The following is a 56,514-nucleotide window of genomic DNA, read 5'->3' as shown; positions in this document are numbered from 1 at the left end:
GCTCAGAATTAGCAGCGGCAGAAACAGCCGAAAGCCGGTTGCTGCGGCGAGCCCGATGCCAAGCGCAACCGACAGTGCAAGATCCACGTTCGACATGTGCCGTACTCCATCGGCCCCAAGGTAGCGTGAAGGGTCGGCGGCAGTTTCAACGGCGGCGATGTTTCCTCGACGCGACAACGCCTGCCAGCGCCGTTCAAGTTGTTTCCGGGTTCCCAAATCGTAGCAGCTTTTGTGGAACTCGGATTAATCCGGCGAGGTTGTAATATAAGGTGATCAAACTTTGAGACGCAATCTGGACGGGACGAACTACCTGAGAAAATACCTGCACTCTGCTCAGGAGGATCGCCATGGCGAATTTGGTCTCTGTAGTGATGCAATACCTCACGCCGGACATGATAGCGAAGATCGCTTCTGCTCTGGGTCTTGATCGCAATGTTGCGCAAAAAGCCATCGCGGGCGCGATTCCCGCGCTTCTTGCAAGCTTCGCTGACGTTGGCTCCTCTCCCAATGGGGCACGCCAGCTCACCAACACGCTGACACAGCAATCCGGGTCGCCTGAGAACCTCAAGAATCTCATCGGCGGTTCCCGCCAGAACTCGCTGGCGGAAACGGGGTCAACCATGCTTTCGGGCCTGTTCGGTGGCGGAACGCTGGACACAATGGCGCAGACGATAGGCAAGTTCGCCGGGATCAGTGAGGGCACCAGCAAGTCGATGCTCGGCATGCTTGGTCCTGTGGTCCTTGGTGCGTTAGGTCAGCAGCAACGCAGCACGGGTCTCGACGCAAGCGGGCTGGTGTCTCTTCTCACTTCACAGAAGGATCAGATCGCCGCGGCAATACCGTCCGGTCTCGCCGATCAGTTGAGCGCCGCCGGTCTCATCGACGGAGCGACTGGAGGATTGCGCAGCGGTTCGGCGGCAGCCAGCGCGGCTGGCGGCCGAGTTGCGGAGGCTTCGGAGCGGACCATTTCCCGGACTGGTCAGGCGGCCTCGGCGATGGCCAGCAGAACAGCGGTGCCGCAATGGCCTTACTGGTTGGTCGCCGCGGTGGTATTGGGTGGTCTCGTCTGGTTCGCCCTTGGTCGTTCAGGGGAGGACACGGTCGCTGAGGTGTCGCCTCCCGCCACAACGCGGACCGCGACCGGAACCGTGGGCGCGGCGCCGACGGATTTGACGGTCGGAGGAATGAATCTGGCGAACCAGGTCAACTCGTCGGTTGGGTCCATCAGGACCGTGCTTCCCGGCATCACCGATGCCGCATCGGCCCAGGATGCCCTGCCCAAGCTGAGGGAGGCAACAGCTCAATTGAATGAGGTCAGCTCCCGCGCGACGCAGCTCTCTCCTGAAGGAAAGAGCACCCTCGTAAAGCTGATTGTGGCCGCGACCCCTGCGATCAACCAGATGTGCGACAAAGTGCTGGCGACGCCCGGCGCTGGCGCTATTGCGAAGCCGGCGATTGATGAGCTTCGAGGCAAGCTCGACGCGCTCGCGCGCTCCTGAATTTCAGAACGTCGTGCCGTCCGGCCTGCGCCGGACGGCTTGGCAACTGCCGGCGGTTTTGCGCACCCGCGCTGCTGCGGATCGCTCAATCCGCCGTATTCACCAGGAGTAAGATCAATGGCTGACAAGACAAGCTTCACAAAGGATGAGTGGACGCTGTTGCTGGAGAGCCCGATGATCGCCGGCATGGCCATCACCGCGGCCGAACCCAGCGGCCTCTGGGGACTGTTGAAGGAGTCGTTTGCCGGAGGTACCGCGCTCACCCAGGCGGCAACCGGCTCCGGTACCAACGCGCTGGTCAAGTCGGTCGTGTCAGACTTTTCCAGCGGCGAAGGGCGAAGCGCCGCGCGAGATGGCCTGAAAGCAAAATTCGCGAACAGCAAGCCGGCTGAAATGAAAGGCAAATGCATCGATGAGCTGCGGCAGGTTTCTGCCTTGCTTGCCGCCAAGGCGCCCGGTGATGCGGCGGAGTTCAAGAGCTGGCTCCGGCAGATCAGTCAAAGCACCGCCGAGGCGGCGTCGGAAGGCGGGGGCCTGTTCAGTGCTGGAGTCAAGGTGAGCGACGCCGAGAAAGCGACTCTCGGCGAGATATCGACCGCGTTGGGCGCTTAGGACTTCGAAGCTGCGATCATCCCGACAGGCGACGAAGCCTTCCCCCAAACAAAAACCCCGCCATTTCGGGCGGGGTCCAGTCGGGAGGAGTGAGCCTTCTGGCTCGCCTTAAACCCTGATCAGGCGGGGATGCGCTCGTCCGCCTCGTGCGGCTCGCGCAGCACGTAGCCGCGGCCCCACACAGTTTCGATGAAGTTGCGGCCTTCGGAGGCGTTGGCGAGCTTCTTGCGCAGCTTGCAGATGAAGACGTCGATGATCTTCAGCTCGGGCTCGTCCATGCCGCCATAGAGATGGTTGAGGAACATTTCCTTGGTGAGGGTGGTTCCCTTGCGGAGCGAGAGCAGCTCCAGCATCTGGTATTCCTTGCCCGTCAGGTGCACGCGCTGGCCGCCGACTTCGACCGTCTTGGTGTCGAGATTGACGACGAGATCGCCGGTCTGGATGACCGACTGGGCGTGACCCTTGGAACGGCGCACGATCGCATGGATGCGGGCAACCAGTTCGTCCTTGTGGAAGGGCTTGGTCATGTAGTCATCGGCGCCGACGCCGAGGCCCTTGACCTTATCCTCGATGCCGGCGAGGCCGGAGAGGATCAGAATGGGGGTCTTGATCTTCGAAACCCGGAGCTGCTTGAGCACGTCGTAGCCGGACATGTCGGGCAGGTTAAGGTCGAGAAGGATAATGTCGTAATCGTAGAGCTTACCGAGGTCGACGCCTTCCTCTCCGAGGTCCGTCGTATAGACGTTGAAACTCTCGGATTTGAGCATCAGCTCGATCGACTGCGCAACGGCGCTGTCATCTTCAATCAGCAAAACGCGCATGCCAGTCCCCTTTAGTCCGCCGCTCCGGGCGTCAGGTCGGCCGCACTTGCGGCACTCAAAACGCCTTTGAACAACTGATTCGGATCCTGACAGACATATGGTTAACAAAATCTGATTCCGGTTCGCAAGGTCTTTAAGTGCAATTTTTATCGAATCGCCCTAAGATGTTGCGCGAAAGCAGCTTTTCCTTACCGTGCCTACTCATGCTCCAGATTAAGAGACGGGCCTAACCGACTCCCGCGTTTCGCCCTTCTTCTGATGGGCGAGCGCTCTCAGTCACCAAAGACAGTGACGCAATGATTAATGATGCGGGTAAACACGAGGTTAAGCGCCTCCGGTTAAAGCGCGGAAACTTAAGGTTTTCGCAATGAAGGCGCTTGCGGAGCAGATCGGCGACATCGACGGCGTCAATATATATGGCCGTGTTGTGGGCGTGCGCGGGCTGATGGTCGAGATCGCGGGGCCTATCCATGCGATGTCGGTCGGTGCGAGGATCGTCATCGATACCGGCGCGAACCGCTTCATCCCGGCCGAGGTGATCGGTTTTTCCGGCAGCAATGCTGTCGTGATGCCATTCGGTGGGCTCGACGGTGTCAGGCGCGGTTGCCGCGCGGTTATTGCCACCGCGGCCAGTCAGGTGCGGCCGTCACCGGCCTGGCTCGGCCGCGTCATCAACGCCATGGGGGAACCGATCGACGGCAAGGGGCCACTGGCGCAGGGGCCGTCGCCGATGCCCTACCGCAATTCGCCGCCGCCGGCGCACTCGCGCAAGCGCGTAGGCGCGCCGCTCGATCTGGGCGTCCGTGCGCTCAACACGTTCCTGACCTGCTGCCGCGGCCAGCGGCTCGGCATCTTCGCAGGTTCCGGCGTCGGCAAATCGGTGCTGCTGTCGATGCTGGCGCGCAACGTCGATGCCGATATCACCATCATCGGCCTGATCGGCGAACGCGGCCGCGAGGTGCAGGAGTTCCTGCAGGAGGATCTCGGAGACGAGGGTCTCGCGCGCTCGGTCGTGGTGGTGGCGACATCGGACGAGCCCGCCTTGATGCGGCGGCAGGCGGCCTATCTGACGCTGGCGATTGCGGAGTATTTCCGCGATGAGGACAAGGACGTGCTGTGCCTGATGGATTCGGTCACGCGCTTTGCGATGGCGCAACGCGAGATCGGGTTGTCGGCCGGCGAGCCGCCGACGGCCAAGGGCTATACGCCGACCGTGTTCACCGAATTGCCGAAGCTTCTGGAGCGGGCAGGGCCGGGCACTGGCGTTGGCACCATTACCGGCATCTTCACGGTGCTGGTCGACGGCGACGACCATAACGAGCCGATCGCGGATGCGGTCCGCGGCATTCTCGACGGCCACGTCGTGATGCAACGCTCGATTGCGGAGCGCGGGCGGTTTCCCGCGATCAATATCCTCAAATCGGTCTCCCGCACCATGCCGAGGTCGGCCAATCCGGACTATCTGCCCGTGATCATGCGGGGCCGCCAGGTGATGGCGACCTACGCCGACATGGAGGAACTGATCCGGCTCGGCGCCTACCGGGCGGGTTCGAGCCCCGAAGTCGACGAGGCGATCCGGCTGCACGAGCCGCTGGAAACCTTCCTGCGCCAGGCCAAGGACGAAAAATCGAGCCTGGATGACGGCTATCGCCGATTGGCGCAAATCCTCACCAATTTGGAAACGGAACGCTAACTTTGTCAGGCCATCATCCCCGGCACATGATTAATGACGCCGGTGGGGCCCCCCGGGGGAGCCGGCTCCGTCCCGCGTTCAGATTGGGACTTCTGGGGAGTATGAGTCGATGAAGTCACGAGAAACGCTGATCCGCCTGAAGAAATTTCAGGTCGACGAGAAGCGCCGAAGGGTTACCCAGATCGAAGGCATGATCGCCGACTTCCAGCGCATGTCGGTCGATCTCGAGCGCGAAATCCAGACCGAACAGGAGCGGGCCGGGATCAACGATCCCTCCCATTTCGCCTACCCGACCTACGCCAAGGCCGCGATCCAGCGCCGGGAGAACCTGACCCGTTCGGCCGACGAACTGCGCATCCAGCTCGAGGATGCCAAGAGCCTGTTGAGCGAAGCGTTCGAGGAACTGAAGAAGGTCGAACTGCTCGACGAGCGCGACCAGGCGCGCGAGCGCGCCGAGGAGAGCGCCCGGGAGCAGGCCGACATGGACAGTATCGGCCTGATGCGCGCCCGGCTTGGCGTCGCCTGACGCTTCTCTCACACTCATCGGTTGAATGATCGAAAGCCCGGGCCACAAGGCCCGGGTTTTTTCTTGTCCAGATTCCCCGAAACCGGCGACTTGGTGGCCCCTTTGGCGCAGGGTATGCTACGAAACTTCCCGACGGCTCCGGCGTAAGACGCGGGTGGAGGATCGAGGTTTTGGGGGACGTTGAATGCTGACGCCAGCGGAGCTGGTCTGGCTGATAGCCGCGGTGGCGAAGGGGGATCAGGCCGCTTTCGAGCGCCTTTACGCCGCCACGCGTGCGAAACTCTTCGGCGTCGTGCTCCGTATCTTGCGGCGTCAGGATCTCGCGGAGGAGGTCATTCAGGAGGCTTACGTCAAGATCTGGAACAACGCCGGACAGTTCAACCCGGCGCTCGCTTCGCCGATTACATGGATGGTGTCGATCGCGCGCAACCGGGCGATCGACGTGGTGCGCAAGAAGAGCGAAAGCTCGATCGAGGAGGAGCCTGCCGCGATGGAAGTTGCGGCCGATTCACCCGATCCGCTGGCGCGGCGCGAGATGACGGAAGAGTTGAAGCGGTTGCTGGAATGCGTCGGCCGTCTCGAGCCGGATCGGCAGAAGCTGGTGCTGCTGGCCTATTACAACGGCTGGAGTCGCGAACAGCTTGCCGCCAAGTTCGAGGCGCCGGTGAATACGGTGAAGACGTGGCTGCGCCGCAGCATGATGGACATAAGGGAGTGCCTCGGGCTTTCGGGGTCCGGATCTTGAACGATGGCCTATAGCGAAGACCATATCGCGCTCGCCGCGGAATACGCGCTCGGCACCCTCGATGCCGACGAACGCGCGCAGGTCGAGACCCTGATGGCCGTCGATACCGAATTCACCGCGATCGTCCACGCCTGGGAATACCGGCTCGGCGTCTTGAACCAGATGGTCGGCTCCGTCGAGCCGCGGCCGATCGTGTGGGAAAACATCAAGGCCGCGATCGGCCATTCCACCGGCCAGCAGGCGGCGCTGGTGCTGCCCGAGGCGCCGCCACCTCCGTCTCCGCCGCCGACTGAACGCGTGGCCGAGCCCGTGGTGGCCGAAGCGCCAGCGGCCGTCGAAGCGCCGCCGGCTGCAGCGCCTCCGACCGCCGTAGATAATTCGAACGTCATTCAGTTGACGGGCCGGGTCCGGCGCTTGCGCAGCGTCGCGTCGATTGCCACCGCGCTTGCTGCGGCTCTAATCGGGATGCTGGCGGTGCAGGTCTATCGGCCGGAACTGTTGCCGGAAGCGCTGCGGCCGAAGCCGCGCATCCAGACGGTCGAGGTCAAGACGCCGGCGCCATCGCCTGTGCCCTCGGCGCAATACGTCGCGCTGCTGCAGCGTGACGGCGGCTCGCCCGCCTTCATCCTGACGGTCGACGCCGCGACCAAAAATTTCACCGTCCGCAAAGTTGGCGCCGATGCCGAGCCCGGCAAGAGCTTTGAACTCTGGCTGATCTCCGACAAACTGCCGCAGCCGCGCTCGCTCGGCGTGATCGGCGGCAGCGATTTCACCGCGCGTCCGGTGCTCGCCGACTTCGACGCCGGTACGATCAATGCCGCGACCTACGCGGTGACCGTCGAGCAGGCCGGCGGATCGCCGAGCGGCAAGCCGACCTCGGCGCCGATCTACACCGGCAAGCTGATTGAGACGGTGCCGGCTGCACGCTAGGCGCCGAAGTATCCGCTCATGCGCGAAAGCCCGTAGCCCGGGGTGAAGCGAAGCGAAACCCGGGACCGCCGGCGAATGTCGCAAGAATCCCGGATTACTCTTCGCGTGCGCCGGGCTACGAACTCCTCAGGATGAGGTCTGTGGGTGTGGTGGCGAACTCCGCGACAGCCCCGACAAAAAGAAAACGCCCGTGGGGAGCGGGCGTTTTCGTAGTCAACTTGGGGGTAGTTGGGGTCTTAATTATCCACGCGGCGACTTTGGGGGGCTGTAAGAGCCACGTGAATTCCGTGAATTCTCCTTTAGCGTACGACAGAGTTGCCTGAACTCGTAATCACGACCGGCTTACCGGCCTTCATGACGGGCGTGCTCGCGGTCTGGGTCAGACCTTCATCCGAGGTTGTGCGCGCGGAGATGCTGAAACCGGCGACCACGATACCCGCGACCAAAGCCACGACCACGATCTTGAGATGGGTCGTGCGATCTGCGCTGTAGATCGAATGGTTCATGGAAGTCTCCTGCCGCCTTCCGTCCTGCAAATTTCGTCGATGCCATTCACAGGGCGGTTCAACGTCTCGCGTCAGGAAACGTAGGAATCCGGGGAATAGTTCCCAAGTGGCGATCACAAGGCAGTGAAAAGACTTGAACGGCCGCGATCAAAGGGTCGCGCCGTGAGGCGGAAATCGAAAATTTATTATATACTGCAATATGTTAAATCGTAGATCGCGACGCGTTCGGCGAACACCTGCCGATCGGTGCGATGTTAACAAAATATTTGCATGTGACGAAAAAGCTTCGGCTTGTTCGCCGCTGATTTGCGCCGTGCGCACGCTTGCCGGCCTACACGCTACCCACCGTCTTGAGCCGCGCGCGCGGGTGGATTTCGGCCTGCGATAATACGGTGGTCTGCGAGCGGAAGCGCTCGACCAGCGAGCGGACGAACGGGCGGATCGCCGCCGAGGTGACCAGCACCGGCGCTTCGCCTTCGCGGGCGGCCTGCTCGAAGGCATTGCGGACCGAGGTCATGAACTCCGACAGCTTCGAGGGCTGCATGGCGAGGCTGCGATCCTCGCCGGTGCCCACGATCGATTCCGCGAACGCCTGCTCCCAGCGCGCCGACAACGCGATCAGCGGCAGGTAGCCGTTGTAGGTGGTGTTCTGCGCGCAGATCTGCCGCGCCAGCCGGGCGCGGACGTGCTCGACCATGGTGGCGGGGTGGCGCGAGAAGGCGAGCGCATCGGCGATGCCTTCGAGAATGGTGGAGAGATCGCGGATCGAGATCCGCTCGGCCAGGAGCAACTGCAGCACGCGCTGGATGCCGGAGACCGTGACCTGGCTCGGCACGATGTCCTTGACCAGCTCGCCCTGTTCCTTCGGCAGGTCCTTGATCAGCTTCTGCACCTCGCCATAGGACAAGAGGTCGCTCATGTTGTTCTTGAGCAGCTCGGTCAGATGCGTCGACAGCACGGTGGCGGCGTCGACCACCGTGTAGCCCTTCAGCGACGCCTCTTCCTTCAGCGCGGCGTCGACCCAGGTCGCCGGCAGTCCAAACGTCGGCTCGACGGTATGGATGCCGGGCACGCCGACCTGGTTGCCGGCGGGGTCCATGACCATGAACTGGTTCGGCCAGATCTTGCCGGAGCCGGCGTCGACTTCCTTGATCTTGATGACGTAGGTATTGGCTTCGAGCTGGACGTTGTCGAGGATGCGCACCGCCGGCATCACAAAGCCCATTTCGATCGCGAGCGACCGGCGCAGCGCCTTGATCTGTTCGGTGAGGCGGTCGGTGCCGTCGGGGCCGTTGACCAGCGGCAACAGCGCATAGCCGAGTTCGATCTTGAGGTCGTCGATCTTGAGCGCGGTGGAGATCGGCTCGTCGGCCGCGGCCTGGGCAGCGGCTGCCGCAACATCGGGCGCCGCGGCTTCGGCGGCTTCGGCAGCCTTGGTGACGCGGTTGTGGTTGCGCGCCTTCCAGGCCAGCGCGGCCGCGCCGCCGCCGAGCGCGAGGAACGGCAGCATCGGAATGCCCGGCAGCAGCGCCAGCACCAGCATCACGCCGGCCGACATGCCGAGCGCCTGCGGGTAGCCCGAGAGCTGCTTCATCATCGCCTTGTCGGCCGAACCGGTGATGCCGGCCTTCGACACCAGCAGGCCCGCGGCGGTCGAGACGATCAGCGCCGGCACCTGCGTCACCAGGCCGTCGCCGACGGTCAGGATGGTGTAGGTACGGGCGGCGTCGCTAAAGCTCATGCCCTGCTGGGCAACGCCGATGATGATGCCGCCGATGACGTTGATGAAGACGATCAGCAGTCCCGCGATGGCGTCGCCGCGGACGAATTTCGAAGCACCGTCCATGGCGCCGAAGAAACCGCTTTCGTCCTCGAGCTCCTTGCGGCGTGCCTTGGCGGTCTTCTCGTCGATCAGGCCGGCGGACAGATCAGCGTCGATCGCCATCTGCTTGCCGGGCATCGAGTCCAATTGAAAGCGCGCGGCGACTTCGGCGATGCGGCCCGAACCCTTGGTGATGACGATGAAGTTCACGATGACGAGAATCGCGAACACGATAATTCCGATGACGAAATTACCGCCCATCACGAAATTGCCGAAGGCTTCGATGACGTGGCCGGCGGCGGCCGTGCCCTCATGGCCATGCGACAGGATCAGCCGGGTGGAGGCCATGTTCAGCGACAGCCGCAGCATGGTCGAGATCAGCAGCACCGTCGGAAACGCCGAGAATTCCAGCGGCGTCTGGATGAACAGCGACGTCATCAGGATCAGGATCGACACCGTGATCGAGATCGCCAGGAACAGATCGAGCACGATCGCCGGCAGCGGCAGGATCAGCACCACCAGGATGGTGAGGACGCCGAAGGCGAGGAAGAGATCGCCGCGCTTTAAGATATCGCCGATTTCGCTGAGGCTCGGAAATTTGCCGCTGGCGCCGACGCCGCCCTGACCCGCCGTGACATCGACCATGGTAGCCGCTTCCCCCCGCGTATGGCGCCGGGCGCCAAACGTCTGCGCGGCGGCCGGAGTGCCACCGTTTCGAAAGTGAGGTACCGCACTGGCGTCCACGGGGTTCCTCCCGTTCTACGCGGCCGACGACACTCGACTTCACCCGGCAATTCTTGCCGGGTGTATGGTTAGCAAAGGGTTAACGGGGGTGGGTTTGCGCCGTCATTCCGGGGCGATGGCCCGCCGGGCCCGTAGGATGGGTGGAGCGAAGCGATACCCATCGCCCTTCGCATCGGCATTGATGGGTATCGCTTCGCTCCACCCATCCTACGCAAACACACCTTTACCTTCCCGCGGCGCCTTTCGCCCGGGCTTTGTCAATCGTTTCGCCCAAAGAGAAGAGGGCGCAGGGAATGCCGGGTGCTTGCTGCACCCGCGGTCCCGTGTGCAAGAGATGGAGGTAGAGGCGCACACGAGCATACAGGTACAGCCGGAGCACTCCGGCATTCCCTGCGCAATGGTTTTACGGCTTATGCCGCGCTCTCCCCGGAGACGAATTCCTCTTGCCTCCGTCATCGGCGAATTGACGGCGTTGGCAAACCCGGTCGGGCTCGCAACACCTCCGCCGACTTGACGCCAGCCACGGGCGCCAGGACCACACGGTTTTGCCGTACGCTTCAGTGCCGCTCGTCTGCTGCGCCGCCGATCGCTCACAGGCCAAAGCCCGCCCTGCGATCCGCATCAAGCGCAGTCGGCGCTGCCGCGTCCACCGCATTCCGACCCACGTCCGTGACGATCGCGATACGCCCCTCTTGGCGGGCCGGAACGGGCGAGGTTGTAAGACTGATTTGGGTCGGGCGAGAAGAAGTATATTTTTGCGGCGAGGACTGGACGGGGCAAATCACGTTGAATGGGTTGAGGAAATTAGATCGAACGGACTCCGCCCTTTGTGGACCTCTTCGTGGGCCTTTTGCCGGTCGCCGGCAATTCGTAGGCTGGGTAGAGCGAAGCGAAACCCATCACCATTGCCGAACGAAGTTGATGGGTATCGCTTCGCTCCACCCATCCTACGGACTCACCATCCACCGCGCTGTTGGGACAATGTCTGATGGCTATCACGGCGAGACCTGTTGCGCAGCACGATCTCAAACTGATTTGCGAGCACCGCGAGCGAATGTTCGCCGAGTCCGGCCGTACGCGCGAAGCCTTGCGGCCGATGACCGTGGCTTTCGAGCAGTGGCTTTCGCCGCGACTTGATGACGGCAGCTATCTTGGCTGGATGCTCGAGGACGCGGGAGTCGTGATCGCGGGCCTCGGCATGATGGTCATCGACTGGCCGCCTCATCCGAGCCATCCGACCGACCACCCTCAACGTCTTCGTGGAGCCTGAGCACCGCGGCAAGGGAATGGCCAAGCGGTTGATGGCGCTGGCCGAAGGGAGGGCTCGCGAATTGGGCGTTGGCTATGCAATCCTTCATGCGACCCGGCAGGGCCGCCCGCTGTATGAGAACCTTGGGTGGCAGCCGACGAGCGAGATGGCGATCCGCTGCGAATAAGTGCAAAGGCTGCACTAACGCGGGCTCATCTGTTGTAGGGAGGTCCGTAGGATAGGTGAAGCGTAGCGATACCCATCGCCTCTGATGATTAACGTTATGGGGTTTCGCCTTCGCTCTACCCATCCTGCGACTGTCACGACAACAGATGCACCGTGACAGTTTGCCGAATCGGATTGACGAGTGTCGCTGGCGCTCTACCCATCTTGCGCGCTGATCGAAGACGCGCGCGCAAAGCTTCATTAAGTGTGCGGTCGTCTCAATACCGCAATCAGTGGCAACGAATCCGCACGAGGCCGCTCTAATCGCAATAGGCCCACCTGCCATAGCCGTCGTCGCATCGTGCCCGCGCGCGGGAGGGCACGGGCCGGGGCGGCGGCCTCGGCGCATATTCCGACGTGTAATCGCGTTCCTGCGCGTAGTAGCGCTCCTGAGCGTAGTAACGCTCCGGATAGACTGGCGCGCGGTCGACATAGACCGGCTGCGCGGCGTAGGCCGGCCGCCGACCTCGGGCTTCGAACGTCCCGATGAACTGGGCAACCATGGCCTGCGCCGGCACGACGACATAATGCTCCACCCAAATGCGCCTTCAATTACAACAATGGCTGCAACCGCGGTGTGAGGGCATTTGAATCGAAATCCCCGTTGCGAAATGTCATCGCCGTGCTGGCACAAACTGCATAATGCTGTGGCGAGCATGCCACGCACCGCGAAAAAGAGACCCGGTTCCCGCCGCAAGCCGCGCTATTCGATTGGCGCTACAACGTCAGGAGCAACATAATTGAACGCCCTTGGATGTGGTCATGCGCGCATCTCCGCGCCGGGAGGGACCAATGGGCGGCACGCGATGTGATTCCATCGCGCTCGCGACAGGCGGTGGAGATCGATTCCGGCTTGCGGCGGCGGCGTTGGCGGCGCTGTGCTTCCTCGCAGGTTCATCTGACCGCGCGAAGGCCGACGCCGGCGGCCTTAGCTTCTGGCTGCCCGGCACGTTCGGCAGCCTCGCCGCCGCGCCCGGCGTTCCCGGATGGGCCTATTCAAGTATCTACCTGCACGTTCAGACCGGCGCCCAGGGTGGCAAGGAGTTTATCCAAGGCGGCTCGGTCGTTGCAGGCCTCAACGCGCGCGCCGACGCCTTGGTCGAAGGGCTAACCTACACCTTCGCGACGCCGGTGCTCGGCGGGCAAGCATCCTTCACGGTGCTCGGCGCCGGTGGACAGGTGAAAGCCGGCATCGACGCCACGCTGACGGGTCCGCGCGGCAACACCATTTCGGGCCACGCCACCGACACCCGGACCACGTTTGCAGACGTGTTCTATCAGGGCGCGCTGAAATGGAATTTTGGCGTTCACAACACCATGGTCTACTTCACCGGAAATATTCCGAGCGGCACCTACGATTCGAACAGGCTGGCCAATCTCAGCTTCGGCTTTACTGCGATCGACGGCGGCGTGGGATACACCTATCTCAATCCCGCGACCGGCAATGAGTTCTCGGTGGTCGGCGGCCTGACCTACAGCGGCATGAACCACGATCTGCAGTACCAGAACGGCATCGACTTCCATCTCGACTGGGGCGCATCGCACTTCCTGAGCAAGAACTTCCAGATCGGGATGGCCGGCTATTACTTTCAGCAGATCACCGGCGACAGCGGTCCCGGCGCCACGCTTGGCGACTTTAGAGGACGCGTGCTCGGCTTCGGGCCGCAGGTCGGATTTCTGTTCCCGGTCGGCAAGGAGCATCAGGGTTATCTCAACCTGAAGGCCTACCGGGATATTGCCGCCGAAAACCGCCCGGAGGGCTACACAGCCTGGGTTACGCTGGCGATTTCGCCCGCCGCCCCGGATGCGCCACCAAAGCACTCCCTGATTCGCAAATAGAAGCTCGCACCGTCGGCTGCGCTTTGGTCAATGTCCATAAAGGGGCATTCGTGACCGTCGAGCGCAGCCTGGATGAAGGCGACGAGGATGCCGCCTTTGACGGTGGCGCGAACGACGTCGGCGAATCGGATGAACAGCGCGATCTTGACCGCGCAATCTGGAGGAATTCTAGCAACCGCCCATCGTACTCCGAGGAAGCCTGCGTTAGAGCGAGGCACGAAAAATCATACCCGGCCAAGCCGGCAAGCCTCGGGATACAGCGTGATACCAACAGAGTTCCATTCGCTTTTCGCCACTCGACTTCAACCGATACGAATGATCTGCCTCGGGGCAGTCAGCGGACTTGCACTCTCCCTGCCGACGGGCGTGGCGCTGGCGCAGTCATCGCTGCCTGCGGTCACGGTGGACGCGCCGCAGGAACGCGCGCGTCCGTCCGCGGCCCGACCATCCCGCCGTGCTGCAACCACGCGCGCCGCGCGCGCCAATCGCGCAGGCCGCGCGCCGCAGGAGGCGCCGGCTGCGGCAGCATCGGGCCCCGGCGCCGGCGAGCGCGCCAATGGCCCGGTACGCGGATTCGTCGCAACCCGCACCGGCACCGCGACCAAGACCGACACGCCGATCATCGAAACCCCGCAGTCGATTTCAGTCGTCACCACCGACCAGATCAGAAATCAGGGCGCCGAATCAGTCGGCGCTGCGCTGCGCTATACCGCTGGTGTCAGTGGCGACGTCAACGGCGGCTCTGATACGCGGTTCGGGGGCTTGCAGATCCGCGGTTTCGACATGACCATGCCGGGCCTCTACCTCGATGGCCTCCGGCTGCCGAGCAGCAACTATGTGCACTTCCTCGGTCTCGAGGCCTACGGCGCCGAGCGCCTCGAAGTGCTGAAGGGGCCGTCCTCGGTGATGTACGGCGGCAGCGGCACCGGCGGCATTCTCAACTATGTCAGCAAGCTTCCCACGGCCTACCAGTTCGGCGAAATGTCGGTGTCGGGCGGCAGCTTCAATCGCTACCAGGGCCAGTTCGACGTTGGCGGTCCCGCCAACAAGGAAGGCACCGTGTTGTGGCGCCTGACCGGCGTTGTCCGCGATGGCGAAACCCAGGTCGATTTCACCAAGGACAACCGCGTTTTCATCGCACCCGCGGTGACGTTCAAGCCGAACGACGACACCACCATTACGCTGCTGGCCAACTATCAAAAGGACACGACCGGCTGGGGTCTGCAATTCCTGCCGGCATCCGGCACCGCGTTCGCCAATAACGGCCGTTTCATCCGGAATACTTTTTTCGGCGGTGAGCCGAATTTCAACCAGTTCGACACCGAACTGGCCTCGGCCGGTTATTTGCTCTCGCACGATATCAACGAGGCCCTCACCTTCCGGCAGAACCTGCGCTATGCGTGGATGCACAACGAACAACGCAGCTTCTACGGCACCGGCTACCTCACGCCGGCCGACGAAGCCGCAGGCCTGATGTCGCGCTATGGCGCAGGCGGTGCATCGACCATCAACTCCTTCGCGGTCGATAACCAGCTCCAGGGCAAATTCGTCACCGGCATCCTGAGCCACACCACGTTGTTCGGCATCGACTACCGTAATACGTCGTTCCGGGACGCGGCTTCAGGTTACAGCACCGGCAAGATCAACGTATTTGCGCCGGTCTATACCAACACATGGACCAATGACGGCCCCTACGACGACAAGGGCATCAAGCAGTCTCAGCTCGGGTTCTACGCGCAGGACCAGATCAAGCTCGGCCGGCTCTCGTTCCTGCTGGGCGGCCGGCAGGACTTCGCCTCGACCGATCTCGACAATTTCCTCGCCGGGACTTCCGCGAAAACCGACGCCTCGGCATTCACGCGTCGTGCTGCCGTGATATACAATTTCGATAACGGAATCGCACCGTACTTCAGCTACGCCGAATCGTTCCTGCCGGTGCTCAACGTCAACGCCGCGGGCGAGCTGCTGAAGCCGGAAACCGGCGTCCAGTATGAAGTCGGCGTGAAGTATCAGCCCGTCGGGATCAATGCGCTGATCACGCTGGCGGCCTTCGACCTGACGCGGTCCAATGTCGTCACCTTCGGATCTGCTCCGCCATTCGCTGCCGAGCAGAAAGGGCAGGTGAACTCGCGCGGCATGGAACTCGAAGGCACCGCCACCCTGACGGAAGGTTTCAACGTCCGTGGCGCCTATTCCTACATCGACGCCGTCGTCACCCAGGATCCTGTGAACGTCGGCAAGGCGCCGACCACGGTGCCGCTCAACCGGTTCTCGCTGTGGACTGACTACACGCTGCAGGGTGGCCCGCTCGCCGGCGTTCAGGTCGGCGGCGGCGTTCGCTATGTCGGTTCGACCTTCGGCGACGATGCCAACACCTTCAAGGTACAGGCGTCGACGGCGGTCGATGCGCTGCTCGCCTACACCAGGGACAATTATCGCCTGGCGCTGAACGTCACCAATATCGCCGACACCCGCTATGTCGCGGCCTGTTACGGCTACACGAGCTGCTTCTATGCCGAAGGGCGCAAGGCGATCGCCAAACTGACCTATCGATGGTAAGTCGGCCACGAAACACCACGACGGATACGTCACCGCCGGTCAACCGACCGGCGGTGACGACGTTTGATAATTGAGGCAACTTCAACAGCACGGGCGAAGGCCATGAGATCGATCTTCGGGCGACTCCATCGCTGGGCCGGACTTCTCACCGCCGGCTTTCTGTTCTTTTCGGGCATCACCGGCGCGATCATCTCGTGGGATCATGCGATCGACGATGCGCTGAACCAGGAACTGTTCGACGTGACGAGCAGCGGTCCCGCAATTCCCTCCGTCGATCTCGTCAAGCTGATCGAGCAGCGCGATCCGCGCGCGCGCGTCGTCCACATGTTCATGACGCCGGAAAAAGATCATTCGCTGTGGTTCTTCGTGCTGCCGCGGATCGACCCGGCCACCGGCAAGCGATTTAGCCTCGATTACAATCAGATATTCCTCGATCCCAACACCGGCGCGGAACTCGGGCGGCGCTACTGGGGCGCGGTGTGGCCGGTGACGCGCGCCACCTTCGTCTCGTTCCTCTACAAGCTGCACTACACCATGCACATCCCGGAGTTCTGGGGCAGCGATCGCTGGGGCATGCGCGTGCTTGGCGTCATCGCCATCATCTGGACCATCGATTGCTTCGTCGGTTTTTATCTGACGCTGCCGTCCCGTCGCCGTGCCAAAGCGGGGCGAGCGCCTTCCGTTGAGCGCGAACTCGGCCGTGGGTTCTGGGCGCGCTGGGCGCCGGCCTGGAAGATCAAGACCTCTGGCAGCGCCTATCGAATAAATTTCGACATCCACCGTGCCTTCAGCCTGTGGACCTGGGCGCTGTTGTTTGTGATCGCCTTTACGGCGTTCTCGCTCAACCTTTACTTCGAGGTGTTCTCGCCTCTGATGAAGACGGTGTCGAACTACACCCCGACGCCGTATGAGCAGCGTCCTTATCGGCATCTCGACGATCCGATCGAGCCCAAGGTCACCTTTGCCGACATCGCCGCGCGTGCGGAGGCCGACGGCAAGCGCCGCGGATGGACCACGCCGGTCGGCTCGATCAACTATGGCCCGGCCCACGGCGTATATGCCGCGGCCTTCTTCCACCCCGGCGACGATCATGGCGCCGGCGGCGTCGGCCCGGCGCAGCTTTATTACGACAGCGAGGACGGCCGCCCGATCGGCGAGAGACTGCCGTGGGTCGGGACCGCCGCCGATATCTTCGTGCAGGCGCAATTCCCGCTGCACTCCGGCCGTATCGTAGGAATACCCGGCCGCATCCTGATCTCAATCATGGGGCTGGTCGTTGCAGCGTTGTCGGTGACCGGCGTCGTGATCTGGTGGCGCAAGCGCCGTGCCCGTGTCCGGGTGCGCGAGACCGCTGCAATACGCTCAGACGGACAGCTTGCGCCCGCGGAATAGCGAGGCCGTTGCGCATCGTCGCGTGTGACTGTCCAGGGTCGGGAGCGAAAACTTGTGTCTGAGGTCCCGCAGTGAGCGGCCTTCGGGAAATAGCTGCGTAAAAACTGAAACTCACAGCAACATCGTTTGAACTGGAACGATGTCCGGGCCGAACTGACTACGGGGGTTCTCGTCGCTCATCGGCGGAGTTCCGCCGGCAACATCCGTCCTGCGATTCTTAACCCTTGCGGTTACTGCGCCCGCCTACCATCATTGGTGCCAACTCTTTCTCGCAGCCGGGTGGTGATCATGCTGGGCACGAGTAGTTGGCAGCTCCGCGACGGTGAGCAGATCATTGCCTGCAATGAAAGCCTGTTCGGCCATAGCCACTTCTTGATCGGAATCACCCGCGTTCGCAATGAAGCGCTTGTCCTCCGGGACACGCTGGACTACGTCGGCAAACACGTCGATGCGATAGTCGCCTATGATGACGCGAGTACGGATCGAACGCTGGAGATTCTTGGCGGGCACCCGAAAGTCGCTCTGATCGTGACAAATCGGTCGTGGGAAGCGGACATCGAGGCACGCCGGATTGCCGAGGGTCGACATCGCGGACTTTTACTTCAGACGGCGCGCGAACATTTGCGGTTCGATTGGATGTTTTGCTTCGATGCGGATGAGCGCGTTACCGGAGATCTGCGCGGATACATGGAACGAACGCATTCCAGCGATTGCGATGGCGTGCGGGTTCAACTGTTCGACGCCTATATGACGCCTGACGATCATGCACCCTATCAAGCCGATCGCGAACTACTGGGCTTTCGTCGCTTCTTCGGCCCGGAACGGCGAGACATTCTGATGTTGTGGCGAAACCGGTTGGAGGTCTTTTTCGCGAAGCATCATGGGCGAGAGCCGGGAGGTGTTGAACACGTGGAGACCGGTCTGTACTGCCAACACTATGGTAAGTCGTTGTCGGTCGAACATTGGGAAGAGACTTGCGAATACTACTTGCGACACTTTCCGTTCGATAGTTACGGACGAAAATGGCGCGATCGCAAAGGTCGAGCAATCCACAACCAATCCGACTTCCTGCGGCCCCTGTATGAGTGGGGTGACACGCTCTTCGCGAATGCGGTGAAGATATGACTCGTCCGAAAATCGAACGTGCCTCCCGCTTCGAACGGTCAACTAGATCAGCGAATGCAAAGCCTTGACCGCGGCCTCGCGGCTCTCCGCAGGAACAATCAGATTCACCGAATGCGGTGACAAAATATATTTGTCGGCGACAATTCCATGATGCTTCAGAATCTGAAGCGCCTTGAACGGCAAGTCTGAGGAAACGCCGCCGAAGCAAGTGAGGCTCACCGAACTCAAGGTCTCACGCTGTTGGCGCAAGTCTTCACTCCCCTCCAGCGTGCGCAGCAGAGCGTCAAGCGACTCCGAATCGGAAGTCATCATGATGCGGGTTTTTCCGGCGGTGAAAGCCGAGGCGAGGAGTTGCGGCCAGGATAAGCCGTTCTGCTTGAGATGCTCTGCGAATTTCTCAAAGCCTTGATTGAGATCCGTCGAATCGACCTCCACATGCTCAACGCGAGCCGTCGAGTTGACGGCCAATACCTTTCCGTTTTCCATCCCCATAACCTCTCTCATCACTTGCGTGCTGTGTTCAGCGCCGCCCAGTTTTTTCAAGACCAAAGGAACGTTTTGGCTTTGTGCCAGCTCCACGCTGCGAAAATGCAGGACCTTGGCGCCCCAAAAACACATTTCGGATAGCGACGCGAAATCCAGCTGACGCAAGGGTTTTGAATTCGCCACGATGCGCGGATCGGCCGAGCAAACTCCGTCGACCTCCTTGATAATCTCGCAGCGCTCCGCTTTCAGTGCCGCTGCCATGGCAACCGCGGTGGTGTCGCTGCCGCCTCGGCCGAGCGTGGTGATTTCCTTGGTCACCGGGTTCACGCCCTGAAAGCCGGCCAATACCACGATGCGTCCGCGGTCGAGTTCTTCGCGCACGCGAACGGGCCGTACATCCAAAATGCGCGCGGAAGAGTGGGACTCGTCGGTCATCACTCCGGCCTGGCTGCCGGTAAAACTAATCGCCGGAACGCCTAAATCGGACAGCGCCATGCTCATGAGAGACATACTGATGCGCTCGCCGGTGGTTAACAGCATATCGAGTTCCCGGCGATTGGGATGCGGGCTTACCTGATAGGCCATCTTGATAAGTTCATCGGTGGTCTTTCCCATCGCTGAAACGATCGCAACGACCCGATGACCACGCCTGTGTAGATCGGCGAGACTGCCCGCGACCGCGCGGATTTTCGCCGGTGTTTCAAGACAGGCGCCGCCGTACTTCTGCACGATGATGGGATTATTGCGCATCCTACTTTCAGAAATACCCCGAGAGAGCCCTGCGCGCCAGCACGAACAAGCTGCGACGCGCGCGGCCGCAAGCCTACGGCATACCGCTAGACAGTGCACTAGTCATCCGGCCGACAATCGCCGGAGTAGAATCTACCGCCCCAACGACATCCGATCGATCCTCGTCGTCCCGGCATCAGAGAACGCCTGTCCGTCTGCACCAGTTCGAGGGCATCCACGCAAAAGCTGCCGAAGTCGGTCGTGCCCGATTGCGGCGGGATGTGTTGCTGGCGTCGAACCGCAGACAGGCGGAGCGCGAAGGATGCGACGCGACGGCACGCCGTCTGATTGGCCCTCCCAAACTCCTCTGGCGCGGCCGCCATTGCGCCGTAGCCCGGATGGAGCGAAGCGCAATCCGGGATAAATCTGTCAGCTCGCGAGATGGCCCCGGATTACGCTGCGCTCCATCCGGGCTACGAAGAGGCGTGCCTCGCCGCTGGCCTCACGGATTCCATCCGCCGCTGCCATAGGGGCGGGTGATGACTTCAAGGAGGTGACCGTTGAGGTCCTCGAAGTAGACACCGCGTCCGCCGTCGTGATGATTGATCTCGCCGGGTTGCTTGCGCGCCGGATCGGCCCAGTAGGCGAGCTTGCGTTCGCGAACGCGGCCGAAAATCTCGTCGAATTCGGGTTCGCTGACCAGAAACGCGTAATGCTGTGGTGCGATTTCGCCGGTGTCCATGTAATCGAGATAGGCGCCGTTCTCGGTGATGACCATCTCGAATGGCCCCCAGTGCTTCGGGGCTGGAAGGTTCAACATCTCGGTGAGGAATTTCGCTGAGGCCTTGCTGTCGCGTGCCGACAGGATGGTGTGGTTGAAATGGACCGCCATGTCGCTTCTCCCTGGATAAGCGTTATTGCCCAACGGCTCCAACGCTTAACCAGTGTAACTTCGGTTGAGTTCCATTTTGGAAATGCACTCAAATCGCTTTGGACAGGCGCGTAGGCCGCGCGATGACGCGGCTAGTCGCAGTAGCCCCACCTGCCATAGCCGTCGTCGCATCGCGCCCGCGCACGGTAGGGCACGGGCAGCGGCGGCCGCGGCGCATATTCATAGTCGTATTCCTGCGCGGAGTAACGCTCGCGAGCGTAGTGACGCTCTGGAGCGTAGTAACGCTCGGGATAAGCGGGCGCGCGGTCGACATAGACCGGCTGCGCGGCGTAGGCCGGTCCGTACTCGCCATAGACCGCTGCCGGTGCACGATATGCAGGGGCACGATATCCGTAACCGTAACCGGGTTCCGCGTAGGGCGCTTGTCGATAGGTCGGTCCCGGACGCACATAGACGTTTGCGGAAGGTGCATAGATTCCACCCGGCGCCACGTAGACGGATGACAGGTCGCTGGCCGCGCCGGCCGCCGAGTACAGCACAACAAAGGCCAGCGTGAGCGATGATCGGTACATGTGTGTCGCCTCCAACAATGCAGCCCCGCCAACCAGCATATGATTAATTTTCGCTAAACAATTCGCAGGGCGCAATGATATTCTTCGCGAAGAAGTGTGCCATTTCTGGACTGCACACAGTGCATCTGCATCGCTGATCGAGTACGTGGACGGAACGCAATTCCCGGAAGGGCAAGTCGCTCTTCGTCATGACGACTGAAGACACGCGAGGATCGCCCGCCATGAACGACTTCACCATCCGAACCATGCGGCCCGGCGAAATCCCGATCGCCATGGACTGGGCTGCGGCGGAAGGGTGGAATCCCGGCTTCGCCGACGCCGCCTGCTTTGCGTCTGTCGATCCCGACGGCTTCCTCATCGGCGAGCTCGATGGCGCACCGGCCGCGACGGTCTCCTGCGTCAATTACGACGCTGGCTTTGCCTTTCTCGGCTTTTACATCGTGCGAGCGGATTTGCGCGGCAGGGGTTTTGGCTTGCGGATATGGAATGCGGCCATCGCGCACGCCGGCGCGCGCGTGATCGGGCTCGATGGCGTGACGGCGCAGCAGGAGAACTACAGGAAATCCGGGTTCGCGCTCGCTTACGCCAACGTGCGTTACGGTGGCACGGTTGCGGCGCCCGCCGCGCCGCAGGCCGAAATCATTGCGCTGTCCGATGTCCCGTTCGCGGCTGTCGAGACGGACGACGCCACCGTGTTTCCCGCGCCGCGATCTGCGTTCCTGCGGGCCTGGATCGGTTCGCCCTCGCATATCGGTTACGCGCTCGTGCGGGATGGCCGGCTTGCCGGCTGGGGCGTGGTCCGTCCGTGCCGCAAGGGTTTCAAGATCGGCCCGCTGGTGGCCGACAATCGCGCCATCGCGGAAACGGTTTTGTCGGCGTTGCTCGCCAGGATCGGCGGTGGCGAAATTTTTCTGGACGTTCCCGGCATCAATCGCGAGGCGACCGCGCTGGCGCAAGATTTTGGTCTAGCGCCGGTGTTCGAGACGGCCCGCATGTACACCGGCGCGATTCCGCCGTTGCGGCTGGAGCGGGTGTTTGGCGTCACCAGTTTTGAGCTGGGGTAGGGCTGCCGGGATCGACGAGGACACTTGCCCAATCATGCCCAGTTCCCAGGGAACGGGAAGCACACTCGCTTGTTAACGCCGATGGATCGTTTTTATCTGCATATCATCTGCGCGAGCGTTCTGGTGCTCGTGACCGCGTTTGCGCTGGGAACGCCTGGATTGAATTCCGAAGGCCCACCCGAGAAAGCACTTTTGCTGCGGGTCGCTTCCCGATGAAGCGGCGGATGGTTCCAATGTTTGATGACCTACAGGAGGCAGTGCGGCGGCGTGCTACCCGAGAGAAGTTCTCACTTCGGCGCGTGCTGACCGGCAGACGTAAGCCATTGGTCCATGTGGGCAGCCGCTTCAGCCTGTCGCGCTCTGCGGAGAAGCCGTTCGCGCTCAATGCCGGGCGGGGTGCCTCGCGCTTCTTTTCGCAGGCGCAGCGCTTGATCGGCTAAGCGTTGATCCAGTGGCGAGGTTTGTTTTACACGGCGTCGTCGCTGCACGGTGCTACTCCACATACGAGAGAAGGCGAGAGCGCTGACAGCGCTCTCATCACCGATAGTGTCCATGGGACAGTGCGGTGATGATGGAGCCTAGGCCTCCCTCGGATGTGACGTCAGTTCACTAGTGCACACAGCGCGCCTGCGGCACGAAACGGCAGACGGCTAGGCGCCATCCTGCGACGCCCGCCGCGATACGCCGAATATTTCCCAACTCACCATGAACATCGCGGCGATCAACGGCCCGATGACAAAGCCGTTGAGGCCGAACACGTCGATGCCGCCCAGCGTGGAGATCAGCACGATGTAGTCCGGCAGCTTGGAGCCCTTGCCGACCAGGAAGGGACGCAGCAGATTGTCCACCAGTCCGATGACGAGCACGCCATACAGGATCAATCCGATGCCCTGCCAGATGGCGCCGGTCGCCAGGAAGTAGATCGCGACCGGAAGCCAGACCAGCGTGGCGCCGATCGCAGGGATCAGCGACAGAAACGCCATCAGCACGCCCCATAGCAGGGCTGCGTGGATTCCGAGGAACCAGAACGCGATGCCGCCGAGCGCGCCTTGCACCATCGCAACGAGGATGCCGCCCTTCACGGTCGCGCGAACGACGTCGGCGAAGCGTGTGAACAGCGCGGCCTTCTGATCGTTGCGAAGCGGAATGGCATCCTTGATCCGTTCGGCCAGCGCCCGGCCGTCACGCAACAGGAAGAACAACAAATAGAGCATGATGCCGAGGCCGATCACGAAGTCGAACGTGTTCACGCCGATGCTGAGGGCCTGCGGGGCGAGAACCTGCCCGCCCTTCATCAGGCCGGACGCGAGCTTTTCGCGCAGCGCCGAAAAATCGGCGAGGTTGGCACGCTCGAGCAATCCGGTGGCCCAGGCCGGCAGGGCGTCCAATATCCGCTGCAGGTAGCTGCCGAAATTGTACTCTCCCGACTGGATCTTCGCGAAAAGGCTTGACGCCTCCTGCACCAGGGAAGCCGCGATCATCGCCAGCGGCAGGATGACCATGGCGATGATAATCAGAACGGTGACCGCGGCCGCGAGGCTTGGCCTGCCCTGCATCGATTGCAGCAGCCTTCGATAGACCGGTGCGAAAAGCACCGCCACGACGATCGCCCAGAGAACGGCGCCATAGAACGGGTACAGCACCCAGGCGAACGCCAGGGTGACGGCCGTGAGCAGCAACAGAAAACCTTGATGTTCGATTCTTTGCACGGCTGTCTCGTTTTCCCAGCTTTCGGATTGGGCCCGGTTGTAGTGGATCAGGGGCGACGAAAACAGGAACTTTTGCGCCGCTTGCCGCCTTCGCTTTACCTATGGCTCATTTCACCGGGGCCTATTTCACCAGGATCTGGCCGACCATGCCGGCCTCGCGATGCCCGGGGATCAGGCACGCATATTCGAACGTGCCGGCGTGAGTGAACTTCCAGAGGATCTCAGCCGATTTCTTCGGTGCAAGCCGAACGCCGTTCGGTTCGTCATGTTCCATATGCGGGTTCTCCATCATCGCCTTGGCGTGTTTCAGATTTTCTGCCGTGGTGGCGAGCAGGAATTCGTGATCGTCGGCGCCGGTATTGCGGATCACAAAGCGGATCTGTTCGCCGCGCTTCACCTCGATGCGGGCGGGCGCGTAGGCCATCTCGCTCATCCCGACCTCGATGGTGCGGGAAGGTTTTTTGGGGTCGCCGGGCTCGCCCGCCGCATAGCTTGGGTGGACGTGCTGCTCATGGCTGTGCGCTAGACGCGGCAGGGCTGAAAGCGCTGATAGCGCCAGCAGGATTGTCACAATGGTTTTCATCCGATGTTCCTTCTCGTGTTTTTTCCGAATGCGCTGCGCAATGGCGCGAGACGCCGCAAACTGCGCAGACATGATTGAATTCTCCGACGGAGCACGGCCATGCGCGCGCGCTCGCAAGCCGCTTCTGCCCGCTCGTTACGTCAGGTCAGGCGATGGGAGGGCGGTAGAGCAGAGGGGGCGCCTTGCCCGGCAGGCGCTGAAAATTTTCGGCAACGCAGAGCGAGATCGGCTGCGAGGGTTTTTCAACCGCAGGCGGATCGACCGCGATCGCCGAAACGCACAGCATGGCACAGCACGGTCCTGGCGAACCCTTGTCGTCGTGCTGATGCTTCGTGTGTTCTTGCGTGGCGTGGCCGGCATCGGCGTGATGCATCTCATTCTCATCCGCTTGCATCGCATGATGCTGGTGCGAGGCCGCGTACTGCGGCTGAACACCGTCATGCACATGCGCGGCGGCCGCCATCCCGGACTGATGCGCGAGGCACGACGCGGCATCGCCAACCGCCAGCGCGACGCCGGGTGCGAGCACGCAAAACAGGTAGAGCAGGGCGACAAACCACCCTGCCTTGGCGCGCACCGGCCTCGTCAAGCGAACGAACATGGCGGCAAACTAATGCCGTCAGCCGATTCAGCCAAGGCATTGAGGGCTGCTGCCCCATCACATCTGCATGCCCAATATCGCGGCAATGTGGCTTGACGTTAGGCGATTTGCCACCGAAGTTGCCTCCGCCGTGGCAATTTCTTCCGAACTCACCCGTGATTCCGACCTGTTCGTTCCCGACTCGCGCCGGGCATGGACCCGGCTTGCCGTCGCCGTGCTGATCGGTTCGCTCGGCAGTGTCGGCATGTGGTCGGTAGTGGTGGCACTTCCCGTGGTGCAGACCGAGTTCGCCGCGAGCCGCGGCACCGCCTCGCTGGCGTTTACGATGATCATGCTCGGATTCGGTTCCGGTGCGGTGCTGACCGGCAAGATCACCGACCGCTACGGCATCGTCACCGCCATCGGGCTCGGCATCGGCATTTTGGGCTTGGGCTATGTCGTCGCGGGGATGTCCTCCACGATCTGGCAATTCATCCTGGTGCATTTCGCGATCGGGCTGTCCTCGTCGGCCACCTTCGGACCATTGATGGCGGAAGCCTCGCACTGGTTCGACCGCTACCGGGGGCTTGCGGTCGCCGTTGCCGCCAGCGGCAATTACATCGGCGGCGCGATCTGGCCGCCGCTGGTCAACCACGGCATTGAGACGATGGGCTGGCGCACCACCCACATCGCGCTCGGCATCTTCACGGCGGTGGCGATGACGCTGGCGCTGATCGGCTTGCGGATGCTGATGGGGGCGGGGGCGCAGCGCAACCATGAAAACGCGCCGCCGCCGCGCGTCGACTTGCGGCTTTCCACCAATGCGCTGACGGTGATCCTGTCGCTCGCGGCGATTGCCTGCTGCGTGGCGATGTCGATGCCGCAGGTCCATATCGTCGCTTATTGCAGCGATCTCGGCTATGGCGTGGCGCGCGGCGCCGAGATGCTGTCGCTGATGCTGGGTTTTGGCATCATCAGCCGCATCGGTTCGGGCTTTCTCGCCGACAAGATCGGCGGCATCCGCACGCTCCTGATAGGCTCGGTGGCGCAGGGCACCGCCCTGTTGTTCTATTTGTTCTTCGACGGCCTGACCTCGCTCTACATCGTCTCCGCGATGTTCGGCCTGTTCCAGGGTGGCATCGTGCCGAGCTACGCCATCATCGTGCGCGAGGCGATGCCGGCGTCGGAGGCCGCGACACGGGTGGGCATCGTGATCTTCGCTTCCGTGTTCGGCATGTCGTTCGGCGGCTGGGTTTCGGGCGCGATCTTCGACGCCACCGGCTCCTACAGCGCGGCGTTCGCCAACGGGCTGGCGTGGAACGCGCTCAACATTGCGATCATGCTGCTGCTGTTGATGCGCGCGCGGCAGCGGCTGGCGATGGCGTAAGGCCATATCGACGCAACTTTTTCCCGCAAGCTTTCCCGAGCAGGGCAAGCGGCCGGCCGCGACGCAACAACGCGGAGCGCGTCATTCTACTTGAGATTGACCCTGCCGCGTAGCACCATGCACCTTTTCCGTGGAGGTGATCATGGCAGACCAGGTGTCGCGATACGGGAAGCCCGAGAAAACCTGCGACATCGTCATGAAGGGTGGGATCACGAGCGGGGTGGTCTATCCGCTTGCACTGGCAGCCCTGGCCGAAAAGTATCGATTTTCAAACATCGGGGGTACGTCGGCCGGAGCCATTGCTGCTGCTGCGGCGGCCGCGGCGGAGTATGGGCGTCATACTCCGGGCGGCGGGTTCGATCGGCTGGCCAAGATTCCAAACGAGGTGGGACCGGGCCTGCTCTCCATGTTTCAACCGGCGCCGCCGCTAAAGCCGCTGTTCAATATATTCATCGCCGCGCTCAAATCGGGGTCGGGACGGCGCTTTGCGATGATCTGGTCCGCGATCCGCGGATACTGGTTGAGCGCCTTGTTTGGTCTCGCACCGGGCGTCGCCGTTGTTGCGGCCGCCTGGTGGTATGGCAACGGTATCGGTTTCATGGCGTTCGGCGCGCTGCTTGCGTTCATCGGCCTCGTCGTCGTGATCGTTCGGCGGCTGCTGAGAGCCGCCCAGGTCGAACTCCCCGCCAGCGACTTCGGCCTTTGCCCCGGCATCAGCCAGCCCTATTCGTCGTCCGAGGGATTCACCGACTGGCTCGCGCGGCTGATCAATGAGGCCGCGGGGCGCACGACGACGGACGAGCCGCTGACCTTCGGCGATTTATCTGCAAAGCATGACGGCCGGCCGGCCATTCGGCTGGCGATGGTGACGACCAGCCTGATGGAGCAACGCCCTTACACGTTGCCGTTCCCGGAGAGCGACCACCGCTTCGTGTTTGCAAAGAGCGAATGGGCGCGAATTTTTCCTCGCTGGATCATGGAATTTCTCACCCGCAAATGCACCCCTCTCGAAGAGCAAGCCGAGGGTTCCGTCGAGTACTACTACTTTCCTGATCCGACACGACTTCCGCTCATTGTTGGCGCCCGGATGAGCCTGAGCTTTCCGTTCCTGATATCCGCGGTGCCGTTGTGGCGCCGCGACTTCACGCTCGTCGACGCGGCCGAACAACAAAAGCTGCGACGATGCCTGTTCAGCGACGGCGGACTGTCGAGCAATTTTCCGATTCATTTTTTCGATCGTCTCCTGCCGAACAATCCGACATTCGCAATCTCCCTCGATGACTACTACGAGAAGCGAAGCCAGGGCCGCCCTCCCGTCTGGCTGCCGAAAAGCGCCCGCAGTGGAATCCTGTTGCCGGTTCAACCGATCGACGGGCTGAGCGGATTCGCGATGCGGCTGGTGATGTCGGCCAAGGACTGGCAGGACAATATGCAGAGCACGCTCCCTGGATACCGTGAGCGCATCGCGCATGTCGTCCTCAAGCCGGAGCAGGGCGGACTTAATCTGACCATGGACGAAGCAACCATACGGCAACTCGTGCAATTTGGCGAACAGGCGGGTGAGAAACTCAGGGACGAGTTCGACCTTGATGCCCATCGCTGGCGGCGTTTCCTGGTCGCCATGGCGCGGATGGAAGAAACCCTCGACGACGTCGAGCAGGCCCATCAAGACCTGCCGGATGGTTCTGAAGGATTTGCGCGCTTCCTCGCCCGATACGGCGCGGTTGCGACCTCCTACAAGCAGGATCCGCCAAGACTCGCCGAGATGATCAAGCGGGCGGCGGAACTGGCTGCCTGTGGAGAGAACTGGCGCGCAAAGCCCACCATTCGCGAGGGCACTTTGCCAAAGCCCGGCGCCAATCTCCGGATCACGCCGAAATATTGACCGTGACCGGCAAGCCTTCGCGCTAGCAAGCCTTGGCGCCGGCGGTCGTCCGCCATGGACAGCGACAGGCGTGGTGGCGCCGACTATACCGCCTGTCCCGCCTTCAATAGCGAACATCCGGTGATCTTCAGACTGCCGTCCGGCTGCTGCTCCAGCGTGTACATCGCTTCCCAGGCCTCGCCATTGTCGTCGACGATGTGGACGCGCTGGGCGATCCGGCCGCCGGCCGAGCGCGCCTCGCCGAATTCAAAACTCTTGTGGCGGTAGACCGGCGCGTAGCCCTGCTGGACCATCTGCATGAACATGTCGGCCTGCGGAAACAGCTGTTTGATCTCGGGGGCGGCATGGGAATAGGCCGTGGCGGCGTCATCGCGGCTGAACGCCTGCTCCTGCGCGCGGATCACGCTTTGTGCAGCGGCGACGTCGTCGGCGAATGCGGGCGTGGCGAGGCCGAGCAGAAACACGAGAAGCAGGACGATGACGCGCATGGGTTTGCTCCGTTGTCGACACCCACAGCTACGTTTTACATCACAACCGGTTTCCTGTCCGTGCCATTATTGCCGTCTCACCCCGGACGTGCGGCGCAGGCCGCCGCGTCTTCTTGATTTGACGCGTTTTCTTGACGCGAACCGGCCTCCACCCCGGATCGAGTCCGGGTGACCGCGATCTCGCTGGAAGGCACAGTCGCGATGTGCCGGGCCGCGTGCAGCGTCCAGCCGCTCGAAGATGTCAGGCAGGAGCTGGAGCTTGTGCTTTCGGGCGCGCTGGCGAAGTAGGCCGAGATGCCTCACTTTAGAGTGGCGATGTCAGACATCCAACGGAGCGGATCTGGCGAGATTGAGCGGTTGGAGGCGACGTAGTCAATCTCGCCGCGCGTGATACCAATGTCCTCAAGCTCGCTGTCCGTCAGGCGACACAACTCGGTTCGCAGCTTCTCACGTTTGCGCCACGCCTGAAATGCATTCCAATATGCTTCGAGAGGACTGTAGACCTGCCGCTTCGCGGTTGCCGGTCTCACCTCGGTGGTCTCCTGAATCGTGCTCATTGCGGTGTGCCCTGTCTGGACTACTTGACCAGACGAAGTTGCCGCAAGATGCGCCGGCGCGCTTAACTGGTGGCTTACATTTCCCTTACCGGCAGCTTATTCTTCGTGCTGCGGCGCCTTGGAGGTGACCCAGAAGGAATGGCAACTTGCGCTATCTCTTCGAGAACTACACGCTTGACACCGAAAAGCGTGAACTGCATCGCGGGGCGGATGCGGTGTCGATCACACCGCAGGCTTTTGACCTGCTCGATTACTTGATTCGAAACAGGGAGCGCGTCGTCAGCAAAGACGACCTCATCATTGCCGTTTGGAATGGACGCATTGTATCTGATGCTGCGTTGACGACCCGCCTGAACGCCGCCCGAAATGCGATCGGCGATTCCGGCGAAGAACAGCGCCTCCTCAAGACAATGGCGCGGAAGGGCTTCCGTTTTGTCGGGCAAGTACTGGAAGAGCGAGGCGACGCAGCGCCCGACAACTGGGCAGAACCGCCGAAAGGCCCTCTGACGCTGCCCACCAGACCTTCAGTGGCCGTCCTCCCCTTCGTCAACCTAAGCCTGGATCCAGAGCAGGAGTATTTTGCCGACGGCGTCGTGGAGGACATCACGATGGCGCTGTCGCGCTTTCACTGGCTCTTTGTGATCGCACGCAATTCGAGCTTCACTTACAAAGGCCGAAGTGTAGACGTGAGGCAGGTCGGCCGCGAGCTTGGGGTGCGCTACATACTCGAAGGCAGCGTGCGCAAGGCAGGAAATCGCTTGCGCATCGCGGGGCAGCTTATTGATGCCGAAACTGGAGCACATCTGTGGGCGGACCACTTCGATGGTGCGCTCGAGGATGTGTTTGATCTACAGGACCATGTGACTTCCAGCGTGGTGGGTGCAATCGCACCAAAGCTGCAGCGCGAGGAAATCAAGCGGGCAAAGCGCAAACCAACTGAAAATCTGGATGCATACGACTATTATCTGCGTGGGCTGGCCAGCGCTGGTCGGTGGACCAAGGACGCGAACGCCGAAGCACTTCGACTCTTTTGCAAGGCAGTCGAGCTCGATCATGGTCTGGCCTGCGCCTATGGCATGGCTGCGTGGTGCTACGTGCGGCGAAAAGCGCGTGGTTGGATGGACGACCGCATTCAGGAAAGCGCGGAAGCTGTACGGCTGGCTCGGAAAGCGGTGCGGCTGGGGGAAGATGACCCTGTTGCGCTGTGTATGGGTGGATATGCACTCGCCTTGGTAGCCCGTGAGTTCGACGACGCGGCGGCGTTCATGGACCGGGGACTTGCGGTAAATCCTAACCTGGGGCGAAGTTGGAGCCTCAGTGCGTGGTTAAGAGTTTGGAGAGGTGAGCCGGACTTGGCACTCGAGCACGCTGCACATGCCATGCGCTTGAGCCCGCTCGATCCCTCCACGTACGCCATGCACGGGGCCATGGCCTATGCCCATTTTCTCGCAGGCCGCTATGACAAGGCGTCGTCATACGCCGAAAGCTCTCTACGCTTCAATCCGGCTTTCCTGCTGGCCACATGCGTTTCCGCAGCGAGCAATGCCGTCGCGGGGCGACTTGACCTGGCACAACGAGCGATATCACAAGCACTCGAATGTGATCCCGATTTGCGCGCCACCAATCTGAGAGATTTGTTTCGTCGGGAGGAGGACTTCGCCACCCTCGCCAAGGGTCTCCGCAATGCGGGCCTTCCCGATTAAACCCCATCTTATTTATCGGGCCGGTTCGGTAGGTCATCGCGCCGCGTTTTAGGATCGTCGGGAGGAACGGGTTATCAGCCGGCCGCAGCCAGCGCCTGCCGCATTTCGGCCGGAGAGGCGGGTTCGGCGCCGTGCTCACGCACCAGACTAACCGCCTCTTCGACCAGTTCGAGATTGGTCGCGGTCGTGCCCAGCGGCGCATCCTCGAGGCCGACGCGAATATGGCCGCCGCGTGCGATCGTCTCTGCAAATAGCGGGCGGAGATCGGCGCTGACGCCCGCAATCATCCAGGGCGCACCGGGCGCTTCCTCCTCCAGCAGCGCATGGTAAGCAGCAAGTGCATATGGCTTTGGTGGAAGGCCGACCGCGATCAGATTGCAGAACATGAGACGATAGATCGGCACCTTGACGCCGGCCGCGCGCGCAAGCGCTGCGCCGGCACGCGCGAAGCCGGGCTCGTAGATGGCAAAATCGGTATGCAGGCCGTGGCGCGCCGCGAAATCGAGCGCATACCGGATCTGGGATTCAGGATTCATGTAGGTGCCGCCAGGCTGCGTGGCCGCCGTGATTTTTGTCAGGCTCAAATTGACGCTGCCGGGATCGATGACGGCAAAATCCAAGAGGCCCCGCGCGGCAAGTTCTTCGATGTCGGCAAATCGGGCCGCGACGTCGGCGAGCGGGCTGCTGTCGCTGCCTGTGGTTATGAAAGCCGGATAGGAGGGATAGACCGGCACATCGATCTGGTTGCGGATGCCTTCGATGATGCGGGCATAGACCTGCCAGTCATAGGTCTGCGGACCGCCGCCATCATAGGCATGGACGTGAACGATGGTGGCGCCGGCGCGCGCGCAGGCGACGCCTTCGGCGATGATGGTCTCAACGGTGTCGGGAATGCCGGGTTGGAACGCGCGGCCCCACGAGCCGTTCAACGCCGCCTCGATCCAGACCTTGCGCATGCCATTACTCTCCTGAAAATTTGGTCCTTCCATCCATGGGCCGTGTTCAGAAGGACTCACGATGCCAGCGCGGTTAGAAGCATCCGCGCGAGGTCGGCGCTGAGATAAGGCTTCGGCAGAAGCAGCACGCCAGCATCGAGACGGCCATGATGTATGAGGGCATTCTCAGCATAACCGGATGTATAAAGCACTTTGAGCTCGGGCCGTCTTTTGACCGCCTCAGTCGCGAGCTGGCGGCCATTCACTCCCCCGGGGAGCATTACGTCAGTGAACAGCAGGTCAATGCGTTCGGGTCCATCGATGAGCGCCAGCGCCGCGGCAGCATTGCCGGCGGCGAGCGTGCGGAATCCGAAACGGGTGATTTGCGCCACGACATATTCGCGGACCAGCGGGTCGTCCTCGACAATCAGGATCGACTGTTCGCCATGTTCGCCCGCATATCCGCCAGTCTCGCCAGCGGGCTCCTCCTCCGGGCCGCCGCCCGTGGCCTGCGGCAGGTATAGCTTCACGCTCGTGCCGTGGCCCTGTTCGCTGTAGATCTTGATATGTCCATTCGACTGTTTAACGAAGCCATACACCATGCTGAGGCCGAGCCCCGATCCTTTGCCGGCCTCCTTGGTGGTGAAGAATGGTTCAAACACCTTTTCGAGCAGGTTGTTCGGGATTCCATCCCCGGTGTCACTCACTGCAATCATGACGTAGTTGCCCGGCCTGACCTCGCTGTTCAGGCTGGCGTAGGTCTCATCGAGCACCACGTTCTTTGTTTCTAATGTCAGCTTACCGCCGTTAGACATGGCGTCACGCGCATTCAAGGCGAGGTTCAGGATCGCAGTCGTGAGCTGGCTGGGATCAATCAGAGCCGGTGCGGAATCGTGCGCCAGCATCGATTCGATTTCGATGTGCTCGCCGAGGGTCGGCCGCAGCAGACGCGCTGCATCGATCACCAACGCGTTGACGTCGGTATTGCGCGGCTGCAGCGGCTGTCGACGGGAGAAGGCCAACAAATGTTTCGTCAGATCCGCCCCCCTCGCCGCGGCTCCGCTAATCAGATTGGTGATCTGAACGAGATGTGGACGATCCTTGACAGCATCGCTGAGGATTTCGATGGTCCCAGTGATCACAGTCAGAATGTTGTTGAAGTCGTGCGCCACGCCGCCGGTGAGCTGGCCGATGGCTTCCATCTTCTGCGCTTGCTGGACGTTGGATTCGGTGGCCTCTTTCTCCTCAAAGCGCTTGACCATGGCTTCCGCCTCGCGGCGTTGCCTGACTTCCTCCTCAAGTGCGGCATAGGCATTCGCTAGCTGAATGCGCGTGGGCAGCACCAGGATCCGCGGCAGCGCCAGCAGTAGGGCTGCCGTGACCGGGACCGAGATCAGCGCCAGGAAAGCTTTGGTCAGGGCCTCGATTTCATAGGCCGGCACCCACAGGGTGTAGATCGACAGCAGGCGGGTCACTCCGCAGACCGCGACGAAGATCGCGAAGATCAAGAATACGCCCCGGAACATAAGTTCACGATGGCGCCGCCACACGAAGTACGCGAGGACGAACGCCGTAGCAAAGAAGGCGGTGGCGACCATCGCGTCGGAAACGGCATTCAGCCAAATCAATTCCGGCTTCCACAGCAGGCACGCGCCGTGCTCGGTGAGCTTCGACATCTGGAAAAGCTCCAAGAAGCGGCTGCACGCGTGCAGCCGCAAGCCTCCGATCGCTCCGTCGGACGACGGAAACTATTCAGCTTTTTTGCCATCCACGCAAGCGCAGGGCTGGCTCGGCGAATGTTGTCGCGCCCAGCTGAGAGGCATCAGAACCCGAACAGAACAGGTGATTTCCGCCTTTGATTCATCAGCGGACCACTTCTTGCCCTAGACTCGGCCAAGGCCCGCCGAGGCAAGGCGAAGATCGTTACCATTTGTTGGGCCAAGCAGATCCACCTTGGGGTTCTGGCGGATGCCCGCAAATGCCCCCAAGGGGCGGTAAATCGCGTATTGATGGGGAGGGCACTTGGAGGAGTTACATGCGAGTCATGACACTTCTTTTACTCTCCAGTTTTTCGCTTCTGACACTGACTATGGTCTCGGCTGGCACGACGCTAGCCCAAGCTCCCGCGCCCAGGCCATCGTCCGCGGCGTCTCCAGTGCAAGCACCAGCACCGGCTCCTGGCGCTACCTTTAGCCCTGTTCCGCAGGACCCGGTCAGCTACCTTCCGGTTATCCCGGGGGGCCGCGGCTTCGGCATGTCAACGAGGGCAGGTCGTGGCGGTACGGTCTACCGCGTGACGAACAACAAATCGAGCGGGGCTGGTTCTTTTCGTGCCTGTGCTGCCGCTTCGGGGCCGCGTGTTTGTATCTTCGAAGTTTCTGGTTACATCGATATTTCTCCCGAGCTGTGGATTTATAACCCGTATCTGACAATCGCCGGTCAAACGGCTCCGTCTCCCGGGATCACGCTTCGCGGTGGCAAGCTGGTGATTGCGACGTCGGACGTTTTGGTTCAACACATTCGTGTTCGGGTGGGCGATGGCGCTGGTTCTGATCCCGAAGACCGCGATGCCCTGACCATCGACGGTTATAGAGGTAGCCCATCGAATCCAATCAAGAACATCGTCGTCGATCACTGCTCGTTCAGCTGGTCTATCGATGAAGTTATGTCAGCCTGGTGGTACACGGATCAGATCACGCTATCGAACAACATCTTCGCTCAGCCGCTGCACCGATCTCTCCACCCAAAAGGTCCGCATGGATTTGGCGTGCTCCTTGGATATGCTCCGGGGTCTATTTCCATATTGTACAACATCATGGCGCATAACGTGGATCGCAGTCCAAACTCGCGCGCGAAGTACTTCGCGATGCTGAACAACACCGCCTACAATTGGACCTCGTACGCAACCCGCATGACGGGTGAAGAGGAATTGGCTACTGCGCCACCCGCGACGAACAGTTCGGTCATCGGTAACATGTATATCCCTGGCCCCGATACAAATTTGGAACGCCTGCCGATTGAAGTGTCCAATCCGAACAGCGCAACCAAGGTCTACGTGTCTGACAATGGCGGCTTTCGTCAGTCAAGCGATCCGATGTCAATGGTGGCGTGGAATTCCGGCTTGAAGGAGAGCCAGGCGAGTTACTCAGCGCCATCAGGCACGATCCCACAAGGTATCGTCGCGGCTTCGCCAGATCAGGCCCACGATTTTGTTCTCGTCCATGGCGGTGCGCGCCCGAAAGATCGCGATTCGGTTGATATCCGCGTCATAAACGAGATCAAGAAAAGAGCAGGCACGATCATCAACTGCGTTAGCGCGGATGGCAGCGATCGTTGCCAAAAGAACGGTGGCGGATGGCCGTCAATGCCCGTGAATCGTATTACGCATACTTTGCCCGCGAATCCAGGCGGCGATGATGATGGAAATGGTTACACGAATCTCGAAGAGTGGTTGCATCAGAAGGCCGCGGCTCTGGAGTAGGTTACGACACAATTCGCAACACGCGGCGCGCAACTCGGCGCCCGCAGGCTTTGCCCGCTTGTGGAGCGCGCCCGCTGCTCAAAACGTCGGCGGCGTGCAGGCCGAGATTACTTCGCAGGCTTTACCGCCGACGCAGCGAAAGCGATGCGGGCGGCGGCTTTCGAAATAATAGGCGTCGCCGGGATCGAGAATGCGGCGCTCGTCGTCGACGGTGACCTCCAGCCGGCCCGAGACCACGATGCCGCCTTCCTCGCCGTCATGGGTCAGCGGCACCCGGCCGGTGTCGCTGCCCGGCTCGTAGCGTTCCTTGAGGATCTGCAAGCTCCGGCCAAACAGATTGTCGCCGACCTGGCGGAAGGAGATCGGCTTCTTGCCGATCTCGGTCAGTTCGTCGGCGCGATAGAAGGCCTTGCGCGGCCGTTCCGGCTCGATCGCGAAGAATTCGGCAAGCCCCATCGGCAGCCCGTCGAGGATGCGCTTGAGCGCGCCGACGGAGGGGTTCATCTGGTTCGATTCGATCAGCGAGATCGTCGAATTGGTCACGCCGGAGCGTTTTGCCAGCTCGCGTTGAGATAGCTTGTGACGGGCGCGAACGAAGCGGAGTCGCCCACCGATATCGACGCTCATCGAAAATCCCTGTTGCAAGTGTTTCGGATCGAACAAATATGCCCTAGCCGGGCCAACAAAATCAATGGGTTGCGGGAGTGAAGAAAAGGACTTGTTGTGCCTTCCCGAGCGTGGCCCGGTGGTAGCTTGAGCTGCCAGCACAGGAGCCACCCGTGACCCTTCATCAGAAGCCGAACACCCTGCAAACCGATTCGTTCTGGATGCCGTTCACGGCCAACCGGCAGTTCAAGAAAGCGCCGCGGCTGTTCGCTTCCGCCGAGGGCATGCACTACACCACCGTCGACGGCCGCAAGGTGATCGACGGCTCGGCCGGCCTCTGGTGCGTCAATGCCGGCCACGGCCGCCGCCAGATCGCGACCGCCGTCGAGCGGCAGTTGACGAACCTCGACTTCGCGCCCTCGTTCAACATGGGCCATCCGCTGGCGTTCGATTTCGCCGAGCGGCTTGCCGAGATCGCGCCCAAAGGTCTCGACCGCATCTTCTTCACCAACTCCGGCTCCGAGTCGGTCGACACCGCGCTGAAGATCGCGCTCGCCTACCAGCGCGCCATTGGACAGGGCACGCGGACGCGCCTGATCGGCCGCGAGCGCGGCTATCACGGCGTCGGCTTCGGCGGCATGTCGGTCGGCGGCATGGTGGCGAACCGCCGCGCCTTCGCGACCCATCTGCCCGGCGTTGATCACATCCGTCATACCCATGATCTCGCCCGCAATGCTTTCGCAAAAGATCAGCCTGAACACGGCGCCGATCTCGCCGACGATCTCGAGCGGATGGTGGCGCTGCATGGCGCCGACACCATCGCCGCCGTCATCGTCGAGCCGGTGCCAGGCTCGACCGCCGTGCTGCCGCCGCCGAAGGGCTACCTGAAGCGCCTGCGCGAAATCGCTGACAAGCACGGCATCCTGCTGATCTTCGACGAGGTCATCACCGGCTTCGGCCGCCTCGGCGCGCCGTTCGCGGCTGATCATTTCGGCGTCACGCCTGACATGATGACAACCGCCAAGGGCATCACCAACGGCACCGTGCCCTGCGGCGCGGTGTTCTCCAGCCGCAAGATCCACGACGGGCTGATGAACGGCCCCGAGGGCACGATCGAGCTGTTCCACGGCTACACCTATTCGGCGCATCCGGTCGCCTGTGCGGCGGGCCTTGCGACGCTCGACATCTACAAGGACGAAGGGCTTTTGACGCGCGGCGCTTCTCTGGCCGAATACTGGCGCGATGCGCTGCATTCGTTGAAAGGTCTGCCGAACGTGGTCGATATCCGCAATTGCGGCCTGATGGGCGCGGTCGAAGTCGCGCCGCGCAAGGACGGCGTCGGCACGCGGGGCTATGACGTCATGGTCGACTGCTTCAACAACGGGCTTTACCTGCGCATGAGCGGCGACAGCTTTGCGATGTCGCCGCCCCTGATCGTCGAGAAGAGCCATATCGACGACATGGTTTCGATCCTCGGCGACGCGATCAAACGCGTGGCCTGATCCTTGCTCGCAAGCGAATAAAGCAGCCGCGGCGTGCGACGCCGCGGCGGATGCGTGAGGGATCGTGAAGACAATCGTTCTCGGCAGTGGCGTCATCGGCGTCTCCACCGCCTATTATCTGGCGCGCGCCGGCCATGAAGTAACGGTCGTTGACCGTCAGGCCGCGCCCGCGCAGGAAACCTCCTTCGCCAATGCCGGGGAGGTCTCGCCCGGCTATTCCTCGCCCTGGGCTGGGCCGGGCGTGCCGGTGAAAGCCATCAAATGGCTGTTGATGCGTCACGGCCCGCTGGTGATCTGGCCGAAGCTCGACCCTGTCATGTGGATCTGGGGCCTGAAGATGCTGCGCAACTGCACGGCAGAGCGCTACGCCATCAACAAGAGCCGGATGATCCCGATCGCCGAATACAGCCGCGATTGCTTGCGCGCACTGCGCGCCGAGACCGGCATCAAGTATGACGAGCGCAGCCAAGGCACGCTGCAGCTGTTTCGCAAGCAGAAGCAGCTTGACGGCACCGGCGACGATATCGCGGTGCTCAAGCAATATGGCGTGCCTTACGAGGTGCTCGATCCTGCCGGTTGTATTGCCGCGGAGCCTGCGCTCGCCACCGCGAAGGTCAAGTTCGTCGGAGGGCTTCGGTTGCCGCAGGACGAGACCGGCGATTGCCACATGTTTACGCAGGCGCTCGCCAAGGATGCAGCAAAGCTCGGCGTGCAGTTCAAGTTCAATACGACTATCGAGCGGCTGGTTGCGGAAGGCGATGAGATCACCGGCGTCGTCACCAGCGCGGGGCTGTTGCAGGCCGACGCCTATGTCGCCGCGCTCGGAAGCTGGTCGCCGCGGTTGTTGAAGCCCGTCGGCATTTCCGTTCCGGTCTATCCCGTGAAGGGCTATTCGATCACGGTCCCCGTTACCGATCCCGATAGTGCACCGGTATCGACCGTGATGGACGAAAGCTACAAGGTCGCGATCACGCGGCTCGGCGATCGTATCCGCGTCGGCGGCACCGCGGAAATCTCGGGCTATTCCGATTCGCTCGACGCGGCGCGGCGGGCGACGCTCGATCACTCCCTGACCGACATGTTCCCCCGCGGCGGCGATTTGAGCAAAGCCAGCTTCTGGTGCGGCCTGCGCCCGATGACGCCGGACGGTCCGCCGGTAATCGGCGCCACGCGCTACAGCAATCTGCATCTCAACACCGGCCACGGCACGCTCGGCTGGACCATGGCCTGCGGCTCGGGGAGGGTGCTGGCGGATCTGATGGCGGGGCGGAAGCCGGACATCGACGTGAGTGAACTCACGGTGAGCCGGTACGATCACCGGTTCGGGTGAGAGCCAGACGACGTCCGCATTCGTCATTGCGACCGCTGGAATCGTCGCCCACCCACTGCCGGTCGAATGCAATCGGCAGAGGGCGCGAGACCCGCGAGCTTCACTCAGTGCAGCGCCTGCTCACGAGCGCTGAGAGCCTTCTTCACCAATTCCGGCAAGGTCCTGGCGTAGACCTCAATGAAGGTGGCGTCGCCATTGGAGCGCGGGGTGTGCGCGGCCTGCCCGGCGAGACGTGCGGCCTTGGCCTCGCACTTCGCGAACAGGTTCCAGAACAATTCCGGCTTTTTGTCCACGGTGTCCTTGTGCAGCTTGATGACGGCGGCGCCTACTGCCGCCATGGCATTTACCGCGCCCGCGCTCATGGCGCGCAAGGCAGCCGAGCTCATGATATCTTCTCGGGCCTCGGCGGCAGCGGCTCGTGCTTTCCCCTGCTTCCCTCGGTTCGGCATGCTCGTCTCCTGATGCAACGATACAAACTCCAGGAAGCCTAGGCCGCAGGGATTGACGGCGTCTGAATCGACAATCCTAAGTTCGGATTTTCGATTTCATTCGGGTATGTCTAAATTCTTTCGCGATGTTCTCTCGTACGCGGGCAGCCGGTATGCGGGGTGTCGTCGTTGCCTCTGCATCAATCCTGATCGGGAGGATCGAAGGCGCGGATCGCAGGCAGCGTTCCCTGATACTTCTCGCACTCGACCACCGTTACCTGACCGCAGCAGCCTTGCGCGAGCCGCGATGTGCCGATGTCGCGGGTGAGCACGTTCGGATTGCCGTGTACGCAGAGCGGATGCTCTGCCGCGCCGGCTTGCGGATCGTACCAGGCGCCGGTGGATAATTGCACCACGCCGGGCATGACATCATCTGTAACGGCAGCGGCAGCCAGACACGCGCCTCGATCATTAAAGAGGCGGACGATGTCGCCATCGGCGATGCCGCGGCGCGCCGCATCAACGGGGTTGAGACGGACGGCTTCGCGGCCGGCAATTTTCTTGGACTGGCTGTAGGCACCGAAGTCGAGCTGGCTGTGCAGCCGGGTCGCCGGCTGGTTGGCGATCAGCGTCAACGGGTGGCGCGAATCCGGCGGTTCGGTCGAGGGCAGCCAGGCCGGGTGGGGCGGACAATCGTCGTAACCGAAGCCGGCGATGGTTTTCGAATAGATCTCGATCTTGCCGCTTGGCGTCGGCAGCTTGTTCTTGACGGGATCGTTGCGGAAGGCGCGCAGAAAGCCGCCGTCATCGGGCGCCGATGGCAGCGCGAGTTCGCCGCGCTGCCAGAACTCGTCGAAGTCAGGCGCATCATAACCGGCGTCGGCGAGCGCCCGGCGCGTCGGCTCGTAAAGATGGACCAGCCATTGCCGACTGTCGCGGCCTTCCGTGAAGGCCTGTTCGACGCCCAGACGCCGCGACAGCGCGGCAAAAATATCGAAATCGTCGCGCGCTTCGCCGACCGGATCCACAGCCCTGCGCATCGCGACCAGCCTTGGATCGGTGGCGGCAGCGCCGATATCGTCGCGCTCCAGCGTCATAGTCGCCGGCAGCACGATGTCGGCAAATTTCGCCATCGGCGTCCAGGCGCTCTCATGCACGACGATGGTCTGCGGGACATTGAAGGCGCGCCGCAGCCGGTTGATATCCTGGTGATGGTGGAAAGGGTTGCCGCCCGCCCAATAGACCAGCTTGATATCAGGGTATTGCATCGGCCGGCCGTTATACTCGAACGTCTTTCCCGGATTGAGCAGCATGTCGGAGACGCGTGCGACCGGGATGAAATCGCTTGTAGCATTCTTGCCTTGCGACAGGGTCGGAATCGGAACCGCGTTGAACCGGCGGCCGGTGTGGCCGAGCGCACCGAGCGCGTAATTATATCCGCCGCCGGGCAGGCCGATCTGGCCAAGCATGGCCGCGAGCACCGCGCCCATCCACACCGGCTGCTCGCCATATTGCGCCCGCTGCAATGAATGCGAGACCGTGATCAGAGTGCGCCCGCGCGGCAGCCGGCGGGCGAGGTCGACGATCGTGGCAGGGGGAATGCCGGTGATATCGGCTGCCCACGCCGCGTCTTTCGGCGTGTTGTCATCGCGGCCGCGCAGATAGCGTTCAAAGATGTCGAAGCCGGTGCAATAGCGCGCGACAAAATCGCTGTCCCAAAGGTTTTCGGCGAGCAGCGTGTGCGCGAGCGCCAGCATCAGCGCCACGTCGGTGCCGACCCGGATCGGCAGCCACCGGGCGCCGGCTTCTTCCGGCATGTCATCGCGCAACGGCGTGATGCTGTAGAATACGGTGCCGCGGCGCGCGGCTTTCTGCATCGCGCCGCGCTCGATGTGCCGGCTGATGCCGCCGCTTGCGACATCCGAGTTCTTCAGCGCCATGCCGCCGAAGGCCAGCACGGTATCGGTATGTTCGGCGACCTGATCCCAGGTCACGTTTCGGCGCGAGATGTCTTCGTAAGCCCCGAGGACATGCGGCAGGATCACGGCCGAGGCGCCGGCGCTGTAGCTGTTCACCGAACGCACATAGCCGCCGAACGCTGTGTTCAGGAAGCGATGAACCTGGCTCTGCGCGTGGTGAAAACGCCCGGCGCTGGACCAGCCATAGGAACCGCCGAAGACCGCGGCAGCGCCATGTTCGGTTCGGATCCGCGACAATTCATTCGCAAGCAGATCGAGAACTTCATCCCACGGGCACGCGACGAATTTCTGGTCGAAGCTGCGCTCGCTGCGTGCGCCCCGGTCCAGCCACGCCTTGCGGACCATCGGTCGCAGGATGCGCGCTTTATGGCGCATCGCCGTGGTGAAGTTTTGCAGCATCGGGGAGGGCGCAGGGTCCTCCTCGTGAGGCCTGATATCCAGCGTCGCGCCGTTCCATCGTGCGGAGAACGCGCCCCAGTGCGCGCTGTGCGGGCTCCAATCCTCTCGGGCCTGATCCATTTCTTGTCCCACACGCTCGTTCATGACGCCTGCGTCACGCAATTCACCCACAGCACCACCGCTTTCGCATCTTCCGCCGGATTTGAGAAGCGGTGCGGGCGGCGGCTGGCGAAGCGAAAACTGTCGCCCGTCTTGAGCGACCAGGTCTCGGCGTCTACCGTCAGCGTCATCTCGCCTTCCAGCACCAGTCCCGCTTCCTCGCCGTCATGCGTGTAGAGCTCGTCGCCGGTATTGCCGCCGGGCTCCAGCTGCACGAGAAACAGATTGAGGCGGTTTTCCGTTCCCGCCGGGCTCAGCAATTGTTTTGATATCCCGGTGCGCCACAGTTTCAGTTCGGCGCGCTGCAACTGACGCGTCACCACGCCGCCTGAAGCCGCATCATCGCTGGGTCGCGAGCCGAACAGCGCGGCGATGCCGACGCCGAGCACGTCCGCCAGCGTCGCCAGCACCCGCAGCGAAGGCGACGACAGGCCGCGCTCGATTTGGCTGAGGAAGCCGATCGACAGATCGGTACGATCAGCGATCGTCTCCAGCGACAGTTTGTGTTCGCGGCGGAGGTCGCGAATGCGCCGGCCGACCGCGAGATCCATCGCCGGTTCGGCCGGCCTCGCGGCAGCCTTCGCCTTCGGCCTGCGCGCCGCCTTTGCCGTGGCCCTTGCCTTGGCCTTGGGCGCCGGCTTCTTGATTCTCCTGCCACCGCTCACGTCAGCCTGCTTCCTTCATGTGCATGAAAATCGCTTGCAATGCCGCGGCAAGTGTGACCACAATTTCATAATGGTGAAAATAGGCCGGAACGGCGTTTCCCGCAACTCTTTGGTCTAACGCGGGCGACGGTGTTCGATCCAGGAGGTGGTGCCATGGCTCTCAAACGTCTCGTCCAGGTCGCGATGGCGGCCGTAGTTCTCACCGCCGCGATGCCGGCATCTGCGCAAAAGGTGCTGAAAGTGGGCTCGACGCCGACCGGCGTGCCCTTCACCTTCCTCGACACCAAGACCAACAGCATTCAGGGCATCATGGTCGATCTCATCACCGAGATCGGCAAGGATGCCGGCTTCCAGGTCCAGATCGAGCCGATGCAGTTCTCGACGCTGATCGCCTCGCTCACGTCGAACAAGATCGACATCATCTCGGCGGCGATGTTCGTTACGCCGGCGCGCAAGGAAGTGATCGATTTCTCCGAACCGTTCTACAGCTACGGCGAGGGGCTGCTGGTGCCGAAGGGCGACAGCAAGACCTACACCAAGCAGGACGACCTGAAGGGCGAAGTGGTCGGCGCGCAGGTCGGGACGGCCTTCGTCGATGCGCTGAAGAAATCGGGCCTGTTCAGCGAGGTGAAGGCCTATGACACCATTCCCGACATTCTGCGCGACGTGAACGCCGGTCGATTGAAGGCAGGTTTCGCCGATTACCCGATCCTGGCCTACAATTTGAAGCAGGGCGGTTTCCCCGAGGCGCGTATCGTCGAGAGCTACAAGCCTGCCACCATCGGCTCGGTCGGCATCGGCGTGCGCAAGGGCGATACCGAACTGCTCGCCAAGATCAATGCCTCGCTGGCGAAGCTGAAGGCGAACGGGACGGTGGAAAAAATTCTCGATAAATGGGGCCTGAAGGCGCAGGCTTCCTGATGCAGGCCTTCTGGCGCGATACTGTCGAGTTCCTGCCGATCCTGATGAGCGGCGTGGCGCTGACGGTCATCGTTACGATCGGTTCGCTGCTGCTGTCGACCGCGCTCGGCCTGATCTGGGCGCTGATGCGGGTATCCGGCATCGGCGTCCTCACGGGATTCAGCGCTGGACTGATCAACGTGATCCGCGGCATCCCGATCATCGTGCTGCTGTTCTATCTCTACTTCGTGATGCCGGAATTCGGCCTGACGCTGTCGGCGCTGCAGGCGGCGATCCTGGGGCTCGGCATCGCCTATTCGGCCTATCAGGCCGAGAATTTCCGTGCTGGCATCGAGGCGATCGACAAGGGGCAGATCGAGGCCGCGCAGGCGATCGGCATGGGCTGGTGGCAGACCATGCGCCGCGTGGTGTTGCCGCAAGCGGTCAAGATCGTGCTGCCGCCCTACGGCAACATCATGATCATGATGCTGAAGGATTCGTCGCAGGCCTCGACCATCACGGTCGCCGAACTCGCCCTGCAAGGCAAGCTCATCGCGTCCTCCACCTTCAAGAACACCAGCGTGTTCACGCTTGTCGCGCTGATGTATCTCACCATGAGCATCCCGCTCATCCTGCTGGTCCGTCACTTCGAAAAACGGGCAGGCCAGAAATGATCAAGCTTTCCAACGTTCACAAGAGCTTTGGCAAGGTCGAGGTGCTGAAGGGCATCACGGCGTCCGTCGAGAAGGGCGAGGTGGTCTGCATCATCGGTCCCTCCGGTTCGGGAAAGTCCACCATCCTGCGCTGCATCAACGGGCTGGAAAGCTACGACAGCGGCGATATCAGCGTCGAGGGGGCGCGGGTCGATCGCAACGCGCCCTCGATCGTTTCGGTCCGGACGCAAGTCTCGATGGTGTTCCAGCGCTTCAACCTGTTCCCGCACCGGACCGCGCTGGAGAACGTCATCGAGGGCCCGATCTATGTGAAGAAGGAGCCGCGCGCCGAGGCACTGGAGCGTGGCCGCGCGCTGCTGGCGCGGGTGGGACTCGCGGAGAAGGCCGATGTCCATCCGCCGCAGCTGTCCGGCGGGCAGCAGCAGCGCGTCGCGATAGCGCGGGCGCTCGCGATGCAGCCCAAGGCGATCCTGTTCGACGAGCCGACCTCGGCGCTCGACCCCGAACTGGTCGGCGATGTGCTGGGCGTGATGCGCAAGCTTGCCGACGACGGCATGACCATGGTCGTCGTCACCCATGAAATGGCATTTGCAAAGGACGTCGCCGATCGCGTGCTGTTCATCGACGGCGGTGTGATCGTCGAGCAGGGGCCGGCGAAAACCGTTCTCAACCAGCCGCAGCATGCGCGCACGCAGGACTTTTTGCGGCGCGTGCTGCATCCGCTCTAAACTTCGGTCATCGTCCATGAATTCGCCTGTCTCGCTGCCGCTGCCGCCAAGCCTCTATGCCGATACGGCGGTGGCGCCGACACCGACGCCGCCGCTCGATGCGGACAAAAAAGTCTCGGTCGCGATCATCGGCGGCGGTTTTACAGGACTATCCACGGCGCTGCATCTGGCCGAGCAGGGTGTCGACGTGACCGTGCTGGAGGCGCAACAGCCGGGCTGGGGCGCGTCGGGTAACAATGGCGGCCAGGTCAATCCGGGGCTCAAGCACGACCCTGATAAGATCGAGGCGGATTTTGGCACTGAGCTCGGCGGCCGCATGATCGCGTTTTCCTACGGCACCACCAACTTCACGTTCGACCTGATCCGTCGCTACCAGATCCCGTGCGAGGCGCGGCAGAACGGCACACTGCGCGCGGCTTACAATGAAGCAAGCGCGACGGCAATCGAGAACACCGCGAAGCAATGCATCCGCCGCGGCATGCCGGTGACGCTGCTGAACCGCGAACAGATGCGGGAGATGACCGGCACCGACCGTTATCTCTGCGCCATGCTGGACAACCGCGGCGGTGACCTGCATCCGCTGAGCTACGCGCGCGGGCTCGCGCGCGCCGCGATCGCGGCCGGCGCTGCCGTCCATGGCGAGACGCCCGCACTCTCCTTGTCGCGTGAGGCTGCCAGCTGGCGCATCGAAACGCCGCGCGGAATCGTGCGCGCCGAAAAGGTGCTGCTCGCGACCAACGGCTTCACCGGCGACCTCTGGCCGAGCCTGCGCCGCACCATCGTGCCGGTGTTTTCGTCGATCGCCGCCACCGCGCCCTTATCCGAAGAAGTCGCGCGCGCGATCATGCCGACGCGCTCGGTGTTGTACGAGAGCGGTCACATCACGGTCTATTACCGCATCGATCAGCACAACAGGTTGTTGATGGGCGGACGCGGCCCGATGCGCTGGATCAGCAAGCCCACCGACGTCGCCTATCTCATGCGCTATGCGGAGCGGCTGTGGCCGGGCGTGAAGGGCGCCACCTGGACGCACGGCTGGAACAGCCGGCTCGCGATCACGCCCGATCATTATCCGCATGTGCATGAGCCCGCGGAGAATCTCCTGATCTCGCTCGGCTGCAACGGCCGCGGCGTCGCGCTCTCGACCGCGATGGGGCAGCAACTGGCGCGCCGTCTCGTCGGCGGCAAGAACGCCGAGATCGACATGCCCGTAACCGGAATCAAGCCGATGGCGCTGCATGCGTTCTGGCCACTCGGCGTTACCGCCGCGGTGCTCGCCGGGCGGGTGCGGGACCGGCTCGGGATGTAGTCCGTCGCACTTTCGTTATCTGAGGCGCAATGAGCAGATTGACAACCTAAATACTCATAATTATGATTATCAAATATTTGATGATTGGCGAGAGTATGCGGTCCGTTGCCAAAAACCCTTCGCGAGACAAGTCGTCCGCACTGATCCTTGGGCGCGACGGGATTCCCATCCGCCGCATATTGGCTCCGCTGGTTCGACGGCTTCAGCAAGTCTGCCTGAGCATGATCACCACGGCCTTGAGAGAGGCCGACCTCGTGCAGCTTGAGTATGCCTTGCTGGTGTTCGTCGACGACGTGCCCGGCATCAGCCAGCAATCGCTGTCGGAGGCGCTTGGGATCGACCGCAACAATGTAAGCCTGATCGTCGACAAGCTCGAAGCAAGGGGACTTCTGAAGCGGGCCGTGAATGACGCCGATCGCCGCGCCCGCGAACTCTATATAACGCCCGAGGGCAGCAAGCTGTGGCGCGGTCATCGCGTCAAAGTTCGTCACGCCAACGATCGGATCCTGAGTTCGCTGACGGCTGATGAAAAAGACCTGTTTCTGGATATGTTGGTGCGTGTGGTGGAAGGCAACCGCATCCATGCGCGCCCCGGCGGCGGACGGCGCAAGCGCGGCTCAGTCAAATCATCCGTGACGCAAGGGAGGCCTGGTCATGCCACGTAGAGCGCTCCTCATACTTGTATCCTTGCTTGCGGCAGCCATCAGTACTTCGCAGCCGCTTCTTGCCGATGCGTGGCCGCAACGCACGGTCAAGATCATTGCGCCGCTTCCGGCCGGCGGTGGCACCGACCTTGCCGCGCGCCTGTTTGCGGAGGGGCTTTCCCGGCGGTGGGGACAATCCGTGATCGTCGAGAACCGCCCTGGCACTGACGGCATCGTGGGCGTCACAAGTTTCGTGAATGCGCACGATGACCACACGCTGTTGTTCTCATTCGCAGGTCCGATCTCGATCAACCCGTTGATACACGACAAGCTGCCTTACGATCCCGTTCGAGATCTGGTGCCCATTGCGGCGGTGATCGATAATTTCTTCGCCATTGCGGTGTCTGCTCAGACGGAGTTGCAATCGATCGATTCGTTCATCGCGGCGGCGCGTGCGTCTCCCGAGCGCTTCAACTGGGCTGCCACGGCAGGTTTGCCGCACTATATCTTCCTGGCGCTGCAGAAGAAGAACGGGCTGGCGCTGACGCAGGTGCCGTATCGCGAGTTCGCGCCGGCGCTGCAGGACCTCGCCGAAAACCGCATTCAGGTATTGGTGACGGCGCCTACCATCATGCTGCCGGCCGTCGCAAGCGGCAAGGCACGGCTGTTGATGGTTACCAACCGGCAGCGCTCGCCGATCGCGCCTGAAGTGCCGACCGCGATAGAAGCTGGATTCCCCGAACTCACTTTCGACGGCGTCGTGGGTTTCTTCGGCGGACGTGAGTTGCCAGCCGCCGTTCGCGACAGGATCGCTGACGACGTCGTTGCCGTTGGCGGGGATTCGGAGGTCAATTCGCGGCTGCAGGCGGCGGGCGTTAAGGTCCGCATCCTGACTTCAGCGCAGTTCGCCAGCGCGATTGATGAGCAGAGCGCCAAGGTGCGCGAGATCGTATCGACAAACAAGACGGCGCGCTGACCGCCGCGCGGCTGCCGGAACCGGTCCGAGGAGGATGAACGATGTCCGCACCGGAAAGCAGCGCCGCTTCGCCGGCTACCCTGTGGCCGTTGATCACCGGCTACATGCCCGCACGCGTGATTCATGTGGCGGCCGAGCTTGGTATTGCCGATCTGCTTGCAACCGAGGCAAAGACGGCCGACGCCCTGGCGCAGGAGACCGATACGGCACATGTTCCGCTTCGCCGGTTGCTGCGCGCTCTCGCAAGCATCGGCCTGGTTGAAGAACTCGAGTCTGGACGCTTTGCTTTGACAGCTGCGGGAAGCGAGCTCCGATCGAATGTACCCGGCTCGATGCGAAACGTTGCATTGATGTTCGGCGGCGAGCGTGCCTGGAGATCCTGGGGAGAGCTGCTTCACAGCGTGAGAACCGGTGAATCCGGTACGCGTCGTGTCTATGGCGTCGGCACTTTCGAATATCTCGCCGCCAATCCCGAGCAGGCTGCCATCTTCAACGCGGCCATGGCCGAAAATACCGAGCGGATTACCGATCTGTTGGTTTCAACCTACGATTTCTCCCAATTCCCAGACATCGTCGATATCGGCGGCGGCGACGGCACCTTGATGGCGTCGATCCTTGCTGCCAATGCGGGCGTGCGCGGTACGGTCTTCGATCTGCCGAGCGGAGTTGCGCAGGCACCGCAAAAGCTGATCGATGCGGTGTTGCCGCGATGCGAAATCATCGCGGGCAACTTTTTTCACTCGGTGCCTGAGGCGGCCGACGCCTACGTTCTGAAATACGTCATCCACGATTGGGATGACGAGAAGAGTGTCACAATCCTCCGCAACTGCCGTAAAGCCATGCACGAGGCCAGCAAGATCCTGTTGATCGAGCGCATCATGCCGGAACGGATAGAGGCGACGCCGATCCACCAGCGGATCGCCATGGGCGATATGAACATGATGGCGATGCCCGGCGGGCAGGAGCGCACCGAGCGGGAATATCGAGACCTGTTCGCAGCCGCCGGTCTTTTGTTGGAGCGCACCATCCCGCTGCCAGGATCGGAAATCAGCGTGATCTCGGCGAAGCGTGGGTAAGGCGAAGGCGTTCTAGCGATCGCGCGGCTCGCTTTGCCTCACCCCTCCGCGACCGCCTCGCTCCACGGCTGGAACACTTCGGTCGCGCCGCTGTTGCTGTCGCCGTCGCGCAGCACGATGCTGGGGCAGGCGAATTTCATCGGCAGCGTCTGGATGCGCGCCTCCTCGTAGTCAAAACGCGCGCCAAGTGCCTCGCGCGCGGCTTGCGGCAGGCGCACATCGCCGATCACCACGGCGCCTTCGCTGGCGTCGATGCGGGGCTGGTGGATCGCCGCATCGAGATCCATGCCGTAATCCATCACAAAGGACAGAAGCTGGCTCACCGCCGGCAGGATGCGCCGGCCGCCGGAAGCGCCGATGGCAGTGCGGCGGCCATCGCCCGCCTGCGCCAGCACCGGCGTGTAATTGGTCAGGCAGCGCTTGCCTGGCGCCAGCGAATTCGGCGTGCCCGGCGTCGGATCGAACCACATGATGCCGTTGTTCATGGTGATGCCGGTCTGGCTGGATACGAATCTGGAGCCGAAGTTCGACAGCAGCGTTTGCGTCACCGCGGCCATGTTGCCGTCGCGGTCGACGGCCGAGAAATGCGTGGTGCAGGCCGGCGCCAGCGCTTCCGCGCCGAGCGCGCGCCTGCCGTCCTCATCGCCCATGTCCTTCAGCCGCTCGCGATAGGCCGCCTGCAGCGCCGAGGCGTAAGCGACGTACGCTGCCGCATCCGGTCCTCCGCGCGCGGGCTTGAGATCGTTCTGCAAGAGACCGAGCGTGCGCGACAGCGTCGGCCCGGCGGTGAGTTCTGGCGTCGCGAACACCTTGCCGCCGCGATAGGGAATGGCCAGCGGTTCACGCAGATGCGCGCGGAACGGCTTGAGGTCCGCAACCGATAGCGCGCCGCCGGCGGCCTGGATGTCGACGGCGAGGCTTTGCGCCAGGTCGCCCTCGTAGAAGTCGCGCGGGCCGGCGCTCGCCAGATGCGCCATCGTGGCCTGGAGCCGGTCCTGCGGCATGCGGACCTCCGACTTGATGCCCCATTGCGGACTCGGCGGCAGGCCGTCCACGAGATAGGCGGCGGCGCTCGCGGGATAACGCCGCAGGTCCGCAGCCGAACTTGAAATCATCAGCGTGGTCCACCAATCGACCGCAAGGCCTTTACCGGCGAGCTTGACGCTCGGCGCCAGCAAATCCTTCCACGGCAGTTTTGCGTGGCGGCGATGCGCTTCTTCCATGCCGGCCACCACGCCGGGCACGGCGATCGAGCTTGGGCCATGAAGGTTGCGGTCGTCCTTGACGCGCGGCCATGGAAAAATATCCGACGCCGCGCCGCCGCCGGTCAGCGGATAATCCGCAGGGTTGAGGCTCGCCGGTGCGCGCATGCCGTAGTCGATCACCTCATAGCGGTCCTCGCGCGCCCGGTAGAGCACCATCGCGCCGCCGCCACCGAGCCCGCTCATCCAGGGCTCCAGCACGCCGAGCGCAAACGTGGTCGCGATGACGGCGTCAACGCAGTCGCCGCCCGCGGCCAGCACCTCGGCGCCGACTTGCGCAGCCTTGCTGGATTGTGCCGCGACGATGCCGCCTTTGGAGGTGACCGCGGGTTTGCGGATCGCTTGCGTGTTGGAGAACTGGTCGTGCATCGGATGGCCTTCGATATCGGGTGAAGTTTGCGGGTGGCGGGCGTGGTCGGGGTGAGCTTCATTACACCCTAAAAATCCTGGGCGAGCCATGACAGAATAACATGCTAGGTGACCACATTCGTTCGTGTTCAAGGTTGGCGCCAGGCGGCCGACGCCGATGACGACGCCCCAGGGACCGATCGCGGCGCTCGCACCAACAGGGAATATCTCGTGCAACTGGCGATGCAACTCGACGCGTTGGGGATACAGGATCCTTACGTCGCGCAGTTGTATGCGGAGATCGGCGTCACGCCGGATATTTTGACGCAGCCAGTCGAGAGGCGACACCGTGCTCCGCTTTCAAACAATGTTTGAGCAGGCCGTTTTTGCAACGCAACCCGGCATCCTGACGCAAGTGCACGGTACGAATTATTGGGTATAGTCGAGCCCGAGCGCCAAGATCGTCCAAGAAACAACAACGGGGAAGCCGCGCATGAACGGGGACTTCAAGCCGCATTACGAGGTCGTCGTCGTTGGCGCGGGCGTGTCGGGCATTTACCAGATCAAGCGGCTGGCCGATCTCGGAGTGGACGCCCTTGTGCTGGATGCCGCACCCGATCTCGGCGGCACCTGGTACTGGAACCGCTACCCGGGCGCGCGGTTCGACTCCGAGAGCTACACCTACGGTTATTCTTTTTCGAAGGAGCTGCTCAACGAATGGCACTGGCAGGAGCGGTTTTCGGCGCAGCCGGAGAACCTTCGCTACCTTAACTACGTCGCCGACAAGTTCGACCTGCGAAAGTACATGCGGTTCAATCTTAAGGTAGCGGCGGCGGCCTTCGACGAGGCCGGTCATCTGTGGCGGCTCAGGCTCGACGACGGCTTTGAGCTGACCTGCCGGTTCGTTATTCTCACGATCGGGTTGCTGTCGACGCCGACACTGCCGCAGCTGGAAGGCATGGAGGCGTTCAAGGGCCGCTCGTTCCACACGTTTCATTGGCCGCATGAGCCGGTCGAACTCGCCGGCAAGAAGGTCGGCATCATCGGCACCGGTGCCACCGCAATCCAGGTGATCGGCGAGATCGCGGACAAGGTCGGCGAACTCATCGTGTTTCAGCGTCGTCCGAACTGGAGCGCGCCGCTCAACAACAGCCCGATCTCCGACGAGGAGATGGCCGACATCCGCGCGCGCTACGACGAGATCTTTGCCGCCTGCAGGCGCACGCCCGGCGGCTTCGAGCACGAGCCGGACCGGCGCGGCTTCTATGAGGCCACGCGCGAGGAGCGGCTGGCGCTGTGGGACAAGCTCTATGACGAGCCCGGATTTGGAATCTGGCTGAGCAATTTCCGCGAGATTTTTACCGATGAGGCGGCCAACGCCGAGTTCTCCGCCTACATCGCCGACCGCATCCGCCGGCGCGTAAAGGACCCGGTGACGGCGGAGAAGCTGATCCCCAGGGATCACGGCTTTGGCGTGCAGCGGGTGCCGCTGGAGACCAATTACTTCGAGGCCTATAACCGCGACAACGTGCATCTCGTCGACATCAGCGAGACCCCGATCGAGCGGGTGACCGAAACCGGCCTGCGCACCAGCGCGCGCGATTACGAACTCGATATCCTCGTCTATTCCACCGGCTTCGATGCCATCACCGGCTCATTCGATGCGATCGACATCACCGGCGTCGGCGGGGTGAAATTGGCCGACCAATGGCGCGACGGACCCTCGACCTTTCTCGGCATGATGGCGCACGGCTTTCCGAACCTGCTGATGCCGACCGGGCCGCAGAGCGGCTCGGCCTCGACGAATTTTCCGCGCGGTATCGAGAACGGCGTCGGCTGGTGCATGGGGCTACTGGAACACATCTGGCGCCGCGGCTACACGCGTGCCGAACCGACGGCCGAAGCGCAGGCGCGCTGGACCGCGCATGTGACGAAGATGTACGCCATCATGCTGATGCGCAAAGCCAAGTCATGGTTCACCGGCTACAATTCCAACGTCCCCGGCCATGAACACGGCAAGACGCGATACCTCGTCTATAATGGCGGCACGCCGAAATACGTCGCCGCCATCACCGACGTTGCGCACAAGGGCTATGAAGGTATCGTGTTCGATGCGGACGCGCGGGCATCTGTGAGGTCCGCGACCGCCGCAGAGTAAGACGTGCGTAGGGCCGCGGCGCCCGTGCACCAGTCAACGCGTCCGCAGCAGGCGCCTGGGATGAACGCCGTCGACATATCCCATGAACGGCGGATGGATCGAGTACCCGATCAGCTCGCGTGCGCGCTCCGGCAATTTGCTCGCCACGTCGGCGGGGACGGCGAGCGCCATGTTCTCGAGTTGCCGCACCCAGCCCACGCAATATTGCGGCGTGACGATCAGGCGCGGCCGGTCTGACCGGTTGGCGCCGCCGCGGTGCCACAGCGTTCCCTTGGTGATGGCCAGCGATCCCGACGGCATGATCAGCTTGACGGCATCCGGCCGGTTGCCCTCCTCGTGATCGGCTTCGTTGGTGAAATGCGCGGGCTTCACCGCGCCCTCGATATACTCCCCGTCCCACAGATGGCTTCCCGGAATGATTTCGGTGGCGCCATTTTGTTCGGTCGTATCGTCGATCGCCCAGAACGTGCTGATGCCAAGGGCAGGGCGGGGACGTGGAATCTTCGCGCCGCTGTCGTCAAAGTGCCAGGGCTGCACGGTCTCGCCGGGATGCAGATTGATCGCGAGCAAGGCGGACAACAGGCAGCTCTCGCCGAGTTCGGCTTCGGCAAAGGCCATGGCGAGCGGATGGATCGCGAGCTCGGCGAAGACCGGCGACTTCGCCAGCAGCGCATACACCCGGTTGGTCTTGGTGCCTTCAAAATCGTTGCGGCCGAGCAGATCGCGCGCCAGATGCGGCGCCAGCGCCGCGCGGATTTCAGCGACGCGATCGGGAGGAAGAACGCGTTCGAAGATCAGGTAACCGCTGCGGTCGAACTCTTCCTTCAAGGAGGCGAATGATCGGCCCTTGAGCCAGGGTGACGCTTGCTCCGCTGTCGCTGCCATCGGCGCTCTCCCTTGCGAGCCGGGTCAAGCCAGGCTTCTTGGGATAGATCATACTCGATCGAGACGTTTTTCACGAGGCAATTACGTTCGCGGCGCGAACCTGTAGCGGAACGTGCAGCTCGGCGCGCCCTGCATCAGGGTCTGGTCGCGCCTGAGGACGACATCGCTGCCGCCGGCCGCAGCGATGTCGAAATCGGTGGCGCAGACCAGCAGCGCGCCGAGTTCCGGCTCGCCGAGCGCGCGAAAGAATTCCGCGAAGCGGCAATGCGTGACGTCGAATTCCAACGCTTCCTTGTCGTGGCGGCGCATATCCACCGTCACTTCGCGTTCGGTGACTTCGGCGAGCGCGGTGTGCATGGCCGCCCATTTGCGCCGCGGGCTACCCTCGACGCTCTCACCCACAGCGGCGAACAGTTGTTCCGACCAGTCGCGCAGCGCGTCTTTTACGATCGCGTCGGCTCTTTCATTGCCCAGTTCAGCGCGCAAGGCCCGCAGCAGCGGCACCAGGACCTGGGCCTGAATCCGCGTCTTGTCCAGCAGCGACAGCCGGGAATCGATCATATAGTCATCGAGTACATTCATCGCCGGCTTCCTTCCATAAGGCACGGCCTGCGGCAGACTATTCCCGCAGCTCGGTCATGAAGACCTTTTGCGCGATCTGCCAGCGGCCATCGATCTTCAACAGCGATAGTTGATCGGTGAAGAAGCGCGGCGGGATCGCGCATTTGAGCTTGACGTAGGCCATCGTCGGACCGACGAGGTCGATCGACAGCACCTGATCGTGCCGCGAGAGGCCCCGTTGCTTCGGCGACGGCCTGTTCCGGACGTTGTCCAGCCAGACGTCGCGGGGCGTGACCGATAGCTCGCCGGTGTCCGCTACGCTGGTCAGCGCGCTGGTCGGGTGAAAGGCGCTCGCAATCTTGGCAGCGTCGCCCTCGTGGAGACCGTCGAGGTAGGACTGGATCACGCTTTCGATGGCTTTTGCGTCGTCTGGACCGGTCATGAGATCTGAACTTCCGATGTTTTCATTTGATGGGAGTCTCAAGCAATCTGGCAAGGGGCCAGGATATTGCAGGCGTCATCGCGATAATAAGCGAAATTCATTGAGCCGTTGACGTAGAAAATCTATTGCATGACAGTCTACCGGACCTCTTGCAAAACGCCCGCCGTGCTGTGGGCCGCATCCTGGCCTTGCCGGATGCCGTGAGCATCGCCGGCCGCAAGCGGCGCCACCGAGTTTGAACCAGGCCGGATAGAAGGATGGTTGCCAGCGAAACCTATGCCGAGTTTCTGCGCGAGCAACTCGCGCCGCTCGACCGTATCACGCTGCGGCGCATGTTCGGCAAGACCGGCGTGTTCTGCGGTGGGGTGATGCTGGGCATGGTGACGGAGAACACGCTTTATTTCCGGGTCGATGAAGAGAACCGCGCGACGTTCAGGGAAGCCGAGGCGTTTCCGCCGCTCAATTACGCGAAGAAGGGCCAGACCATCGACCTCGCATTCTGGCGCGTGCCGGAGCGGCTGTTCGACGAACCGGATGAACTCATCGCGTGGGGGCAAGCCGCGCTGGCGGCGGCACACCGGGTTGCGGCGAAGCGGCCGGCGCCGAAGCAGCAAAGAGCGTCAAGGCAAAGCAAACGCTCGTGAGGCCTCAGAGCTTCCGGCCGCGCAGATGAAGCCGCGCGGCCCATCTTTGCCTTGCGTGCTTACCCCGCAGCCGCGTTCACCGCGATCGGCGAAGCATCCTCGCCACTCGCTTCCATCTTCCGAGGCAATCCAGCAAAACCGCGCAGGGCTTCCGCCATCTTTGCACGTCCGCTGACGCCGGTGATCACCACGTCCACCATCATCAGGGACGAGTGGAAGTGGCCACGTGCCTGCAATTGCTCGACCGGTACGTCAGCGGCAGCCAGCGCCTCGGCATATGCGATGCCCTCGTCACGCAGCGGATCGAACTCGCAGGTCGCTACGAACGCGGGCGGCAGATTGGCCAGATTGCCGCGCAGTGGCGACACGCGCGGATCGGTGCGGTCGGCGGGCGAACAATAGATGTCCCAGAACCAGAACATCAGCGATCGCGTCACAAAATAGCCCGTCGCGTTGTCGGTGTAGGATGGGCGGTCGAAACTGCAATCGGTGACCGGGCAGACCAAGAGTTGCCCCGCGATCTGCGGGCCGCCGCGATCGCGTGCGAGCTGGCAGGTGACGGCGGCGATGTTGCCGCCGGCGCTCCAGCCTGCGACCAGCACGGGGCCGGGCCGTCCGCCAAGCTCGGCCGCATGCTCGGCGATCCAGCGGGTGGCCGCATAGCCATCCTCGGCCGCCGCCGGGAAGCGATGCTCGGGCGCATGACGGTAACCGACGCTGACGACGATCATCCCGCTGCGTCGGCAGATGTCGCGGCAGAACGGATCGTCGGATTGCTCGTCGCCGAGCACCCAGCCTCCGCCGTGGAAATAGACCACGATCGGATGCGGCCCCGGCGTTGCTGGCCGATAGAGACGATAGGGCAGCGGACCGTCGGCGCCTTGCAGCGCGCCGCTGCCGACCTCGCCGACCGGGCGGCCGGCAGGGCGGGCCTTGTTGAATTCGGTGAGGAAGCCGCGCGCGCCCTGGGCGCCCATCGACTCGATCGCCGGCAGGTTCATTTCCGCCAGCATGCCCAGCACCAGCCGCACGTCCGGCTGCAGTCGAACCACCTCGCCATCGTTGCATTGCTCTGCAACATTGGGGCCTGACAGCCTGAAGCCCAGCATGCCGCGGCCGACGACCTCGTTGCAGATGCTGCGGTAAGGGCCGACGCCGCCTGTATAAGGCATCACGCCCTGCGCCTTGCCGGGAACGTTGGCGCCCGTGTACCAGGTGTTGGCGAGCCGATGCAGCGTGATCATCGAGCAGTCGGCCATGTGCTGTGCCCAGCCGGCCTGCGCTGTCTCGGTCGCGTCGATGGTGGTGAAGCCGGCCTCGCGCATCGCCGCCAGCCGGTCGACCACCCAGTCGACATGCTGCTCGATCGAGACCGCCATGTTCGACAGCACCGACGGGCTGCCCGGGCCGGTAATCAGGAACAGGTTCGGGAAGCCCGAGACGGTGAGCCCGAGATAGGTCTGCGGTCCGTTGGCCCAGACATCGGACAGAGATTTGCCAT

The 56,514-nt window shown here is 62.5% G+C and carries 54 protein-coding genes (2 of these 54 only partly in view); 30 read left to right on the top strand and 24 right to left on the bottom strand.

The genetic code is table 11. The features are described from left to right. Positions 1-96, bottom strand: the 5' end (the start) of a protein-coding gene (locus IVB22_RS28855; RefSeq protein ID WP_247520559.1) for a DUF4126 domain-containing protein. It extends 489 nt beyond the left edge of the window; the window shows 96 of its 585 coding nt (coding positions 1-96); the start codon lies at positions 94-96; its stop codon lies off the left edge, out of view. Positions 97-347: 251 nt separating this feature from the next. Between IVB22_RS28855 and IVB22_RS28850 the strand changes: the two genes are divergently transcribed. Together IVB22_RS28850 and IVB22_RS28845 are read left to right on the top strand one after the other, a co-directional pair. Then, a complete protein-coding gene (locus tag IVB22_RS28850; protein WP_247520558.1) occupies positions 348-1,499 on the top strand; it encodes a DUF937 domain-containing protein in 1,152 nt (383 codons plus the stop codon). Positions 1,500-1,673: 174 nt separating this feature from the next. After that, positions 1,674-2,111, top strand: coding sequence for a hypothetical protein (locus IVB22_RS28845; RefSeq protein WP_247520557.1), 438 nt, complete (start codon positions 1,674-1,676; stop codon positions 2,109-2,111). 119 nt (positions 2,112-2,230) lie between these two features. Here IVB22_RS28845 and ctrA read toward each other — a convergent pair whose 3' ends face one another. Next, positions 2,231-2,932 (bottom strand): response regulator transcription factor CtrA, encoded by a 702-nt coding sequence (ctrA, locus tag IVB22_RS28840; protein WP_016848562.1) that lies wholly within the window; start codon positions 2,930-2,932, stop codon positions 2,231-2,233. Positions 2,933-3,299: 367 nt separating this feature from the next. On the opposite strand from ctrA, the gene fliI reads away from it, so the two are divergent. From fliI to IVB22_RS28820, 4 genes are all read left to right on the top strand, one after another. After that, the gene (gene fliI / locus IVB22_RS28835) at positions 3,300-4,625 is read left to right on the top strand and encodes a flagellar protein export ATPase FliI (protein ID WP_247520556.1); all 1,326 of its coding nucleotides are present in this window, start codon (positions 3,300-3,302) and stop codon (positions 4,623-4,625) included. Between the two features lie 109 nt (positions 4,626-4,734). After that, the gene (fliJ, locus tag IVB22_RS28830; protein WP_057842912.1) at positions 4,735-5,151 is read left to right on the top strand and encodes a flagellar export protein FliJ; all 417 of its coding nucleotides are present in this window, start codon (positions 4,735-4,737) and stop codon (positions 5,149-5,151) included. A gap of 184 nt (positions 5,152-5,335) precedes the next feature. Continuing rightward, entirely contained in the window at positions 5,336-5,896 is a 561-nt protein-coding gene (locus tag IVB22_RS28825; protein WP_247520555.1) for a sigma-70 family RNA polymerase sigma factor, read from the top strand. A 3-nt stretch (positions 5,897-5,899) separates the two neighbouring features. After that, a complete protein-coding gene (locus IVB22_RS28820) occupies positions 5,900-6,826 on the top strand; it encodes an anti-sigma factor domain-containing protein (protein ID WP_247520554.1) in 927 nt (308 codons plus the stop codon). Between the two features lie 299 nt (positions 6,827-7,125). Here the strand turns inward: IVB22_RS28820 and IVB22_RS28815 are convergent, their stop codons facing one another. After that, entirely contained in the window at positions 7,126-7,332 is a 207-nt protein-coding gene (locus IVB22_RS28815) for a hypothetical protein (RefSeq protein WP_247520553.1), read from the bottom strand. A 331-nt stretch (positions 7,333-7,663) separates the two neighbouring features. Continuing rightward, positions 7,664-9,898 (bottom strand): flagellar biosynthesis protein FlhA, encoded by a 2,235-nt coding sequence (flhA, locus tag IVB22_RS28810; protein WP_247520552.1) that lies wholly within the window; start codon positions 9,896-9,898, stop codon positions 7,664-7,666. A 988-nt stretch (positions 9,899-10,886) separates the two neighbouring features. Here flhA and IVB22_RS28805 point away from each other — a divergent pair. Both IVB22_RS28805 and IVB22_RS42095 read left to right on the top strand, forming a co-directional pair. Continuing rightward, positions 10,887-11,168, top strand: a complete 282-nt coding sequence (locus IVB22_RS28805; protein WP_247520551.1) for a hypothetical protein — start codon at positions 10,887-10,889, stop codon at positions 11,166-11,168. 16 nt (positions 11,169-11,184) lie between these two features. Next, positions 11,185-11,334 (top strand): hypothetical protein, encoded by a 150-nt coding sequence (locus tag IVB22_RS42095; RefSeq protein WP_374207710.1) that lies wholly within the window; start codon positions 11,185-11,187, stop codon positions 11,332-11,334. 298 nt (positions 11,335-11,632) lie between these two features. Here IVB22_RS42095 and IVB22_RS28800 read toward each other — a convergent pair whose 3' ends face one another. Continuing rightward, positions 11,633-11,908, bottom strand: coding sequence for a hypothetical protein (locus IVB22_RS28800; RefSeq protein ID WP_247520550.1), 276 nt, complete (start codon positions 11,906-11,908; stop codon positions 11,633-11,635). 226 nt (positions 11,909-12,134) lie between these two features. Here IVB22_RS28800 and IVB22_RS28795 point away from each other — a divergent pair, with 226 nt between their 5' ends. From IVB22_RS28795 to IVB22_RS28780, 4 genes are all read left to right on the top strand, one after another. Continuing rightward, complete coding sequence (locus tag IVB22_RS28795) at positions 12,135-13,211, top strand: transporter (RefSeq protein ID WP_247520549.1); 1,077 nt, start codon at positions 12,135-12,137, stop codon at positions 13,209-13,211. A 315-nt stretch (positions 13,212-13,526) separates the two neighbouring features. Beyond that, positions 13,527-15,770, top strand: coding sequence for a TonB-dependent siderophore receptor (locus IVB22_RS28790; protein ID WP_247520548.1), 2,244 nt, complete (start codon positions 13,527-13,529; stop codon positions 15,768-15,770). 102 nt (positions 15,771-15,872) lie between these two features. Beyond that, the gene (gene fsrB, locus IVB22_RS28785) at positions 15,873-17,162 is read left to right on the top strand and encodes a siderophore utilization protein FsrB (RefSeq protein WP_247520546.1); all 1,290 of its coding nucleotides are present in this window, start codon (positions 15,873-15,875) and stop codon (positions 17,160-17,162) included. A gap of 288 nt (positions 17,163-17,450) precedes the next feature. Continuing rightward, the gene (locus IVB22_RS28780) at positions 17,451-18,287 is read left to right on the top strand and encodes a glycosyltransferase family 2 protein (RefSeq protein WP_247520545.1); all 837 of its coding nucleotides are present in this window, start codon (positions 17,451-17,453) and stop codon (positions 18,285-18,287) included. Positions 18,288-18,329: 42 nt separating this feature from the next. Here the strand turns inward: IVB22_RS28780 and IVB22_RS28775 are convergent, their stop codons facing one another. The 3 genes from IVB22_RS28775 to IVB22_RS28765 all read right to left on the bottom strand — a co-directional run bounded on the left by IVB22_RS28775 (position 18,330) and on the right by IVB22_RS28765 (position 20,966). Continuing rightward, positions 18,330-19,523 (bottom strand): aspartate kinase, encoded by a 1,194-nt coding sequence (locus IVB22_RS28775; protein WP_247520544.1) that lies wholly within the window; start codon positions 19,521-19,523, stop codon positions 18,330-18,332. A 481-nt stretch (positions 19,524-20,004) separates the two neighbouring features. Further along, positions 20,005-20,394, bottom strand: a complete 390-nt coding sequence (locus IVB22_RS28770) for a VOC family protein (protein WP_247520543.1) — start codon at positions 20,392-20,394, stop codon at positions 20,005-20,007. A 131-nt stretch (positions 20,395-20,525) separates the two neighbouring features. Continuing rightward, a complete protein-coding gene (locus IVB22_RS28765; protein ID WP_247520542.1) occupies positions 20,526-20,966 on the bottom strand; it encodes a hypothetical protein in 441 nt (146 codons plus the stop codon). Between the two features lie 221 nt (positions 20,967-21,187). Between IVB22_RS28765 and IVB22_RS28760 the strand changes: the two genes are divergently transcribed. Continuing rightward, a complete protein-coding gene (locus tag IVB22_RS28760) occupies positions 21,188-22,030 on the top strand; it encodes a GNAT family N-acetyltransferase (protein ID WP_247520541.1) in 843 nt (280 codons plus the stop codon). A 233-nt stretch (positions 22,031-22,263) separates the two neighbouring features. Further along, positions 22,264-22,470 (top strand): hypothetical protein, encoded by a 207-nt coding sequence (locus IVB22_RS41710; protein ID WP_308200472.1) that lies wholly within the window; start codon positions 22,264-22,266, stop codon positions 22,468-22,470. Between the two features lie 210 nt (positions 22,471-22,680). Here the strand turns inward: IVB22_RS41710 and IVB22_RS28750 are convergent, their stop codons facing one another. The 3 genes from IVB22_RS28750 to IVB22_RS28740 all read right to left on the bottom strand — a co-directional run bounded on the left by IVB22_RS28750 (position 22,681) and on the right by IVB22_RS28740 (position 24,923). Next, positions 22,681-23,739 carry an AI-2E family transporter gene (locus IVB22_RS28750; protein WP_247520539.1) on the bottom strand — a complete coding sequence of 353 codons (1,059 nt, stop codon included), beginning with the start codon at positions 23,737-23,739 and terminating at the stop codon, positions 22,681-22,683. Positions 23,740-23,860: 121 nt separating this feature from the next. Continuing rightward, positions 23,861-24,322, bottom strand: a complete 462-nt coding sequence (locus IVB22_RS28745) for a plastocyanin/azurin family copper-binding protein (RefSeq protein WP_247520538.1) — start codon at positions 24,320-24,322, stop codon at positions 23,861-23,863. Positions 24,323-24,467: 145 nt separating this feature from the next. Further along, positions 24,468-24,923 carry a hypothetical protein gene (locus IVB22_RS28740; RefSeq protein WP_247520537.1) on the bottom strand — a complete coding sequence of 152 codons (456 nt, stop codon included), beginning with the start codon at positions 24,921-24,923 and terminating at the stop codon, positions 24,468-24,470. A gap of 130 nt (positions 24,924-25,053) precedes the next feature. Here IVB22_RS28740 and IVB22_RS28735 point away from each other — a divergent pair, with 130 nt between their 5' ends. After that, positions 25,054-26,289 carry an MFS transporter gene (locus tag IVB22_RS28735; protein WP_247520536.1) on the top strand — a complete coding sequence of 412 codons (1,236 nt, stop codon included), beginning with the start codon at positions 25,054-25,056 and terminating at the stop codon, positions 26,287-26,289. Positions 26,290-26,431: 142 nt separating this feature from the next. Then, positions 26,432-28,174 carry a patatin-like phospholipase family protein gene (locus tag IVB22_RS28730; protein WP_247520535.1) on the top strand — a complete coding sequence of 581 codons (1,743 nt, stop codon included), beginning with the start codon at positions 26,432-26,434 and terminating at the stop codon, positions 28,172-28,174. 83 nt (positions 28,175-28,257) lie between these two features. On the opposite strand, the gene IVB22_RS28725 is transcribed toward IVB22_RS28730, so the two are convergent. Then, the gene (locus IVB22_RS28725; RefSeq protein ID WP_247520534.1) at positions 28,258-28,662 is read right to left on the bottom strand and encodes a DUF4864 domain-containing protein; all 405 of its coding nucleotides are present in this window, start codon (positions 28,660-28,662) and stop codon (positions 28,258-28,260) included. A gap of 299 nt (positions 28,663-28,961) precedes the next feature. Further along, positions 28,962-29,219, bottom strand: coding sequence for a DUF1127 domain-containing protein (locus IVB22_RS28720; protein ID WP_247520533.1), 258 nt, complete (start codon positions 29,217-29,219; stop codon positions 28,962-28,964). A 146-nt stretch (positions 29,220-29,365) separates the two neighbouring features. On the opposite strand from IVB22_RS28720, the gene IVB22_RS28715 reads away from it, so the two are divergent. Next, positions 29,366-30,922: a winged helix-turn-helix domain-containing protein gene (locus IVB22_RS28715; protein ID WP_247520532.1), complete on the top strand. Its 1,557-nt coding sequence runs from the start codon at positions 29,366-29,368 to the stop codon at positions 30,920-30,922. 74 nt (positions 30,923-30,996) lie between these two features. Here IVB22_RS28715 and IVB22_RS28710 read toward each other — a convergent pair whose 3' ends face one another. After that, complete coding sequence (locus IVB22_RS28710) at positions 30,997-31,878, bottom strand: 3-keto-5-aminohexanoate cleavage protein (RefSeq protein WP_247520531.1); 882 nt, start codon at positions 31,876-31,878, stop codon at positions 30,997-30,999. 56 nt (positions 31,879-31,934) lie between these two features. Continuing rightward, positions 31,935-33,533, bottom strand: coding sequence for an ATP-binding protein (locus tag IVB22_RS28705; protein ID WP_247520529.1), 1,599 nt, complete (start codon positions 33,531-33,533; stop codon positions 31,935-31,937). A gap of 617 nt (positions 33,534-34,150) precedes the next feature. Between IVB22_RS28705 and IVB22_RS28700 the strand changes: the two genes are divergently transcribed. Further along, positions 34,151-35,338 carry a hypothetical protein gene (locus IVB22_RS28700; protein ID WP_247520528.1) on the top strand — a complete coding sequence of 396 codons (1,188 nt, stop codon included), beginning with the start codon at positions 34,151-34,153 and terminating at the stop codon, positions 35,336-35,338. Positions 35,339-35,416: 78 nt separating this feature from the next. Here the strand turns inward: IVB22_RS28700 and IVB22_RS28695 are convergent, their stop codons facing one another. Next, the gene (locus IVB22_RS28695; protein ID WP_247520527.1) at positions 35,417-35,965 is read right to left on the bottom strand and encodes a cupin domain-containing protein; all 549 of its coding nucleotides are present in this window, start codon (positions 35,963-35,965) and stop codon (positions 35,417-35,419) included. A 152-nt stretch (positions 35,966-36,117) separates the two neighbouring features. Here IVB22_RS28695 and IVB22_RS28690 point away from each other — a divergent pair, with 152 nt between their 5' ends. Further along, positions 36,118-37,446 carry an aspartate aminotransferase family protein gene (locus IVB22_RS28690; RefSeq protein WP_247520526.1) on the top strand — a complete coding sequence of 443 codons (1,329 nt, stop codon included), beginning with the start codon at positions 36,118-36,120 and terminating at the stop codon, positions 37,444-37,446. A 64-nt stretch (positions 37,447-37,510) separates the two neighbouring features. Beyond that, on the top strand, positions 37,511-38,776 hold the full coding sequence (locus tag IVB22_RS28685; protein WP_247520525.1) for a D-amino acid dehydrogenase: 1,266 nt from the start codon (positions 37,511-37,513) through the stop codon (positions 38,774-38,776). Positions 38,777-38,880: 104 nt separating this feature from the next. Here the strand turns inward: IVB22_RS28685 and IVB22_RS28680 are convergent, their stop codons facing one another. From IVB22_RS28680 to IVB22_RS28670, 3 genes are all read right to left on the bottom strand, one after another. Beyond that, complete coding sequence (locus tag IVB22_RS28680; RefSeq protein ID WP_247520524.1) at positions 38,881-39,162, bottom strand: hypothetical protein; 282 nt, start codon at positions 39,160-39,162, stop codon at positions 38,881-38,883. A 242-nt stretch (positions 39,163-39,404) separates the two neighbouring features. Next, entirely contained in the window at positions 39,405-41,702 is a 2,298-nt protein-coding gene (locus IVB22_RS28675; RefSeq protein ID WP_374207708.1) for a molybdopterin guanine dinucleotide-containing S/N-oxide reductase, read from the bottom strand. A 20-nt stretch (positions 41,703-41,722) separates the two neighbouring features. Continuing rightward, positions 41,723-42,406, bottom strand: a complete 684-nt coding sequence (locus IVB22_RS28670) for a cupin domain-containing protein (protein ID WP_247520522.1) — start codon at positions 42,404-42,406, stop codon at positions 41,723-41,725. 153 nt (positions 42,407-42,559) lie between these two features. Between IVB22_RS28670 and IVB22_RS28665 the strand changes: the two genes are divergently transcribed. The 7 genes from IVB22_RS28665 to IVB22_RS28635 all read left to right on the top strand — a co-directional run bounded on the left by IVB22_RS28665 (position 42,560) and on the right by IVB22_RS28635 (position 48,713). Then, complete coding sequence (locus IVB22_RS28665) at positions 42,560-43,327, top strand: ABC transporter substrate-binding protein (RefSeq protein ID WP_247520521.1); 768 nt, start codon at positions 42,560-42,562, stop codon at positions 43,325-43,327. Further along, on the top strand, positions 43,327-43,980 hold the full coding sequence (locus tag IVB22_RS28660; protein ID WP_247520576.1) for an amino acid ABC transporter permease: 654 nt from the start codon (positions 43,327-43,329) through the stop codon (positions 43,978-43,980). Before IVB22_RS28665 ends, IVB22_RS28660 begins: the two co-directional genes overlap by 1 nt. Continuing rightward, positions 43,977-44,708, top strand: coding sequence for an amino acid ABC transporter ATP-binding protein (locus tag IVB22_RS28655; protein ID WP_247520520.1), 732 nt, complete (start codon positions 43,977-43,979; stop codon positions 44,706-44,708). Before IVB22_RS28660 ends, IVB22_RS28655 begins: the two co-directional genes overlap by 4 nt. A gap of 16 nt (positions 44,709-44,724) precedes the next feature. Further along, positions 44,725-46,017, top strand: a complete 1,293-nt coding sequence (locus tag IVB22_RS28650; RefSeq protein ID WP_247520519.1) for an FAD-binding oxidoreductase — start codon at positions 44,725-44,727, stop codon at positions 46,015-46,017. An 80-nt stretch (positions 46,018-46,097) separates the two neighbouring features. After that, positions 46,098-46,682, top strand: coding sequence for a MarR family winged helix-turn-helix transcriptional regulator (locus tag IVB22_RS28645; protein ID WP_247520575.1), 585 nt, complete (start codon positions 46,098-46,100; stop codon positions 46,680-46,682). Beyond that, positions 46,672-47,637 carry a tripartite tricarboxylate transporter substrate binding protein gene (locus IVB22_RS28640; protein ID WP_247520518.1) on the top strand — a complete coding sequence of 322 codons (966 nt, stop codon included), beginning with the start codon at positions 46,672-46,674 and terminating at the stop codon, positions 47,635-47,637. Before IVB22_RS28645 ends, IVB22_RS28640 begins: the two co-directional genes overlap by 11 nt. Positions 47,638-47,678: 41 nt before the next feature. Beyond that, on the top strand, positions 47,679-48,713 hold the full coding sequence (locus IVB22_RS28635) for an acetylserotonin O-methyltransferase (RefSeq protein WP_247520517.1): 1,035 nt from the start codon (positions 47,679-47,681) through the stop codon (positions 48,711-48,713). A gap of 38 nt (positions 48,714-48,751) precedes the next feature. Here the strand turns inward: IVB22_RS28635 and IVB22_RS28630 are convergent, their stop codons facing one another. Beyond that, on the bottom strand, positions 48,752-50,344 hold the full coding sequence (locus IVB22_RS28630) for a gamma-glutamyltransferase (protein WP_247520516.1): 1,593 nt from the start codon (positions 50,342-50,344) through the stop codon (positions 48,752-48,754). A 108-nt stretch (positions 50,345-50,452) separates the two neighbouring features. Between IVB22_RS28630 and IVB22_RS28625 the strand changes: the two genes are divergently transcribed. Together IVB22_RS28625 and IVB22_RS28620 are read left to right on the top strand one after the other, a co-directional pair. Beyond that, a complete protein-coding gene (locus IVB22_RS28625; RefSeq protein ID WP_247520515.1) occupies positions 50,453-50,698 on the top strand; it encodes a hypothetical protein in 246 nt (81 codons plus the stop codon). A gap of 118 nt (positions 50,699-50,816) precedes the next feature. After that, positions 50,817-52,481: an NAD(P)/FAD-dependent oxidoreductase gene (locus tag IVB22_RS28620; protein WP_247520514.1), complete on the top strand. Its 1,665-nt coding sequence runs from the start codon at positions 50,817-50,819 to the stop codon at positions 52,479-52,481. 33 nt (positions 52,482-52,514) lie between these two features. Here IVB22_RS28620 and IVB22_RS28615 read toward each other — a convergent pair whose 3' ends face one another. From IVB22_RS28615 to IVB22_RS28605, 3 genes are all read right to left on the bottom strand, one after another. Then, positions 52,515-53,366 carry a phytanoyl-CoA dioxygenase family protein gene (locus IVB22_RS28615; RefSeq protein ID WP_247520513.1) on the bottom strand — a complete coding sequence of 284 codons (852 nt, stop codon included), beginning with the start codon at positions 53,364-53,366 and terminating at the stop codon, positions 52,515-52,517. An 81-nt stretch (positions 53,367-53,447) separates the two neighbouring features. Further along, on the bottom strand, positions 53,448-53,948 hold the full coding sequence (locus IVB22_RS28610) for an L-2-amino-thiazoline-4-carboxylic acid hydrolase (protein ID WP_247520512.1): 501 nt from the start codon (positions 53,946-53,948) through the stop codon (positions 53,448-53,450). A 37-nt stretch (positions 53,949-53,985) separates the two neighbouring features. After that, the gene (locus tag IVB22_RS28605; RefSeq protein WP_247520511.1) at positions 53,986-54,369 is read right to left on the bottom strand and encodes a nuclear transport factor 2 family protein; all 384 of its coding nucleotides are present in this window, start codon (positions 54,367-54,369) and stop codon (positions 53,986-53,988) included. 257 nt (positions 54,370-54,626) lie between these two features. Between IVB22_RS28605 and IVB22_RS28600 the strand changes: the two genes are divergently transcribed. Beyond that, positions 54,627-55,013, top strand: a complete 387-nt coding sequence (locus IVB22_RS28600) for a TfoX/Sxy family protein (RefSeq protein WP_247520510.1) — start codon at positions 54,627-54,629, stop codon at positions 55,011-55,013. A 59-nt stretch (positions 55,014-55,072) separates the two neighbouring features. Here the strand turns inward: IVB22_RS28600 and IVB22_RS28595 are convergent, their stop codons facing one another. Continuing rightward, a protein-coding gene (locus tag IVB22_RS28595; RefSeq protein WP_247520509.1) for an alpha/beta hydrolase fold domain-containing protein crosses the window boundary here: on the bottom strand, positions 55,073-56,514 show its 3' portion. Its footprint extends 1,237 nt past the window's final position; 1,442 of the gene's 2,679 nt are visible here — the last part of the coding sequence; the start codon falls outside the window, past its right edge; it ends in the stop codon at positions 55,073-55,075.

It is taken from the genome of Bradyrhizobium sp. 190 (assembly GCF_023073415.1).
GTDB lineage: Bacteria > Pseudomonadota > Alphaproteobacteria > Rhizobiales > Xanthobacteraceae > Bradyrhizobium.
Note: the sequence above shows the minus strand (reverse complement) of the source record. Positions and strands in the feature narration are given on the sequence as shown.

What these genes read in the sequence shown, in the direction of transcription:
- IVB22_RS28640 (WP_247520518.1), top strand. Translation starts at nt 46,672, where the DNA reads ATGCCACGTAGAGCGCTCCTCATACTTGTATCCTTGCTTGCGGCAGCC.
- IVB22_RS28825 (WP_247520555.1), top strand. Translation starts at nt 5,336, where the DNA reads ATGCTGACGCCAGCGGAGCTGGTCTGGCTGATAGCCGCGGTGGCGAAG.
- IVB22_RS42095 (WP_374207710.1), top strand. Translation starts at nt 11,185, where the DNA reads ATGGCCAAGCGGTTGATGGCGCTGGCCGAAGGGAGGGCTCGCGAATTG.
- fsrB (WP_247520546.1), top strand. Translation starts at nt 15,873, where the DNA reads ATGAGATCGATCTTCGGGCGACTCCATCGCTGGGCCGGACTTCTCACC.
- IVB22_RS28795 (WP_247520549.1), top strand. Translation starts at nt 12,135, where the DNA reads ATGCGCGCATCTCCGCGCCGGGAGGGACCAATGGGCGGCACGCGATGT.
- IVB22_RS28765 (WP_247520542.1), bottom strand. Translation starts at nt 20,966, where the DNA reads ATGTACCGATCATCGCTCACGCTGGCCTTTGTTGTGCTGTACTCGGCG.
- IVB22_RS28725 (WP_247520534.1), bottom strand. Translation starts at nt 28,662, where the DNA reads ATGCGCGTCATCGTCCTGCTTCTCGTGTTTCTGCTCGGCCTCGCCACG.
- IVB22_RS28635 (WP_247520517.1), top strand. Translation starts at nt 47,679, where the DNA reads ATGTCCGCACCGGAAAGCAGCGCCGCTTCGCCGGCTACCCTGTGGCCG.
- IVB22_RS28655 (WP_247520520.1), top strand. Translation starts at nt 43,977, where the DNA reads ATGATCAAGCTTTCCAACGTTCACAAGAGCTTTGGCAAGGTCGAGGTG.
- IVB22_RS28730 (WP_247520535.1), top strand. Translation starts at nt 26,432, where the DNA reads ATGGCAGACCAGGTGTCGCGATACGGGAAGCCCGAGAAAACCTGCGAC.
- IVB22_RS28660 (WP_247520576.1), top strand. Translation starts at nt 43,327, where the DNA reads ATGCAGGCCTTCTGGCGCGATACTGTCGAGTTCCTGCCGATCCTGATG.
- IVB22_RS28695 (WP_247520527.1), bottom strand. Translation starts at nt 35,965, where the DNA reads ATGAGCGTCGATATCGGTGGGCGACTCCGCTTCGTTCGCGCCCGTCAC.
- IVB22_RS28815 (WP_247520553.1), bottom strand. Translation starts at nt 7,332, where the DNA reads ATGAACCATTCGATCTACAGCGCAGATCGCACGACCCATCTCAAGATC.
- IVB22_RS28680 (WP_247520524.1), bottom strand. Translation starts at nt 39,162, where the DNA reads ATGAGCTCGGCTGCCTTGCGCGCCATGAGCGCGGGCGCGGTAAATGCC.
- IVB22_RS28770 (WP_247520543.1), bottom strand. Translation starts at nt 20,394, where the DNA reads ATGGCGGTCCATTTCAACCACACCATCCTGTCGGCACGCGACAGCAAG.
- IVB22_RS28705 (WP_247520529.1), bottom strand. Translation starts at nt 33,533, where the DNA reads ATGTCGAAGCTCACCGAGCACGGCGCGTGCCTGCTGTGGAAGCCGGAA.
- IVB22_RS28790 (WP_247520548.1), top strand. Translation starts at nt 13,527, where the DNA reads ATGATCTGCCTCGGGGCAGTCAGCGGACTTGCACTCTCCCTGCCGACG.
- IVB22_RS28845 (WP_247520557.1), top strand. Translation starts at nt 1,674, where the DNA reads ATGATCGCCGGCATGGCCATCACCGCGGCCGAACCCAGCGGCCTCTGG.
- IVB22_RS28675 (WP_374207708.1), bottom strand. Translation starts at nt 41,702, where the DNA reads ATGGATCAGGCCCGAGAGGATTGGAGCCCGCACAGCGCGCACTGGGGC.
- IVB22_RS28805 (WP_247520551.1), top strand. Translation starts at nt 10,887, where the DNA reads ATGGCTATCACGGCGAGACCTGTTGCGCAGCACGATCTCAAACTGATT.
- fliJ (WP_057842912.1), top strand. Translation starts at nt 4,735, where the DNA reads ATGAAGTCACGAGAAACGCTGATCCGCCTGAAGAAATTTCAGGTCGAC.
- IVB22_RS28615 (WP_247520513.1), bottom strand. Translation starts at nt 53,366, where the DNA reads ATGGCAGCGACAGCGGAGCAAGCGTCACCCTGGCTCAAGGGCCGATCA.
- IVB22_RS28710 (WP_247520531.1), bottom strand. Translation starts at nt 31,878, where the DNA reads ATGCGCAAGGTCTGGATCGAGGCGGCGTTGAACGGCTCGTGGGGCCGC.
- IVB22_RS28645 (WP_247520575.1), top strand. Translation starts at nt 46,098, where the DNA reads ATGATTGGCGAGAGTATGCGGTCCGTTGCCAAAAACCCTTCGCGAGAC.
- IVB22_RS41710 (WP_308200472.1), top strand. Translation starts at nt 22,264, where the DNA reads ATGTTTGATGACCTACAGGAGGCAGTGCGGCGGCGTGCTACCCGAGAG.
- IVB22_RS28665 (WP_247520521.1), top strand. Translation starts at nt 42,560, where the DNA reads ATGGCTCTCAAACGTCTCGTCCAGGTCGCGATGGCGGCCGTAGTTCTC.
- IVB22_RS28605 (WP_247520511.1), bottom strand. Translation starts at nt 54,369, where the DNA reads ATGACCGGTCCAGACGACGCAAAAGCCATCGAAAGCGTGATCCAGTCC.
- IVB22_RS28775 (WP_247520544.1), bottom strand. Translation starts at nt 19,523, where the DNA reads ATGCGCAATAATCCCATCATCGTGCAGAAGTACGGCGGCGCCTGTCTT.
- IVB22_RS28650 (WP_247520519.1), top strand. Translation starts at nt 44,725, where the DNA reads ATGAATTCGCCTGTCTCGCTGCCGCTGCCGCCAAGCCTCTATGCCGAT.
- IVB22_RS28740 (WP_247520537.1), bottom strand. Translation starts at nt 24,923, where the DNA reads ATGTTCGTTCGCTTGACGAGGCCGGTGCGCGCCAAGGCAGGGTGGTTT.
- IVB22_RS28630 (WP_247520516.1), bottom strand. Translation starts at nt 50,344, where the DNA reads ATGCACGACCAGTTCTCCAACACGCAAGCGATCCGCAAACCCGCGGTC.
- IVB22_RS28760 (WP_247520541.1), top strand. Translation starts at nt 21,188, where the DNA reads ATGAACGACTTCACCATCCGAACCATGCGGCCCGGCGAAATCCCGATC.
- IVB22_RS28745 (WP_247520538.1), bottom strand. Translation starts at nt 24,322, where the DNA reads ATGAAAACCATTGTGACAATCCTGCTGGCGCTATCAGCGCTTTCAGCC.
- IVB22_RS28620 (WP_247520514.1), top strand. Translation starts at nt 50,817, where the DNA reads ATGAACGGGGACTTCAAGCCGCATTACGAGGTCGTCGTCGTTGGCGCG.
- IVB22_RS28850 (WP_247520558.1), top strand. Translation starts at nt 348, where the DNA reads ATGGCGAATTTGGTCTCTGTAGTGATGCAATACCTCACGCCGGACATG.
- IVB22_RS28820 (WP_247520554.1), top strand. Translation starts at nt 5,900, where the DNA reads ATGGCCTATAGCGAAGACCATATCGCGCTCGCCGCGGAATACGCGCTC.
- fliI (WP_247520556.1), top strand. Translation starts at nt 3,300, where the DNA reads ATGAAGGCGCTTGCGGAGCAGATCGGCGACATCGACGGCGTCAATATA.
- IVB22_RS28600 (WP_247520510.1), top strand. Translation starts at nt 54,627, where the DNA reads ATGGTTGCCAGCGAAACCTATGCCGAGTTTCTGCGCGAGCAACTCGCG.
- IVB22_RS28610 (WP_247520512.1), bottom strand. Translation starts at nt 53,948, where the DNA reads ATGAATGTACTCGATGACTATATGATCGATTCCCGGCTGTCGCTGCTG.
- IVB22_RS28780 (WP_247520545.1), top strand. Translation starts at nt 17,451, where the DNA reads ATGCTGGGCACGAGTAGTTGGCAGCTCCGCGACGGTGAGCAGATCATT.
- IVB22_RS28720 (WP_247520533.1), bottom strand. Translation starts at nt 29,219, where the DNA reads ATGAGCACGATTCAGGAGACCACCGAGGTGAGACCGGCAACCGCGAAG.
- ctrA (WP_016848562.1), bottom strand. Translation starts at nt 2,932, where the DNA reads ATGCGCGTTTTGCTGATTGAAGATGACAGCGCCGTTGCGCAGTCGATC.